We start from the raw sequence: 57,671 nt of genomic DNA, 5'->3' as shown, positions 1-57,671 counted from the left end.
CCGCGCGCAGGCTGTCGTCGTCGAACCTGCACGAACGCCTTGCGTTGCACGGGCCCCGCGACGAGCTCACCGATCTGGCGGAGACGCTCGACGACATGCTCGACCGGCTCGAGTCCGCATTCGACAGCCAGAAGCGGTTCGTCGCGAACGCCTCGCACGAGCTGCGCACACCGCTCGCGGTACAGCGGGCCGCCGCGCAGATCGGCTTGGCGGGCGAGCCCACACCGGCGGAGACCGCGCGCACCCGTGACCAGATCCTCACCGCCAACCGCCAGATCGAACGCCTCATCGACGGCCTGCTGGTGCTCGCCCGCAGCGACCGCGGTCTGGACATCCGCGTGCCCGTCCCGTTGCACGAGGTCGTGGCCGGCGCGGTGGAACAGCACCGGGCGGAAGCGGTGGCGAGCGGCGTCCGGGTGCGTACCGCGCTGAAAGCCTCGACCGTGCTCGGGGACCACGCACTGTTGCAGCAACTCGCCGCCAACCTGGTGACGAACGCCATCAGGCACAACTCTCCCGGCGGCGCGGTGTGGGTCAGCACCAGCCATGACGTCCTCGTGGTGACCAACACGGGCCCGAAGGTCACCGAGGAGGAGATCCCGCTGCTGTTCGAACCGTTCCACCGCGGCCAGACCCGTGGCGGCAGCGGTCTCGGCCTGTCCATCGTGGACTCGATCGCGCGGGCACACGACGGCACGGTCACGGCATCAGCCCAGTCGAACGGAGGACTTCGCGTCACCGTCACGGTTCCTGTCGCGAGCGAAACGATCCGGAAACCCTCAGACCGGTAGACCTGAGCGGCCGGATCACCCGGCTCGATTTCAGGAGGCTCGATGAAGATGTCCGGAGTACTCGGCAAGACGGCGGCCGCGATCGCGGTGGCGATGGCGTTGACCGGTTGCACGACCGAACCGTCGAACCGCGTCGACCCACTGCCCAACCCCGACGAGATGGCGGTGAAGTGGGCGCAGTGCATGCGGGAAAACGGAGCCAACGTGCCAGACCCCGATCCGAACGTCGGCGGTCGGGGAGAGCCCGCCCAGCGGCCCCTGCAGGAAGACCCCGAGAAGGTCGCGAAGGCGGCGGAGCACTGCAAGCAGTACGCCGGGAGCGGCCCGGCGAAGACCACCGACCCGGCCGAGGCGGACCGGCAGGCGAAGTACGACCAGTGTCTGCGCGACCGCGGCATCGTGGTGCGCCAGGACCCTGAGGGCGCCAGGGTGGTCGAGGAGACCGACAAGGCCAAGCTGGAGAAGGCAGTGCGCGAGTGTGGAGGCGCGAAGTGACGCCGCCGGCCAGCGGCGTTGCAGTCGAGGCAACGGTTGCGGTTGTTGCCCGGACACCGACGCTCCCGTCCTCGTATCAGTACTGACCGAACCTGTCGCCGGCATAGGTGCAGGTGGTGGAACTGAACGAGCTGCGCGAGAAGATCAAGTAGTGCGGTCAGTCCCTCGAACGGCGGCACACAGCCATTCGGAAACCTCGATCTCAGGTATCACCCTGGCGTCGTCGAGTTCGATGTCGCGTTAATTTGTGAATGAATTATTCGTTTCGGTTTTCATGACTACGGCTTGACTTCTTCGTCGTTCCTTCATCGGCCTGATTCTAACTTCAGCGCGGAGTTTCGATTCCTATTCGAGGAGGGCGAGTTGTCCACACACGAATGGTGGCGGCGAATGGCCGCGGGAATGGCCGTCGCGCTTGTCGCCGGGACAACGAGTACGACAGCGGCCGTCGGGGACACCGGCCGCCAGGCGGACGGGACGTGGGTCACGCTGATCACCGGTGACCGGGTGACGCTCGACCACAGCGGCGAGGTGGCCGGACTGGTCGCGGGGCCCGGCCGGACCGGCATGGCCGTCACGACCCGGATCGTCGACGGGCACCGGCACGTCGTGCCCGCGGACGCCGGTCGCCTGATCAGCGAGGGCAGACTCGACCCCAGGCTGTTCGACGTGACCGAGCTGGCGAGAGACGGGCATCGCGCGGCCACACCGCTGATCGTCAAGGCGAAGCCGGGACGGCAGCGCACCGCCGCGATGCAGGGCCTCACGGTGGAACGAGACCTTCCCGCAGCGGGCATGGTCGCGATGACAGCCACGGATCCGGCGGCGGCGTGGCGTGCCATCACAGACCCCGGCTCGTCGGTGGGCAAGGTGTGGCTGGACGCCACGTACCAGGTCGCGCTGGACCGCAGCACCGTGCAGATCGGTGCGCCCCAGGCGTGGCAGGAGGGCTACACGGGCAAGGGCGTGAAGGTCGCCGTGCTCGATTCAGGTGTCGACGAGACGCACCCGGATCTCGCCGGGCAGGAGGTCGCGGCGCAGAACTTCACCGACAACGGGGTTCCCGACGTCGTCGGCCACGGCACCCACGTCGCCTCGACGATCGCGGGTACCGGTGCGAAGTCCGGCGGCAAGTACCGCGGTGTGGCGCCGGGTGCGTCCATCCTCGACGGCAAGGTGCTGAACGACCGCGGCATGGGCCGGACGTCGTGGATCCTCGAGGCGATGGACTGGGCCGCCGCCCAAGGAGCCGACATCGTCAACATGAGCCTCGGCGGAACGGACAGCCCCGGCATCGACCCGGTGGAGGAGGCGATCGGCCGCCTGTCCGCGCAGGGCGTCCTCTTCGTCGTCGCGGCGGGCAACGACGGGGCGCCGGAGACGATCGGCTCGCCCGCGAGCGCGGACGCCGCGCTGGCCGTGGGTGCCGTCGACCGCGAGGAGAAGCTGGGTGAGTTCTCCAGCCGTGGGCCCCGCACCGGTGACTACGGGCTCAAGCCGGACGTGACCGCACCGGGCGTGAAGATCACCGCAGCGAAGTCGAGCGCGAGCGCGCTGCCCGACCCGGACGGCGATTCGTACGTGGCGATGTCGGGAACGTCCATGGCCACACCGCACGTCGCCGGCGCGGCCGCGATCCTCGCCCAGCGCCATCCTGAGTGGAACGGTCAGCAGCTCAAGTCCGCGCTCATGGCTTCGGCGAAGACGAATCCCGCGCTCGGCCTGTTCGACCAGGGCAGCGGTCACGTCGACGTGCCCGCTGCGATGCGGCAGACGCTGACCGCCCAGCCGCCGAGCGTGAGCGTCGGCACGCAGCTCTGGCCGCACGACGACGACCAACCGGTGAGCACGCGCATCACCTACACCAACACCGGTAGCGCGCCGCTGACCCTCGCACTGAGCGCGACGGCCTCGGGGCCCGGCGGTGCAAGCCCGGCCGGCATGTTCACCGTCACGCCGACCACCCTCACCGTCCCGGCGGGCGGCACGGCCGATGCCGTGCTGACCAGCGACACCCGTGTATCCGCCGCCGACGGCACGCACTCCGGCGTCGTTCTGGCCAAGGGACAGAACAACGAGCTGCGCACGGCGTTCTCGGTACACCGTGAGGTCGAGAGCTACGAGGTGGGCGTCTCACACCTCGACGGAGAGGGCAAGCCGACGACCCGGTACGACGAGGCGCTGATGAACGTGCGCACCGGCAAGTGGTACCTGCCCGTGCCGAACGGGGCGGTGTCGACCGTGCGGGTGCCCAAGGGCGAGTACTTCCTGGCCACCACTATCGGCGGCAGCGACCAGAGGCTCGTGGTCCAGCCGCAGCTGCGCGTCGACGGACCGCGCGAGGTCGTCGCCGACGGCCGGGTGGCTCGTCCCGTCACGATCACGGGCCCGGACCGCGCCGCGGTCCCGTACGGGTTCACGCTGAGTGTCGGCCGCATGCTCGGCGGACGGCAGACCGGTTCCACCTTGACCCTGCTCAACGACATCGACGGCAGCGGCAACGTCCACCCGCCGCTGATCGGGCAGATCGGTCCCAGCCTGCCCGGCGAGCTGCGGTACCAGGTGTACCAGCACGACGTCGTGCGCGGAACGGACCCCGTGTCCACCTACCGCTACGTTGTCGAGGGCACCGGCAGGTTGCCCGACGGCATCACCCGCGAGGTCGGCGCGCGCGAGCTGGCCGAAGTGCGCCGGACGGTCGGGCCGATGCGCGAGGGACACGTTGCCCTGTTGAGTGCCCGGTGGCTGGGCACGCCCGAGGGTGCGTTCGCACCGATCCGCGTCGGTGCGTCGCGCGAGACGGTCGATCACTTGATGGCAGGTTCGTGGGGCACCGGCTTCCTGCAGGCCGTCCCGCGGTCGAACCCGGTGGCGATCATCGAGGGAGCGCGACGGTTCTACCGGGCCGGGCACCGGTACACCGAGCGGGTCAACAACGCGATCTTCGCGCCGACCATGCCCATCGGCGAACGGCTCGGCGACGAGCTGATCGTGTTCACCCCGTTGTGGGCGGACAGTCAGGGAGGACGCGGCATCTCGGCCTACGACACCGGGAGCACGGTCCTCTACCAGGGCGACCAGGAGCTCGGCCGCACCACTGAGGCGGGCGCCGGCACGTTCGAGGTGCCCGCCGGCCGCTCCAAGCTCCGGCTGGAGTCCCGCGGTGACCGGTCGAGCGTGGCCGATCTGAGCACGTCCGTCTCCGGAGTGTGGGAGTTCAGCACCGAACACTCCGGCGACATCGCGAAGGTCCACCTGATGTCGGTGGGTTTCGCAGCGCCCCTGGACGGTGCCAACGCGGCACGTCCTGGCGGTGTATTGCCGATTCCGCTGAGCGTCGACCTCGCGCAGGGCAACCGCAGGACGGCGTTGCGCGTGCAGGCGTCCTTTGACGACGGGAAGAACTGGCAGCCGGTGCCCGTGGCCGGCTCGGTCGCGCTGGTGAAGCACCCGCACGCCGAGGGACATGTGTCGCTGAAGGTGTTCGCGGCCGACAACCGCGGCAACAGCGTCGAGGAGACCATCATCCGCGCCTACCGGCTCGCCAAGTGATGGAGGGGCCGGTGGTGGTGAACGATTCGGCGGTGCTTCGCGTTGTGCGGCACGCATCGGATCCGCTCACCACCGCCGGCCTCGTCACCCTCACACAGTGATCACGACCTTCGCGCGGGCGTGTTCGGTCTCGATGTAGCGAACGGCATCGGGCACCTCGTCCAACGTGTAGGTGCGGTCGATGACCGGCGTGAAGCCTCCCGACTCGGCGAGGTGCCGCAGCGCCGCGAGGATCTCCCGGTCGAGCGTCGTGGTGAGCACCAGCAACCGGTCGCGGACGAACGGGGCCAGCAGCTTCGCCCTGATCATCAACCACATCGGCCCGACGAGGCTGCCTCCGCTGAACACTCCCCCGCCGGACAGCACGATCGTCCCACCCGGCGTGAGCGCGCGCCGCAAACCGGTCAGCGAGTGATTGCCGACCAGATCGAAGACGAGGTCGTAGCGCGTGCCGTTCCTGGTGAAGTCGTCCGTGGTGTAGTCGATGACGTGGTCCGCGCCGAGCGACGCCACCAGCTCGACGTTCCTCGTGCGGCACACGCCGGTCACGGTGGCGCCCATGGACTTAGCGATCTGCACGGCGAACGTGCCCACGCCGCCGGACGCGCCGTTGATCAGGACGTGCTGTCCCGGCTGGAGCTTTCCGATGTCCCGCAACCCCTTCAGCGCGGTGTGCCCGGCCAGTGGTACGGCGGCGGCCTGCTCGAACGTCAGGTTGGCGGGCTTGGCCTCGACGAGGTCCTCGGACACGCACACGTACTCGGCGAACGCTCCGTCGGCGGCACCGAGGTCGCCGTACACCTCGTCACCCGGCCGGAAGCGCCGCACGTCCCGGCCCACCGCCTCCACCCTGCCCGCGAAGTCGCGACCGCGGATCTTCCTTCTTGGCGCGGCGGCTCCGATACCCGTGAGCCGGGCCAGGTAAGGGTCCCCGCGCATGACGTGCCAGTCGTAGGCGTTGAGCGCGGCCGCGTGCACGCGTACGAGCACCTCGTTGCCGGAGGCCGAAGGCGGCTCCACGTCGCGGAATTCCAGCACGTCCGGTGACCCGTACCGGTCCTGGACAACTGCCTTCATCGGGTCTCCCCAGCCGTGGCGCGGACCCGGATGGCCGCGCGGGTCGGCAGCGTCTGGCGACGGATGATCCACTCCGCCACGGCGAGGTTGACGAGCCAGGAGGCGAGCATCAGCATCGCCTTGCTGAGTCGGTCAGGCGCGCCGAAGGCCAGGAGCCACGCGCTCAATGTCACCGCTTGTGTGCCGGCGCCGAGCCCGATCGCGAAACCGCGGATCATCCAGGCGCGGTGCCCGGTGAAGTCGCGACGACGGACGGCGGCGAAACCGAGCACGATGAACACCACCCACGCCGTGCCGAACACCAGCCGGATGCCGGTGAGCAGAGCGCCCACGTCGGCGGGTTTGGGGTAGAACACGGTCATCCACAAGCCCGACAGCGCCCCCAGGAGTCCACAAAGGACCAGAAGTCGTCCTGCCGCCCGGTGCCATCCCGGTCTGCGGCGGCGGAAGCCGGGTGCGAACTGGAACGCGCCGAGGATGCTGTACACGCTGACGGTCACGGCATGCACCACCACGGGCACAGGTGAGGCGAAGAACCGCGCGTTGTCCGGTGTGATCTCCGCGCCGCCTCCCAGCTCGCCCAGCCGGAGGGCGCCACCGAGCACCGGGATGACGCTGAACAGGATGATCGCGGCCGGGATGAGCTTGTCCCACTTGGCAGAGGAGGTCATGCGCCAGATCGTGGCTCGAGCGGGGGTGTCACCTCATCGGAAGATGGGCTGCGATCATCCCGGCCGATGGTCCGGCCCGCTCGTCGTACTTTCGGCTGACCGGTGCCGGATTCCACCCCGGACGCGCTTGGTCTCGTAGGCCCAGATCGCGATCTCGACCCGGTTCCTGGCACCGATCTTGGCCATCAGGCTGGCGATGTGGCTCTTCACGGTGCTGAGCGTGATGTAGAGCTCCTTGGCGACCTCGCTGTTGGTGCGCCCACCGGCGACGGCGGCGAGGACCTGCTCCTCCCGTTCGGTGAGCGGCTCGATCGGCTGCATGGCGGGCCCGGCGGGCTTGGTGTCCGCGAACGCCTCGATCAGCCGGGCCGTGACGCTGGGAGCGATGAGGGCGTCACCGGCCGCCGCGGCGTGGACGGCCTGGGCGAGCAGGGCTGCGCCGGCGTCCTTGAGCAGGAACCCCCTGGCACCTGCGCGCAGCGCGGCGTAGACGTATTCGTCGAGGTAGAACGTGGTGATCACGACGACGGCGAGCGGGTCGGCGACGCCGGGCCCGGCGAGCAGGCGGGTGGCCTCGATGCCGTCGATTCCGGGCATGCGGATGTCGAAGAGGCACACGTCCGGCCGCAGGCGCCGGGCCAGTTCCACGGCCTGCTGTCCGTCCGGTGCCTGGCCGACGACCTCGATGCCCGGCTGGGCGTCGAGGATCATCGAGAGTCCTGTGCGAACGATCTCCTGGTCGTCGGCGACGATGACCCGGATGCTCATGCCGCCGACCCGGTGAGCGGCAGCACGGCGGTCACGGTCCAGCCGCGGTCGGGGTTCGGGCCCGCCTCGCAGGTGCCGCCGAGCAGGCCGGCGCGTTCCATCATGCCGATCACCCCGTGCCCCCTCGCCGCGGCACCGCGGTGGTCGCCGTCGTCGCTCACTCGCAGGTGGACCGACGAGTCGCCAACGGTAACGCGCACCTCGATGCGGGTGGCGTGCCGGGCGTGCCGCCGCGCGTTGGTGACCGACTCCTGGGTGAGCCGGTAGATCGCGGTCCCCACCGACTTCGGGAGGTCGTCGACGGCCCCGTCGATCCGCACGTCGACCTCGGGTCCTGGCCGGCCGGGGCTGGCGAGCCGTTCGATGTCGGCGAAGGTCGGGCTGGGTGCCAGGTCCGCGGGTTCGTTGTGGCGCAGTGCTCGCACCATCGTGCGCATCTCGGCGAGCGCCCGTGACGCCTCCGACTCGATCAGGCCGAGCGCCTCGATCGCCGCCTCCGGCCGCGACGGCGCCGTCGCCAGCCCCGCCTGGGCCCGGATCGCCATCGCCGACACGTGGTGCGCCACCGTGTCGTGCAGGTCCCGTGCCAGCCGCTCCCGTTCCAGCAGCTTGACCTGTTCGAGCTCCCGCGCCCGCGCCCGCCCTCGGTAGCGCACCGCGGCACCGAGGGCGCACGCGGTCCCGAGAACAGCGCTTCCGGCCACCGACTCCCCCACGCTGATGAACCCAAGTGCCGCCGACAGCCCGACCTTGCCGAGCATGATCGCCAGCCCGATCACCGCCTCACGCCCGGAACCCCACCGGAACAGTGAGAACGGGAAGAGCACCATGTAGAGCATCACGTTGAGCTCGGGCTCGCCCCGGAACACCAGCGAAGCGATCGCGGCCACGCCGAACGCGACGGCGACCACGAACAGCGGCCTGCTCCGGCGCAGCAACAACAGGGGCAGCAGCCCCACCGCCACGATCAGCGAGCCGACCCGCGAGTTCAGGTCCGGGCGCAGCACCACCTCGAGCACCGCGACCGGCAGGAGCACGGCGGCCAGCGCCCAGTCCCACCACAGCCGCGCTGCCGCAGGCACCGGCCGGGGCTCATCCCACACCGACCGCAGAAGGGCGAACACGTCCTCATCGTACGAGAGCCCGCACCAGGACAGATCGGTCCAAAGTACGAGACCCCGGCCCGGTCAGCCCTTTGCGTCGCGGACGTCGAGTCCCTGCTCGGCGAATGCCTTGAAGTCCTGCATGTGCTGTAGCGACTGCTTGCGGAAGGCGCCGGGCATCAAGAGCCCGACCAGCCGCATCACCACGCCGCTGAACCGGTACTCGTTCTCGCTCCGCCAGAGCGTCGACTGCGGACCGGCTTCGGTGAACCGTTCGCGCGCGGCGCTCCACATGCCGTCGCCGACGATCTCGCGTTCGAAGTGAACGACGCTGTCCCCCGGGATCCCGTGCAGGTCCACCGGTTCCCGGCGGGTGATGGTCTCGGTGCCCTCGAACTTCTGGTTACCCGTCTGCATCACGACTCGCGACACGGTGCCGACCTGCCCGTGCGTGCCACTGATCGGCTCGTGCAGCACCAGGCCCCGCAGCCACTTCGGCATCTGTGCCGGGTCTGCCAGCAGCTGGACCACTGTCTCCCGCGGCAGAGCGATCTCGATCGAGACGGTGTACTTCATGGCGGCGCGCTCCAGATTCTGGAATGGACGAGCGCACGTTAGCAGCGCTCGGCGCGCACCGATCTCGCCAAATCAGGTCTCGATCGGTGGGGAGAGCGCGCTCAGCCGCAGGCGCCACGCACCGCCGCCCGCTCGCGTCGACCGTCCCAGGTGGAACGCGTACCAATCGCCCCCCAGCGGCTCGAACCGGTACGCCTCGTCCCAGGTCGTCGCGGCGGGATTCGAACCTGGGCACCAGACGAAGCCCGCGGCTCGGGTCATGCCGGGATCGTTCGTGATGAAGAACGTGCATCCTTGATTCTTGTACCGGCCCCTGAAGGAGTAGAGGCCCACACTCGGAGGCGGTTTCGCACCCGGCACCGAGACAACCTTCTCCAACGCCGACCGGTGCAACGGAAACAGTGCCGGGCCGACCAGACCGGCCGACGCGGCCGCCCAGCTCGCCGCGCACAGGGCAGGCACGAGCAGCAACGGCCACCAGCGCCGAACGGGGTGGCCGACCTGACCCGCGCCCACCACCAGGCACAACCACGCCACCGTTGCCCAGCCAACTAGCGCAAGCGTCAGGACGGTGTAGTACCCGCCCGGCACCGCGACTCCGATGAGCAACAGGCACGTGGGCACCACCGCCACCGCGACCGGACACCACACAGACCGCCAGCCGGACATGTCGCACCCCCTCTGTCGATCATCAGGACGCCGCACGGACAGGGAGGTTCCAGGAGCCCCGGGAGCAATACTCACTTGACGGAGTGAGCACTCACTCCGCAGGCTGGGTACATGACACAAGCAGCCGAAACCCGGCGAAGAGCGCCGAGCATGAGCGCCGAGGACCGGCGCGCCATGATCGTGCACGCGGTGCTGCCGCTCCTGATCGAGCACGGCGCGAACGTCACGAGCAGCCAGATCGCCCGCGCCGCCGGCATCGGCGAGGGCACCATCTTCCGCGCGTTCAAGGACAAGGACGAGCTGTTCGACGCCTGCACGGCCGAGGCACTGCGGCCCGATCACGTGCTCGACGCGATCGCCGAGATCCCCGTCGACCAGCCCCTGGAGGACCGGCTCGTCGAAGCCGCCGAAGCGCTCGGCGCGCACCTCGAGCGAATGGGCGCGCTGATGAGCGCGCTGCACGCGTCCGGACGCGTCAAGCACCGCGACCCCGAACAACGCCAAAGGGGCACCTGGAAGGGTGGGCGCCGTGAGTCGATGGCCGCCATCCGGGGGGCGATGGTCGAGCTGTTCACGCCCGAAAAGGATCGGCTGCGGCTGCCGCCCGAGCAGCTCGCCGCCCTCTTCCTGACTTTGCTCTTCGGCGGCCGCCGACTGGCGACGGATGACGCGCCCACCACGCGCCAAGTGGTCGACTTCTTCCTGCACGGCGCTGTGGAGGCTGGATGATCCCGGGCGGCGGTGTGGAGTTCCTGCTGGGCCGGCGCGGCCGTCGGCGGCGCGCCACGACGGTGCCGGAGAGCGGGCTCACCGGGCCGGTCGACATTCCCGAACCGAAGCAGGAAGAGGGACCGAAGGATCTGCGCTCCCGGCTGAAGCGCGCGAGGACGTCCGTGGCGGGCACCGTGCGCGGTCTGCCGAAGGTCGCGAAGCTGACGTGGCAGGCCAGCCCGGTCCTGACCATCATCCTGGCGCTGATCACGGTCTTGTCGGGGCTCCTGCCGACCGCGACCGCGTACATCGCGAAGCTGCTGCTCGACTCCGTCGTCGCGGCGATCCAGCACACCGGCACCACGGGTGACATCGCGAAGGTCGCGTTGTTGCAGTTCGGCGTGCTCGCCGCGACGGCGATCAGCAGCGCGCTGACGTCGATCGCGCAGTCGCTGCTGCAGGAACGCATGACGCTGACCATCCGCCACCAGGTGATGGCGCACGCCAGCGACCTGGACCTCGCGTACTTCGAGGGCTCGACGTCGTACGACATGCTGCGTCAGGCCGCGCAGGAAGCGCCGACGCGGCCGCTGTCGATGATGAACTCCGCGCTGGGGCTCCTGCGGACGCTGATCACGTTCGGCAGCATGATCGCGCTGCTCGTCTCGATCAGCCCGCTGCTGGCCCTGGTCGCGCTGACGGCGCCGATCCCCGCGTTCATCTCACAGTCCAGGTACGGCTCCCGCGCGTTCTGGCTGACCTTCCTGATGTCGCCGATCAAACGGCGGATGGACTACCTGTCCTCTTTGGTCACGACGGACACCTACGCCAAGGAGACGAAGCTGTTCGGGCTCGGCCCGTACTTCGTCGACCGGTTCCGGCGGCTCGGCACCGTCTCCTACGAGCGACAGCGGAAGCTGACGATCAACCGCAACATCAGCTCGACGTCCTGGGGGCTGTTGAGCACGATCGCGGGTTCGGCGATCACGTTGTACATCGCGCTGGAAGCGGTCGGCGGACGGCTCACGCTGGGAGACCTGGCGCTGTACACGGCCGCGGCGGCGTCCGTGCAGGCGTCGGTGTCCGGGCTGTTCACGGCGTTTGCGGGGATGTACGAGAACAACCTCTACCTCGACACGCTGTACCGGTTCCTCGACACGAAGCCGGAGATCACGGCGCCGGCGTCGCCACGGCCGATGCCGTCCACAGTGGAGGGTCACATCGAGTTCGACTCGGTGACCTTCAGCTACCCCGGCGCCGAGGAGCGCGCGCTGGACGACGTCAGCTTCGAGATCCGGCCCGGCGAGACGGTAGCGGTGGTCGGCCGCAACGGCGCGGGCAAGTCGACGTTGTTCAAGCTGCTCTGCCGGCTCTACGACCCGACCGGCGGCCGCATCCTGCTCGACGGCGTCGACGTCCGCGAGTACGACCCCGTCGAGCTGCGCACGCGGATCAGCGCGATGTTCCAGGACTACGTGACGTACCAGGGCACGGCCGCGGAGAACATCGGCCTCGGCGACCTGACGCGGCTCGAGGACCGGCCGCACATCCAGGACTCGGCACGCCGCGCCGGGGCGGACGAGCGGATCGAGCGACTGCCGCAGGGTTACGACAGCCCGCTCGGCCGGTGGTTCGACCAGGGTGTCAGCCTGTCGGGCGGTGAGTGGCAGAAGATCGCGCTGGCCAGGGCGTTCCAGCGGGAGGCGCCGATCCTGGTGCTCGACGAGCCGACGTCGGCTCTCGACGCGCGGGCCGAGCACGACCTGTTCGCGCGACTGCGGGAGCTGTCGGAAGGCCGCACGACGCTGTACATCTCGCACCGGTTCTCGACCGTGCGGCAGGCGGAGCGGATCTTGTTGCTGGAGCACGGGAAGGTCGCCGAATACGGGACGCACGAGGAGCTGATGGCGGCCAAGGCCGGGTACGCCGAACTGTTCACGCTGCAGGCGAAGGCGTATCTCGACGAGGTGCCTGGCTGAGGTCAGATCGACTGTCTGAACCGGAACGCGCCGGTCGGGTCGTAAGCCCGCTTGACCTCGCGCAGCCGTTCGACATTGCTGCCGTAGTAGGCATGTTCCCATTCGGTCAGGTCCGGATCGGGGTAGTTCGGGTAGACGTGCCCGGTGCCGTGGGGATGCACCAGAGCCCAGCTCGACGTGGCCCACCGGCGCGCGGCCAGGCGTTGCCCGTCGGTGGCCCGACGGCCGGTCAGCACCGCGTGCCTGATCATGAAACGGGCATCGCGGTGCACGAATGCGGTGGCGTGCCTGGGGACTCGGCCGATCGCGCCTCGCCACGGCACGAACTCCAGCTCCCGGTGCTGGCCCTCGACCCGTTCGTGCACCAGACCTGCCACCAGTCCGGCGATGGTGTCGCGGGGCAACGGGTGGTCGAAGAACTCGGACTTCGTCACCCGCTGGCCAGGTCGCTCCCCCGGCGGCGGTGAGCCCAACGGAACCTCGGCGGCGGGCTCGCCGGCATAGGTGTGGTGGCGGGCAGCGGCTCGGCCGGTCAGCGGCGTCAGGGAGATCTCCGCGCCGGCGACCCTGTCAACGAAACCGGCGAGCCCTGCCCCGTCTCCGACTACGACGCCGAAAACCGTCACCGAAGGCTCTTCGTCGAGCGAGTCCGGCACGGTCAGCGCGACCTCCGCGTTGATCTCGTCCGCAGCATCGGGTGCCCACCGCTGCCACGCCTCGATCACGGCCGTCGCCTGGCGGTACGGCCACCGGACGCAGAACGAGACCAGCGCGGGAGCCGGTCGGGTGCGCAGCACGATCGAGGTGACCGCTCCGAAGTTCCCACCGCCCGCGCCGCGCAACGCCCAGAACAGGTCCGGCTCGTGGTCGGCGTCCGCCCGCACCGTCCTGCCGTCGGCGAGCACGACCTCGGCGGCCAGCAGGTGGTCGGCGCCGAGCCCGTAGAACCTGCTGAGCGGACCGTATCCGCCACCGAGCACCGCACCGGTCACCCCGACCGTGGGGCACCAGCCGCACGGCACCACCCGGTCGTACGAGGCCAGGTGCCGGGCCAGACCGCCGACCAGAACACCGGGCCCGACCGTCACAGTCCCAGCGCCCACGGCGATCGAGGTGAGGCCGCCCAGATCGATCAGCAGACCACGCGTCGACGAGTGATCGGCGAAGCTGTGGCCGCCACCGCGCAACGCGAAGGGCATCCCGCGGGACTGGGCGAACGTGATCGCTTCCGCCACGTCGGCCGGGTCTGCGCACCGCACGATCGCCTCGGGCAGCACCTCGTCGAGGCTGCGGGCGAACGACAGACGAGCCGCTGCGTAGCCCGGATCGCCTGGCAGCACGAGACCCTTCAGGTCGGCTGTCACGTCGCCGCGCCGGTGTACATCTCGACCTGCAGCCCGTACAGCTGCGCGTATCGCCCGCCCGCGGCGAGCAGTTCGTCGTGCGTGCCGCGTTCGACCAGACTGCCCTCGTGCAGCAGGTAGATCTGGTCGGCGTCGCGCACGCTGGCCAGGCGATGCGTGATCAGCACGACCGTGCGGCTGCCCGCGAGCTGCCGCAACGACTCGAACACCGCGTACTCGGCCTTGGCGTCCAGTGGCGCGGTGGGCTCGTCCCAGATCACCAGCGGAGCGTCCCGGAACAGGCCGCGTGCGACGGCCAGTCGCTGCCACTGTCCGCCAGACAGTTCGTGGCCGTCCCGGAAGTACTTGGACAGCAACGTCTTCCAGCCGTGCGGCAAGCCCTCGACCACCTCCGTGGCACGCGCCGCGTCGGCGGCCGAGTGCAACGCCGCGTCGCCCGGATCGGCGCGGTCGTGGCGGCCCACCCGGACGTTGGTCCTGGCATCGTGCGGCCAGCGGACCGGGTCCTGCAACACCATCACCAGCTGGTCGGCGACATCCGCCGGGTCGAAAGCAGAGATGTCCCTGCCGTCCCAGCACACCTGTCCGCTGCCAGGCCGGTACAGCCCGGCGATGATCTTCGCCAGGGTGGTCTTGCCTGAGCCGTTCTCCCCCACGAGCGCGATGATCTGTCCTTTGTGGATGGTCAGATCGATTCCGCTCAAGGCATCCACAGACGCACCCGGATACCGGAACCCGACTTCGCGCAACGTGATCCGGTCAGGAGCCGGCGGTGCCTCAACGACGGACGCCGAACGTCGACGCTCCCGTGCCGTGCTGAGGAACGACTGGTAGTCGCTGACGTAGAGGCTCTGTTCGAACAGCTCGTTGGTCGCACGCACCAGCTGACGGAGGGTCGCCGACGACGTCCGGATCGCGATCACCGCCGTGCCCGCGACCGCCAAGGGAATCCATCCGGCGTACAACAACAAGCCCAGCGCCACGAACGTCCCGGCGGTGGCCACCCCGGCACACGCCCTGCCGACGATCCCGGTCCTGGCCTGAGCGAGCCCGACCGCGACCTCGTGATCCCGCAACGCATCGGCGAGCTGCCGGTACTCGTCGAGCACGAACGCCTCGGCCTGACAGGCCCTGATCTCGGCCGCAGGTTCGCGATCGGTGGCCAGATCCGAGATCATCCGCAGCCTGCGGTTCAACGTCACCAGCCGGGTCATGCCCTCGTAACCCAGCCGGGCGGAGCGGAAGACCGCCCAGCCCTCCGGCACCAGGCTGATCAGCAGCACGGGCAGCAGCACCGGGTGCAGCACCCCGATGATCCCGGCGGCTCCCACCACGGCGAAGACCGCGCCGAGCAACGCGATCACGTTGGCGGTGGCCTGTTCGAGGTAGAACAGGCCACGATCGCGAGCCCGGTGCATCCGGTCGTAGAACCGGTCGTCGTCGAACGCGACCAGCTCGGCGTGCAGGCCGGCGTCGAACAACCGTTCCTCGGCCACCCGGCGCACCCCGGGCACCACCCGCGCCGTGGCCAGCGAGACGCCCGCGTCCATGGCACCGCGAGCCAGGTAGGCCACGATCACCAGCACCAGCGCCGGTACGGCCGCGGTCACCCGCTGCGTCGTGGGGCCCGCGGTCAGCAGTTCCTCGAGCACGCCGGTCGTCGCCAGCAACCCGAACGCCCCGGTCACGCCGGACGCCACCTGCAGCACGGCGATCGCTGCGGCGGACCGGGGCGCCGCCAGCCGGATCACCTCGACGACCGGTCTGCACGCCGCGGGAAACCGGCGGATGAGCTGCCACAACGAGAGCGGCCGGCCGGTGTCGTCGAGCCGCCAGTACGGGGACGCCAGCGCCTCGGTCATCGCCGGATCGGTCCGGGATCGGGCAGCAGGACGCTGGGCAGCGTGCAGTCCGGATGCATCCTCAGGAGCTGGTAGGCCACCCCGCCGAGCCCTGGCAGCAGGCCTGGCGAGAACGCCTCCCTGGCCATGCCGCTGATCGGGCCGTACTCCTCCAGGCTGCTGAGCACGTGAGCGTCCAGCGTCACCCTGTCCACGGGCCCCACCCCGGCGGCCAGCGCGGCGTCGATGACCTCCCACGCGCCGAGATCGCCGTGACAGAGCGTGTGGTTCCAGCCCAGCCCCGATTCCCAGCACACCGCGGCCGCACGCCGCAGCACGTCGCGCTGCCCGAGGTCGACGGCGACGATGCCGATCCCGCCCGCACCGTGACACCACGCCGACGCGGCCATGTCCGGCGAACGCAGGTCCCGCCAGCCTCCCAGGGCCGGATCGTAAAGCGATTCCTCGTAGGCGAACGCGGAATCCGCGCCGCGACGGTACGAGTCCTCACCGGTGACCGCGGCAAGCCGGGCGAGCACCCAGCCGATTCCGGTGGCGCCGTGGGCGAATCCCCCGATCCCTTCCGGGAACGAGGCGGTCGGCCAGCACCCATCAGCGGTGGCCGCGCCGATCAGCCGGTCGCCGATCTGACAGGCAAGCGCCGTCCATCGAACGTCCTCGGTCGCTTCGGCGAGCCGCAGCAAGGGAACCACCGCGCCGGCCATCCCGTGCAGCAGGTCGAACGACTCGTCGACGCGCGCGCCGTCTGCCACCTGCGCGGCCAAGGCAGCTGCCCGCTCGAGTCCTTCAGTCACCCCGAACCGGTGCAGCAGCAGCCATCCCCAGATCTGCGACCCGAGCCCGACGTAGCCACCCGGCGGCTCCGGGCGCATCGCAGCCGTGGCGGCGCGCTCCCGTGCCAGCTGGTCCTCCCCGAGCCGCATGGTGTGCACCACGGCGGCCAGCAGGGAGTCGAGACCGTCGACCTCGTCGGCCCGGCCCCCGTTCACCTCGATCTGGTACGCCGCAAGGAGAACCGCGATGCCCGTGAGACCGCCGTAGAGATCCGGGCCGAGTGGCGTGACCGCCCATCCGGTGGGGTTGAGCACCGGCGCGATCCAGGTGACGGACCCGTCCTCCGCCCGCAGCGCGTGATCCTGGACGGCGTGGACGATGTCGGCCGCCAGGGTGCGCCGACGACGGTCGAGGTCATCCGTGTTCACGGTCGTGGCGAGCAGGCGGCGGTCGTCCGGCAGCCAGCCCTCGTTCAGATAGGCACTCACCAGCGCGGCCTCCGCGACCTGCCGGTCGAGCACCAGGTCGTTGCGCCGCCACCGTTCCAGCGCGTCGGCGACGAGATCCACTGGCTTGCCCCAGGTGGTTCCGCCAGGGCCCGTCAGCACGCCGTCTCGGGGCGTCGTGGCGAAGAACGGCACGTCGCCGTCGAGCAGGTCCGCGATCTCCGCGTCGATCACCTCGGGGTCGCCGGGCGCGCCCGGCGCCGTCTCCGCCTGCTTGGCCAGCAGCCCGGCGGCCCGCAGCCGTGCGGCCGGCTCGTCGTGCAACGAGGTGGGGTGCCAGAGCATTCGACCCAGCTCGGCATACGCTTCGGTGGCACGGGCCACGACCCGCACCGGGCGGTCGGCGAACCCGGCCAGCAACGGTTCCAGCCCGCCTTCGCGGTCGATCTCCAGCAACCGCTCGCTCAGTTCGGTGAAGCCCTCGTAGATCCGCTGCCAGTGCCTGCCGAGCATCGGATCCGCACTGGGATGGTTGGCGGCCAAGGCGATCGGGGCCTGCACCAGCTCCACCCTGGCGAGGTCGGTACCACCGTCGACGACCATCGGAACGGGTGCCGACGGTTGCTGGCCGGGCAACGAGCCGATCGCGGAGGAGTCGACACCTCGCCAGCCGAGTGCCAGACCGCGGCCGGGGAGCAGGCCGGTCCGCAGCACCGTGCCGCCGACCAGGCTGACAGCGCGGTCGACGGCCTGCCCGTAGCCGGACGGCCTGCCGAGCTCGTGGACCGGGGTGAACAGGGTCTCGCAGTCCACGACGACGGGCACCGGGCCCGCCGCGATCAGGTTCTCCGCGTGCAGGTCGCTGCCACCGAGCAGGCGCATGACCGCGAGCCAGTGGCCCATCCCCCGGTAGAACGCGCGCAGCTCCCCATCGCCGGAGCAGTACCGGTGTCCGACGTGCGCGGCCCACCCGTAGCCGTCTCGCTCCAGCACCTCGGGGACACGGATCCGGGCGGGTTCGTCGGGCAGCAGTGCGGCCAACAGCCGGCCGAGCACCGCGTCGACCGCGACCGAACGCGGCTTGTAGACGACACGGCCGGCCGCGCAGGTCAGGATTGCCACCGTCTGCCCACCGCGGTGGCTGTCCCCCGCGCCGAACTCGACGGCGGTGAGCGCGCCGGGTTCTGTGTTGGATTCTGGGCCGAGCAACCCGGCTAGCGCGGCCCGGTCCGTGCTGAACCGGTGGGCCAGCCCAACGGCCGCGGCGCAGCGGTTGCCGATCACCGTCGACAACCGCTGCCGCAACCGCGGATAGTGCTCGTCCAGCGCCTCCCAGAACCGGGTATCGGTCGCCCCGGCCAGCCACTGCGCGAAGCGGGCCGCCGGATCCGGCGCGGTGAGCGCACCGGTGATCCTGGCCGCGTTCAGCTCGAGCACGAGCACTCGGCAGACCTTGCGGTACACGGTCTCCCGCAAGGTGACAGCGGTCGCCCGGTGCACGACCTCCCGCTCCTGATCGTCCAGACCCGGTACCTCCGTGAGCTCGGCGGCCAGTCCGGCCAGCGCGGGCTCGATCAGGGGTACGAGGGCCGGGCCGAACTCACCGGCCAGTTCGTCGGGGAAATAGGCCGGATGCGGTTCATCGTTCAGCAGCATGGACGCCGTGCTCCTTTGTGGACTACCGACTCAGCAGCACTGCCGGCCCTGCGAGTACGTGCACACCGTGCCGCACTTGCCGGAGTGGCCGGTCATGGTGAGCTCGTGCTCGGCGTACTCGCCGCTGGGGAACAGCGGTCCGGCCGGGCCGTCCTCGCCGGCACGCCAGCCGGCGACGATGTCCGCGGCGCGTTCCTTCATGAGCGTGGTCATCCTGTACTCCTTCGCGATCAGTCGGCTGACGCCGAATGCCGTCAGCATCCGTACGGCCGTTGCAGTTCCGTTGCAGAACTGCCCCGGAGGATCGAGAGGTGCAGGTCGCGCGTCAGCGGAGCCGGATCGATCCCCAGTTCGTCGGTCAGTTCGGTGCGCAGCCGCTGGTAGGCGAGCACCGCGCGGGCAGGTTCGCCTGCCGCCACGTACGCCTCCATGAGCGCGCGGTAAGCCGCTTCGTCGAGCGGGTCCGCCGCGATCGCGATCTCCGCCACCGTGCGCGCCCGCTCGGGATCACCGGTGCGCAGCGCACCTTCCGCCGCCACGTGCCACGCGCGGCGCAACAGTTCGGCGTGCCAGCGCCGGGCCTGTTCGACCCACTCCCCTGCCGGCTGATCCGTCAGCACCGGTGCCCCGCCGATCAGCCCCAGAGCCCGATCCGCGGCACGGCGGCTGTCCCGCGGGTCACCCGCCCGCTCCGCCTCGATGATCAGCAACTCGGCGTCGTGGACGTCGACTCCCACCGCCTCACCCAGCCGGTAGCCCGAGCCCGCACCGACGATCACCTCCTGCCCGAACCCGGCGCGCAGACGACTCACCAGCGTGGCCACCCCCGCGACCGGGCGTCGTGGCGGACGATCACCCCACAGCGCGTCGGCGACGACGTTCACCGTCACCAGCTGTCCGCACCGCAACCCCAGCACCGCCAGCAACGTGCGTGCCTTGCGACTGCCGATCTCGGCCGCGACGCGTGTCTCGCCCGCGCGGCACATTCCCGTCTCCCCCACCAGTCGCAGACACCAGCCGGCCGCAGGCTTGCGCCGGGTCAGGTGCCGCGCGGTACCAGATGCATGCACAGCCCCCGCCTTCCAGAACCGTTCAGGTCAGGATGCAGGCACCGATTCGGGAATTGTTCGGGAACGATTGCACGCCCAGGAAACTGCCGGTTCAGCTCGCGCTACGCCAGGGCTGCGGCGGCCGTTCGCGCGGCGGCGATCCCCCGTTGACCGACTCCGCACACGCGCAGGCAGGCTTCGGCGATGGCGTGGCAGTCGGACGTGCCGGGCACGCGGGTCCGCCGTTGCTGGATCACCACTTCGACGAGCTGGATCAGCATTTCCCCCCGACGTGTACCCGCGGCCGACGCCGGGTCGTCGCCGGCGATCCTCGCGCCGAGACGGGCGTAGACGTCCTGGAGTGCCGCGCGATCCTCGCGGAACAGGTCGTAGCGCTCCAGTTGCACTTCGGGGAGCAGGTAGAGCATTCCGATGTTGTGCGGTGCCGTCGCGAGCGTGTGTGCGTCGGCCACGGCCAGTGCGTAGAGCGCGGGCTCCGCGGCGGCACCTTCCAGGGCGCCGGCGATCTCCAGGCTGGGCCGCACGGAGATGCGCAGCAGCTCCAGCAGGATCTCGTCCTTGCCCGCGAAGTGGTAGTAGAGGGACGCCTGCCTGATCCCCACGCTGTCGGCGATGGCGCGGGTGGAGGTGGCGGAGAACCCCTGGTCGACGAAGAGCGCGGCGGCCGCTTCGAGGATCTGCTCGCGTGGTGACCGGTCACCACCGTCGTCGGGCGCGTGGCGCGGACGGCCTGGACGAGGGCGGGTCACCGCGCCATTGTCCCTGATCATGGTCGTGCCGCGAGGTAGCCGCGCCATCCGCCGAACTCGGTGATGTCCTCGGTGCCCTCGAGCGCCCACGGTTCGGCCAGAAAGCCTGAGACGCTGGAACCGTCGGAGAGCTCGACGGTGCCGATGACCATCGGTGGCGGCACCGCGGCGACGAAGGTGCCGAAACCTGCCGCCGGCAGCCGCCAGACCTCGCCCTCGACACCCGAACCGCCTTCCGGCACGCGAACAAGGCCGGGCTTGGGCGGTGTCGTGGCCAGTGCCCGCAACCGGTACGTCTCGGCGGTCCGGGCCGGACGGACCAGGGAACCGCCGGCCTGCACCAGCTGGTTGTTCAGGGGCTGGCCGCTGAGGTGCGCGCCCACGACGAACAGCTCGAGCGAGGGTGCGAGCAGGCTCTCCGCGAGCCGGGCCAGGGCGCGATCGCTGAACGCGGGACCGGTGAACATCACCCCGAACGGCAAGCCGTCGACGAACCCCGCCGGCACCGCGAGCGAGGCGAGGTCGAGCAGGTTGGCGAAATTGGTGAAGCGGCCCAACCGGCTGTTGACGCCGATCGGGTCGGCAGCCACCTCGTCCAGCGTGGGATGGCTGGTTGTGGTCGGGGTGAGCAGCGCGTCACACCCGGCAAGCAGGGCCCGTCCCGCCGCGCCGAGACGGGCGAGCGTGGCGGTGTCCTCGGCCCACTGCGCGGCCGACGGAGCCGCTCCCGCCAGGATGATCGAGGCCACGGTGGGGTCGAGGTCGGTGCCGATCAGGTCGCGGTGCGACTCGATGTGGGCGCCCACGGCGGCGTAGCGCTCGGCGACGAACGCGCCGCCGTACAACAACTTCGAGGCTTCCAGCAGCGGTGCGACGTCGACCTCGACGATCTCCACTCCCCCGGCGGCCACGCTCGCCACCGCGGCCGCGAAGGCCTCGCGCCAGCCGGGTGCCATGTCCGCCAGGTGTTCGCTCGTCGGCACGGCGACCCGCGGCCTCGGCGGGAGCACGACGTCCGCGCGGGCTTCGCGGGACAGCGGATCCGCCGCGTCCGGCCCGGACATGAGCTCCGCGGTCAGCCGCGCGAGGCCGAGATCGCGGGCGAAAACCGTGACGCAGTCCAGGGAGTAGCACGCGGGCACGACACCGGTGACGGGGACGAGCCCCTTCGTCGGCTTCACCCCGATGACACCGTTCAGCGCCGCCGGGACTCGGCCGGAGCCCGCGGTGTCGGTGCCCAGCGCGGCATCGACGATGCCGAGCGCGACGGCGACCGCGGAGCCCGCGGAGGAACCTCCGGAGATCCTGGCCGGGTCCCAGGCGTTGCGGACCGCGCCGTACGGGCTCCTGGTGCCGACCAGTCCGGTCGCGAACTGGTCGAGGTTGGTCTTCCCGACCACCACAGCACCCGCAGCCCGCAGCCGTGCGACCGCCGTGGCATCGGCGTCCGGCCGGTAGAGGTACGAGTGCGCGGCCGCGGTGGTCGGCAGCCCCGCCACGTCGATGTTGTCCTTGACCGCGATCACCTTGCCCGCCAGCGGGAGGTTCTCGCCCGCGGCCAACTGCGCGGCGATCTCCTTCGCCTCCGAGACCGCGTCCTCGCGGTGGCGCCGCGTCACCCAGATCTCGGACCGGTCGACCACGTCCATCCGGTCGTACGTCGCCTCGACCGCGGCTACCGGATCGGGCATCACGGCCGCACCGCCGCGAGGATCTGGCCAGGATCGACCTGGTCGCCGGGACTCACGTAGAGCTCGACCAGCCTGCCCGTGACGGGTGCGGTCACCTTGGCCTCCATCTTCATCGTTTCCACGGTGAGGACCGGATCTCCTTCTCCCACCAGCGTTCCCAGCTCACCGACGAGCCGCCACACGGTCGCGGTGAACGGTGCGGTCACGGCGACTGTGCCTGCGGGCAGCGTCACCTCCTGCGCGGTGACCTCCGCCGGTTCGTCGTGCCGGTCGAACTCACCGGCGAGACGCCAGCGTTGCTTCTCCGCTTCGAAGGCCGCCGTCTGCTGCGCGCGGAAAGCCGCGATGTCGTCCGCGTTGTCGTCGAGGAACCGGAGGTGGTCGGCGATCGAGAACGTTCCGTCGATCGTCTCGAAGTCGCCGCGTCCGGCGTCGGTCTCGGCGCGGAGCTCCAGCAGTTCGTCCGCTTCGACCGGGTACCACTCGATCCGGTCGAAGAAGCGCAGCGCCCACGGATGCTCCGCGAACAACCCTCCACGGCGGTAACGGTTCCACACCTGCACGGTGCGGCCGACGAACTGGTAGCCGCCGGGCCCTTCCATGCCGTAGATGCACAGGTAGGCGCCGCCGATGCCGACCGAGTTCTCCGCCGTCCACGTCCGCGCGGGGTTGTACTTCGTCGTCACCAGCCGATGCCGGGGATCGAGCGGCGTCGCCACCGGGGCGCCGAGGTAGACGTCACCGAGGCCCAGCACCAGATACGAGGCGTCGAACACCGTCCGGTAGACGTCGTCCACCGACTCCAGACCGTTGATGCGGCGGATGAACTCGATGTTCCACGGCGTCCACGGCGCGTCCGAGCGCACGCCGGCCATGTACCGCTCGATCGCCAGTCTCGTGGCGGGGTCGTCCCAGCTCAGCGGCAACCGGACCGTCCGAGACGGCACCACGAGATCCTGCGTGGGCGGCACCTCGGCTTCGAGTTCCTGGAGCAACCGTGCGACGTCCGAGGCCTTCAAGCGCGAAGGATCGGTGTGGACCTGCAACGAACGGATGCCGGGGGTGACGTCGATGACGACGTCCAGACCATGTACCGCAATGGTTTCCTGGAGTGCGTGCACGCGCATGCGCAAGGCGAGGTCGAGTTTCATCGGCCCGTACTCGACGAGCACGTTGCTGTCGCCGTCACGGCGATAGGTCACGGACGGCCGGTCGTCCGTCTCCTCCAGCCGGCCCAGGACGCCGTCGTCATCGTCGCCACCAGCGGACACGACGTACGGCCCGGAAGCGTCAGCCTCGCGCACCCGTACGAAGCGCACCGTGTCGCCGGGACGCAGTTGCCCGACCTTCCACAGGTCGCCGCTCGCGACCACGGCCGGGCAGACGAACCCGCCCAGTGACGGCCCGTCGGGACCGAGGATGACCGGTGTGTCGCCGGTGAAGTCGATGGCGCCGACGGCATACGGCGTGTCGTGGATGTTCGACGGATGCAGCCCCGCTTCACCACCGTCGGGCCTGGCCCAGGCCGGCCTGGGTCCGATCAGCCGGACACCGGTGCGCGCCGAGTTGTGGTGCACCTTGAAATCGGCCGCGTAGAAGGAATCCAGGTCCGCGCGGGTGAAGAACTCCGGTGCCCCGTGCGGTCCTTCGGTGACCGCGATCTGCCACGTGCTCGTGAGCGCGGGACGGCGGTGCGCCGGCGTCGGGCCACCGATCGTGGTCAGGCCCGGGTTCTCCGCCGCGTCCGGTGAACCCAGGCGCAGCACGTCACCGGCGAGCAGCGCACGACCGGCGTGACCGCCGAACCCGCCCAGGGTGAACGTCGCGGCGCTGCCGAGGTAGGCGGGCACGTCGATGCCACCGCGCACCGCGAGGTAGGTGCGCAGGCCAGGACCGGCGGCGGTGCCGATCCTCAGGGTGCCGCCGGCGGGAACGTCGACCGGTTCCCACTGCGCGACAGGCTTGTCGTCTACAAAGGACTCCACGGGCGCGCCGGTGAGACAGACGACGGACGGCACCGAGAACCTCAGCGTCGGCCCGGCCGCCGTGATCTCCAAGCCCGGCGCGGTGGCGGGATTGCCGACCGCGAGGTTCGCCTCCGTCAGCGAGACCGGGTCGAACGGACCGCTGGGCGGCACACCGACCTGCCAGTACCCGACCCGGCCCGGCAGGTCCTGCACCGTCGTCATGGTCCCCGGCACGAGGACGTCGACGCGGGGATCGGGATCGGCGGTGCGATCGAGGGTGGACGTCGAGTGCACGGCGGCCCGCACGTCGTCGGAGCCGGTGAGTGCGCGCAACAGCCCGAGGTTGGTGACGACGCCGTCGACGCGCGATCCGTCCAGCGCCTCACCGAGGAGGTCCAGTGCGGCGTCCCTGGTGGGTCCCGCGGCGATCACCTTGGCCAGCATCGGGTCGTAGTGCGGCGAGACCTCCAGCCCGGTCTCGATCCAGCCGTCGACCCGGACCCCGGCAAGATCATCGGGGAAGACTGCTCGTGTCACCAGCCCCGCCGACGGCAGCGACTCCTTCGCCGGATCCTCTGCGTAGACGCGGGCCTCGACGGCGTGCCCGTCCGGCACCCACGGATCCTCGAAGACGCGATCCGGCAGACCGTCCGCGCCGTCCCGGGCCAGCCGCAACATCAGCTCGACCAGGTCGACGCCGAAGACCATCTCGGTCACCGGGTGTTCGACCTGCAGCCGCGTGTTGACCTCCAGGAACGACGCCTTCTGGCGGACCGGGTCGTAGATGAACTCGACGGTGCCGGCACTGCGGTAGCGCACCGACGCGGCCAGGTCCCGCGCCGAGGAGTGCAGCTCGGAGCGAACGTGGTCGGGCAGGGCCGGAGCGGGTGCCTCCTCGACGACCTTCTGGTTGCGGCGCTGCAACGAGCAGTCGCGGTCGCCGATCACCGCGACGCGGCCGAGACCGTCACCGAAGAGCTGCACCTCGACGTGACGAGCCGGGCGCACCAGCCGTTCCAGGAACACCCCCGCGGCGCCGAAGTTCTGCTGTGCCAGCAAAGCGACACGCTCGAACGCCTCGCTGACCTCGTCGGCGGTGGCGCAGGCCTGCATGCCGATGCCGCCGCCTCCCCCGGTCGCCTTGACCATCACGGGCAGCCCGATCCGTTCGGCCGCGGCCACCGCCTCGTCGGCGGACGACAGCAGCCCGGTCCCGGCGAGCATGGGCACGCCCGCGCGGCGCGCGATCTCCCGGGCGGTGTGCTTCTCCCCGAACGCGGCGATCTGCTCGGACGCCGGGCCGACGAACCGCAGGCCCGCCGCCTCGACATCACGAGCGAACGCGGCGCTCTCGGACAGGAACCCGTAGCCGGGGTGGATCATCCCAGCACCGCTGGCGAGCGCGGCCTCGATGATCGCGTCGGCCCGCAGGTAGCTCTCCCGCGCGGGAGCGGGACCGAGCCGGATCGCGGTGTCGGCCTCCCGCACGTGCGGCGCGGCGCGGTCGGCGTCGGAGTAGACCGCGACCGCCTTCATGCCCAGCGCGTGCGCCGTGCGGATGATCCGGCGCGCGATCTCGCCCCGGTTGGCGACCAGCACGACGTCGAACGACGTCATGGCGCCACCACGATCATGCGCAGCGGCGTCGGGTTGAAGTCGTTGCACGGGTTGTTCATCTGGGGGCAGTTCGAGACCAGCACGAGCACGTCCATGTCGGCACGCACCGCGACCCGCTTGCCGGGCGCGGACATCCCGTCGACGATGCCGAGCGCGCCGTCCGCCTCGACCGGGACGTTCATGAACCAGTTGAGGTTGGACACGAGGTCGCGCAGGCCAAGGCCGTGTTTCTGGCCCTCGGACAGGAAGTTCTCCCGGCACCCGTGGTGGAACATGACGTGATGGCCGTACCGCAGCGTGTTGGACTCCTTCGAGCAGGCGCCGCCGATGGTGTCCTGCCGGTCGATCTCGTTGCCGACGACGGTCATCAGCGGGCTGCCCAGGTTGCTGCGCAGCACCGTGCCCGTGCGGACGTAGGCGTTGCCCTGCCAGGCCAGCGTGTCCGGCACGCTGTAGCGCTCCTCGGTGTCCGCCGCGTTGTAGAGCAGGCAGTCTCCCGACTGGTTGCCGCCGACGTCCACAATGGTCAGAACGTGGCCTGCCTTCACCACAGCGGACCAGGAAGTGTTGGGAGCGACCCGTTCGTCCAGCAGCAACTCGCCCGCGACGAGTGACTCCGACCAGTCGAGGGGCGAGTCGGGGGCGAACGTGGCCCCGACGGGAACCGAGCTGGTCACAGTCCTCGTGCCTCCGCGTAGTCGATGGTGTTGAGGTAGGCCCGGTGCAGTTCCGGCGTGGCGTGGAAACGCTCGTCGTCCGGCCCGGTCGGTCCGGCCCGCCAGGCGTGCACGCGGAGAGGGCCGACCTCGTAGTCCGGGCGAGGGTCCAGCGGGTGCGGCACGTTGGCCACCAGGATCAGCAACGGCAGTTCTGCCAGCAGTTCGACCGAGGTGCCCTCCCCCGCCGATCCCTTCCACTCGAAGGCTCCGTCGGCGTCGACCTGGATTCCTTGGAAGAAGGACACACTCGGCGGGAGGTCGCGCGGCGTGAGTCCATGTTTGGCCGCGGCCTTGACGAACAGCGAACGGCCCGCCGGGGACGGCCCTTCCGGCCTGGCGTCGCCGTACTTCTGCTGGTTCCACGTCTCGGTGCTCGTTCCGCAGAACGCGTCGTGGTGTCCGGACGTGTCGTCAACGATCGTCGCGAGCACCCGGCCGTCGCCCGACAGCAACGGGTGCCCGGCGCCGAGGTACGCCTGCCAGGGGATCTTCATGGTGTCCGCGACGTTGAGCCGCTCGACCGGTTCCAGCGCGTTGTAGACGATCACGTGCGCGCACGCGTCACCAGCGGGGTCGTCGAACCTGATCCGGGTGCCCCTGGCGAGCACCTTGTGCGTGTATCCGCCAGGGGCAACGGTTTCCGCCCAGGTGAGCGCTTCCACTCCCGCAGGCCGATACGGGCTCGACGACGCCGGCAGGTAGGGCATCCAGTCGCTCGTCTGCCCGCCTCGTGCGCGAGCGTCCGCCCTGGCGTTGAGAACGGAGTCGGTCACTCAGGCCTCCTGTGCGCTGTGCGGGACGTGACGCAGCTCGATCCGTCCGTGCACCCGGTGTTTGAAGAGGAGGTACCCGGCGCCCGCCGCGAGACTGAGAGCGACCACGAGCAGTGCACTCCAGCGCAGCCACCAGGTCTCACCGGTGAGGTCGTAGATCTCCGGGCGCGGCCACAACAGGTTGACCGCCATGCCGATCTGGTAGACGACGGCGAGGGCGTTCAGCGGAATGCCCCAGCGACCCAGGCTGAACAGCGGTTTTCCTTGCTCGTCAACGCCTCTGGGCCAGGTCTTGCGGAACCGGAGGATGAGCATCGGGAGCGTCACGCCCAGGTACGCGAGGTAGAGCATCGCGATGCAGAGGCTCGACAGCGCGGTGAAGATCGCGGACTGACCGATGTTGACCACGAGTGCGATCGCCGCACCGACGCCGACCACGATCGAGGCGCCGACCGGGGTGCCGGTGCGCGGCGACACCTTGCTGAGCTGCCGGTGGAACGGGAACGCCTTGTCCCTGGCCATCGAGTAGATCATCCGCGCGCCGGCAGTCTGGATGGCCAGCGTGCACGCGAACACCGCCACGGCGACACAACACAGGAACAGGCGGCCCAGGACACCGCCCAGGCGTTCGGTGAGCACCCACGAGAGCCCGCCGGTCGCCAGGTTGCCATCGGTCAGACTCGGTGCAGCCATCAGCGCGCCGATGATGAGCAGCGCTCCACCGATGGCGGACGCGATGAGCGCGTGCAGGATGGTCCGCGGGGTCGTCCGCCGCGGCGAGTGGGTCTCCTCGGCCAGTTCACCCGCAGAGTCGAACCCCACCATCACATACGCGGCCATCAGCGCCGAGGCCAGGAATGCCGGGAGATAGCTGCCGTCGCCTGCCCAGCCCTCGTGCGTGAACACGACCCCAGGACCACGCTCGGGCAAGACGAACAGGGCGAACACCAACGCGATGACCGCGACGATCTCGATCGTGACACCAACGCTCGTGGCCGCGGCCATGTGCCGGATCCCGGCGATGTTCACGATCGTCGTGATCACGAGCAGGATCACGCCGAGCAGGACCGCGTTCTGCGCACCGGTCGGCGAGCTCACCGCGGAGTCCGCACCGGCTCCTCCGACGATCTGGAACCCGGACCAGATGCTCGGCAGGACGACCTGGATCGCGATCGCGGCGGCCGCGACGGTGAGGATCTGCCCGATGACCATGACCCAGCCGGCGAACCAGCCCGCGGTCGTCCCCGCCAGACGGCCCGACCACTGGAAGATCGCGCCCGAGACCGGCCACCGCGCCGCGAGCTCGGCGAAGCACAGGGCCACCAGCAGCTGCCCGGCGAAGACCAGTGGCCAGGCCCAGAAGAACGAGGCGCCACCGAGCCCGAAGCCCAGCCCGAAGAGCTGGAACACCGTGGTGAGGATCGAGACGAAGGAGAACCCCGCCGCGAAGGACGAGAACGTTCCCACTCCCCTGCGCAGCTCCTGGGCGTATCCCGGGGTGTCACTGAGAGACGTGCTCATGGGTCCTCCGAGAGACCGGGCGGAATATCTGTCGATCGACAGGTATGACGGTGGCGCTCCGGTATTTCGCGGATCGATGGCACTGCGTAAATTTGCGGTAAACCATGCTTGTCACGGTGCCATAACGGGCAAGCGCTTTCCGCGGAACCGACCCGTGACCAAATTAGGCCAAATGAGTGACGAGAAGACACAAAACGCCTAGACAGGACGATGCCATTGAGCACAACGTAATTCTCGAAGTGTCAGGAGGCGCGCCGTGTGGACCCATACGGACTATGGTCGCCGGAACGATCTCCCAGGCGCGAAAGCGGCGCGTAACAAGATCCTGACCGGTGTGGTCGTCGCAAGCCTCAGCCTCCTGCCCACGGCAGCGACAGCATCAGCTCAGCCAATCAACAACGGTGCCGTGAACGGCGACGTCACCGCGCTCGTCGAAGCCGCCATGGTGCGCCTCTACGTGGAGACGACGGCCAAGGTCGAGTACTACAACGGCACCGCAATGGTGAACTCCACCAAGGCTTTCACGGTCGCCTCGGCGTGCAGCGGTTTCTTCATCAGCGAGTCGGGCCACATCGCGTCGGCCGGCCACTGCGTCGAGCCCGCCCTGGTCCGCAACGACATCATCGCGGCCTTCCTGGCCGAGAACGTCAAGGACAACATGATCACCGAGGCGACCGCCAAGGAGATCATGGCCAGCGACCTGAGCGCCTGGAAGATCCACGGCAACATCGAGAGCGATCCTCCGAGTCAGAAAGTCTCTGCGTACCAACCGAAAGGAATCAAAGGGGCGGTCATCACGGACGGTCCCATCGTTGTTCCAATCTTGGGGTTCAGGACGCACGCGAACGGCGACACAGTTCTCCTCAAGGCCGAGGTGTCCAACGCGACCGCGCTCGCATTCGCCACTGAGACACCGAAGAAGCAGACCGAAGTGCTCGCGGTCGGCTGGCCGAGTTCAGTCGACCGGGTTTCGGATCCCGTCCACCAGCACGCCAGCTTCGAGAGCGGTGACGTCAGCAACGACTCGGGTCGCAGCCAGGCCGGCGTACCGCAGATCCAGATCAGCGCCCCGGTCAGCAAGGGAATGTCCGGCGGGCCGACCGTGGAGCGGGCGACGGGCAACGTGATCGGCGTGAATTCCTTCTTCCCGGTGGGCGAGAACCAACCGTTCAACTTCGTCACGGGCACGGACTTCACCCGGCAGTGGTTCCAGTCCCTGGGCGTACCGCTGGTGGCCGCCAGGGTGGCCCCCGCACCTGACGTTCCCCAAGACACCCAGAAAACCGGGAGTGTGCCGGTGTGGCTGTGGGCGCTGATCATCGCGGTGGCCGCGATGGTCGTTGCGGCCGGCGTCGGACTGGTCGTGCTGCGAACCCGGAGAGCGCGTGCGCTCGTACCGGTGGGGCAGCATGCGGGATCCTTCACCGAACCCGCGGCCGGCATGCCGGGCACCGTGCACGGCCTCATGTGCGGAGCCTGCGGAGCGGGCAACCAGACGGGCCGTTTCTGCAACAACTGCGGCGCGGGAATGACCCAGCCGACTCCGAACTAGCGCTGGCGCCACACTCGCGCCGCCGGCATCACCCGAGGCCCCGCGAAACGTGAGACAGTTGACGTATACGCGCGCCTCGGAGGCGCGCCTTCATCCCGGCGCGGACGCCGCCTCTTCCAGGCGCGTTTCACCGCTCCCGGACTTTCCCACCGTTCCACGCCCAGGACCGGGCCCACGAACAACCCCACAAGGGAGCTCTCCCATCACCGTTTCCGCGCTCACGTCGACCCTGGCCGCCCCCCGCTCCCTCACCGACATCTACGGCCCCGACATCGCCGTCTGCGCACGCCCTGCCCAGGAACCGGCGGTGCCGTCGAGCAGGCATCGGAACACCCGCGACGTCCTCTCCGCCCGCCCCCTCGCCGTCGCCGCCGACACCCCCGTCATCAGCAGCGCGGGCGGCACCGAACCCAACCTGATCGCCGCCATGCGCGACGGCGGCCTGCCCGTCGGCACCGACCCGCGCGAGTTCCGCACCGAAGCCGAGTTCGCCCTCCGCGTCACCGAAGCCCTCAGCGACGGACTGCGCCTGTCCATGGAATACCCGCAGCCCACCAGCCTGCACGTCGACGAACGCTCCGTGAAAAGCGCCGAACTGGTGGGCTACCTCAACAACAAGGCGAGCATCAGCACGTTCGTCGCTCCCCGCTTCCAAGCCCTTCGCCAGATCGTCACCATGGACGAACTGGCCGAAGCCACCCCCGCAGAGAAGTCCTGGGTTCTGAAGGCCGCCACCAACGCCGCTCACGGCGCGAGCCTCGACGTCTACCTGCACCGAGCCGGCGACCTGGTGACCCTGCCCGCGTTCACCGACATCCTCGACGAGGTGGTCGTCGAGGAATACCTGAGCATCCACCGCAACTGGGGCGTCCAGCTCTACGTCGCCGCCGACGGCGAGGCCCGCCTGCTCGCCGTGACCGACCAGCGCATCGACGCCGACGGCATCTACACCGGCGGCCGCTTCGGGCTCGTCGTCCCGCTCCCCGCCGACCTGCTCACCGAATGCCTGGCGATCGCCCAGCGCGCCGCCGACGTCGGCTACCGCGGCATGTGCAGCCTCGACTGCGCCCAGACCCACGACGGCAGACTCGTCATGCTCGACCTCAACTTCCGCATCACCAGCGGGTCCATCCCGCTGCTGGCGCTGCACACCATCCGCCCCGACGCCCTCGACCGCCCGTCGGAGTCCACGAAACTGACCACCACCGCCCCCATCGCCGCATTGCTCGCCGCCCTGCGGCCTGCGCTGCTGCGCGGCGGGCTCCTCGTCACCGGCGGGCACGACACCCGCCGCACCGACAACCCGGTCAAGCAGACCACGGTGCACCTGCTCGTCTTCGGCGACGATTCTGACGACGTCACCACCCGCCGCGCCGCGCTGGAAACGATGTACAACCACTAGGCCAGGAGTTTCCGAATGACCTCGGTGGCGGTGTCGATGTCCGGTGGGACGCCCGTGATCACGTCGGAGTAGCAGAAGGACTCGGCGAGCCGGACCACGGCGTAGGCCAGCTTGGTCAGCGGGATTTCTGACGTGTCGTCGCCGCGTTCGGCGCGGATGAGGTCGGCGAGTCCGGTCACGAGGCGGTGTTGCACCACCCCCTGCTGGGAGGTCAGCACCCGCAGCGCGGTTTCGGGGTCGCGTTCGAGCAGGGCACGCAGAGCCGGCGAGGCGACGGTGTCGCGCATCGCCTGGTCCAGTACCGCGATCACCCTCGCCATGCCGCGCTGCGGGCTGGCCTGCCACAGCCGTGCCCACGCCCGTTGCGTGACGGCCCACAGCACCTCGCCCAGGACGCGGTCGCGATCGCCGTAGCGGCGGTAGAGGGTGGCTCGGCCGATGCCGGCCTCGGTGGCGAGGTCGCCCATGTCGATGCGGCTCTCGCGAAGGAACTGCCGGAGCGCATGGGCGATGACCGGATCCACCTCGGGCTCGGTGGTCAGGTTCACGTTGGCCGCGGCGTGAGACAGCATGTATAAAGTGTCTCACTGAGACATTCAGACGGAATGTCTCACGCTGCGCGAGGAGGACGGCATGCAACGGGTCTGGGGAGTGCTGCCGTTCGCCCTGGTAGGCGTGGCGTTGCTGCTGGCCCCGGCCACCGCGGGGCCTGCCTGGTGGAACCTCGTGGTGCAGGTCGCGCTGTTCACCGTGGCGGCGGCCATCCCGGGGTACCTCACCCGGCACGTGTCGTACGTCGACGTGGCCTGGCCGTGGGGCCTGGTGGGCATCGGCCTGGTCACCTTGTTCACGGCCGACGAGCTCAGCGCGGTGACGGTCGCGATCGCGGTCGCCTATCTCGCCATGGGAGCGCGGATGGGACTGTGGAGCCTGGTGCTGACCGTGAAGCACGGCTGGTGGACTCCCGGCTCCCCCAAGGTCGAACTGCCCCGGTACCTGTATCAGCGGCGACGCTGGGAGCGGCAGGGGTTCCGCAGCGAGACGTGGTCCGTCCAGTACGAGATCTGGTTGCAGGGGTTCGCGAACGCGTCGGTGCTGGCCGTCCCCGCGTTCGTCGTCGCCGCCGATCAACAGCGGCCGCTGTCGGTCTGGTCCATCGCCGCCCTGGTTTTGTGGGCCGCGTCCTACGTGCTCGAGTCGGTGGCCGATCGCCAGAAGCAGCGGTTCGCCGCCCGCGGCGAGCGGGGTACCTGTGATCGAGGGTTGTGGCGCTACAGCAGGCACCCGAACTACTTCTTCCAATGGATGCAGTGGAACGCCCTGGTTCTGCTCGCGGTGCCGTCCCTGCTCGCCCGGTTCCAGGACACCAACCTGCTGGTGTGGGTGCTGCTGACCCTGGGCCTGTTCCTTGCATCCTGGACGCTGTACGTGACGCTGACCAAGCACACCGGTGCCCGCCCGGCCGAGTACTACAGCCTGCGCAAACGCCCCGACTACGCGCTGTACCAGGCCACCACCAACATGTTCTTCCCCGGCCCCGTCAAAACGCCGCAGCAGAACGCGGAGTAGCGAACTTCGGGTCACCTCCAGGTGACCTTGCGGCCTTGCACGTAACCACCACCTCCGCTCTACGTTGCGACGCATGTTCATGAACACGCACGCACCGTTGAGTCGCCGTCACATCCTCGGCGTCAGCGCCGCAGCTGCCGCGACCGCGGTTTTCGGCGCCGCACCAGCGAACGCGACAGGTGTGGCACGGACAGTCCGGCTCGGCACGATCGGCCTTTCCTTCCACCGGGCGAGCGCCGCGGTGGTCCGGTTGTTGCTCAAGCGCGCCGGGTACCGGGTTCAGGACACCGAGGCACCGCACGAGGAACTGTTCGCCGCGTTCGGTCGCCACGACATCGACCTGGCCGTGTCGGCGTGGCTGCCCGGCAGTCACGGCCGGTACGTCGAGCCCATCCGGGAGCACGTCCGTGAAATGGGCAAGCTCTACGAACCGTATGCGTTGTGGGGTGTTCCGGACTACGTCCCGGCCGACCAGGTCAGCTCGGTCGCGGACCTCACCACCCCTGAGGTCGCGGCGCGCATGACCAAGGTCGTGCAGGGCATCGGGCCCGGCGCGGGCATCAGCCGGTTCTCGCGGGAGATCTTCGCCGCCTACAACCTGGAAGCGCTCGGCTACGAGTTCCGCAACGGCACTCAGCAGGAGTGCGAACAGGCCTTCGAGACCGCCGTCGCCGAACGCCGCTGGGTCGTCGTTCCGCTCTGGCAACCCCAGCACCTGCACCAGATCCATCGCATCCGCGAACTCGCCGAACCTCAGGGCCTGTTGCGCGGCAAGGACACCGCCACCCTGCTGGCACGACGAGAGCTGCGGCTGGATCCGTTGACCACCCGTGCCCTCACGCGGATGCACCTGGGGAACGCGGCGGTGACGGAGATGGACTACGCGATCAACCGCCAGGGCCGCACGCCGGATCTTGCCGCGTCGGAGTGGGTCAGCCGCAACAGGAGGACCGTGTTGTCCTGGTATCGCTGAGCTTCGTGAAGACCGCACCGTCAGCCATGCCGGAAGAGCGCCCGGTACTCCTGCGGCGCGGTGCCGATGTGCCGGTGGAACGCCGCCCGCACGGAGGAAGGTGCGCCCAGCCCGGTGAGGCGGCCGATCCGTTCCACCGGCATGGCGGTCGTCTCCAGCAGTTCGCGGGCACGGTCGACCCGCGCGTCGGCCAGCCAGGCCATCGGTGACGTGCCGGTCTCGTCGCGGAAGCGGCGGATCAGGGTCCGCCGCGACACGTGCGCACGTTGGGCGAGAACGTCAATGGTGAGATCGTCCGCGAGGTGCTCGAGCATCCAGTTCCGCAGCGGGGTGAGCTGGTCTCCGGTCGCATCAGCGCGGAGCTGTTCGACGAACTGCGCCTGACCGCCGGTGCGCCGCGGCGGGGCGACGAGGGCACGTGCGCGGGTGTTGGCCGCGGCGGGGCCCTGATCGCGGCGGATCAGGTGCAGGCAGAGGTCGAGACCCGCGGTCACGCCGGCGGAGCTGAGGATGTCGCCGTCGTCGACGTACATCTTGTCCGGCACGACGTCGACCCTCGGGTAGCGGCGGCGGAGTTCGTCGGCGAACTGCCAGTGCGTGGTCACGGGCCGTCCGTCGAGCAGGCCGGTGGCGGCGAGGGCGAAGGCTCCAACGCAGATGGAGACCAGGCGGGCGCCCGCGTCATGCGCGGCTCGGAGCGCGTCCAGGACGTTCGACGGCGGCTCGGTGTCGATGTCCTGGTAGCCGGGAACGATGACGGTCCCGGCCTCGGTCAGCGCGCCGAGGCCGGCGGTGGCGGTGACGGTGAAACCGGCGCTGGGCACCGGTCCTGGCCCATCGCCCGCGCAGATCACCACGTCGTAGTGCAGGTCGGCGGTGAAGGTCTGGGTTGCGATCCCGAACTCCAGCGCCGGCACACCGGGCAGGACGAGCACCGCGACACGATGACGGTCGGACATGGCCCGATCATAGCGGTGAGTGGCGCTAGGGCCACTGTTCGGCGCCCCGGCCCGCTCATACGGTTCGAGCATGAACAACGCACTCGCTCTGCCCACCGGGGCCTTGGCCGACGCGAGCCTCGCCCTGGCGCGGCAGTCGGTCAGCGTGCCGCTCGCCGACCACAGCATCCGCAGCTTCCTGTTCGCCCGCATGATCGCCGAGCAGGAAGGTTCCACGCACGACGCGGCCTACGACGAGGACCTGCTGTTCGCCGCCTGCGTGCTGCACGACCTCGCCTTGGGTCCTCTTGGGAGGGGCAAGTCCCGGTTCGAGGTCGAGGGCGCGGACCTGGCCGTGCCAGTGCTGAAGGAGCACGGCGTCTCCTCCGCGGACATCGACCGGGTCTGGGAGGCGATCGCCCTGCACTCGATCATCGGCATCGCCGACCGCCGCGGCCTGCTGACGTACTTGACCCACAAGGGAACCCTCACGGACGCCGGCCGGTTCAAGGACGTCGACGACGGGCGGCAGCGGCAGGTCTACGCCGTGTACCCGCGGCCCGCTGATTCCGCGTTCATCCTGGACGCGATCGTCGAGCACGCTTCCCTGTCCGAGGCGGCGGCGCCACCCCACTCGATCGCCGCCGAACTGTTGCGGCAGCGGCAGATCGCGTCTTAGGGCCTTGCCCGCAAGGCGAGCGGTAGTGCGATCAGCACCACCGCCTGGATCGCGAACAACGCCGCAACGATGCCCCACCGGTCTGCCACCAGACCGGCTCCCAGGGCGACGAGTGCGTAGAGCACGCTGCCGAGCAGCGACGCAAGCGAGCCCATCGTCGCGCGTTCCCGGTCGGTGAACTCGCGCTGCAGCAACGTTTGCTGGGCGACCGTCGACATGCCGTAAGCCGGTGACCCAAGCAGTAAGGGCGAAAACACCGTCGGCTTCACCAGCGCCACCAGGTTGGCCGCGTTGTCGAACAGCTCTCCGAACAGCAGAGTGCGGGCAGCGCCGACCCGGCCGATCACCCAGCCACTGAGGCGGAAACCGACGAACGACACGCAGTGGCCGAAGGTGCGCCAAAGGCCGAGCGCCCAGAGCGGCCACAGCCCTGCCACGAAAACAGGCGACAACTGCGCCGCACTTTCGCCGCTGTGACGAAGTGCCGACACCAGAGTCATCCTGCAGAGCACCGGATTGCGGCGGATGCCGCGCAGAGCCGATCCGAGGTGCGCCAGCACGTTCGACTCCAGCGGACCGCGCACCCGCGGTTCCCGAATCCCCAAGGCGACGAGCAGGCACAACACCTGCGGCAAAACCGACAGCACGACCACCACCCGCAGCGACCACGCGCCGGCGAGCACGCCACCTATGGCTGCCGCCAGTGCAAGCGCGATCTGGAACATCGAGTTCACCCGGCCTGAGTGCCGGGAGAACTCCTCCTCCCGGCCGGCTTCGAGCAACGTTTCGTAGAGCAGAGCCTCGTTGTTGCCGCTCCACAGTGAGGTCGCCAATCCTTCCAGCGCAACAGCTACCAGGAGGAGGCCGTAGCCCGAGGCGCCGGCGTACCCGAGATGGGCGGCCACCATGACGACGGCGCCGGCGATCATCGTGCCGCGCCGGCCGAGGCGGTCGGAGAGCACTCCGGCAGGGACTTCGAGCGCTGCCGAAGACAGCATCTTCACCGTCAGGAGGCTGGCGGCAGCAGTAAACGAGCCAGTGACCTGGGCGAAGTAGATCACCATGATCGGCCCGTACATGCGGAAGTCGCCGCAGAAGTTGAACCAGCTCAACAGGCGGACATTCCGATTGGCAGTCTGACGAGCGGACACAGCAGAACTCCCGGAAAGGCGAACGGAGACGCCAAAAGCGCCAAGGACCGGCGACGCGTGTCGCCTCGCCCCGGCAACCGGGATGTGTGCTGACGTTGCTTCTACCCGCGCGGCGTTACAAGCCTGCGACTGCGGTCACCAAGGGCGAACGGAAGCTCCGGTCATCGTGATGGACATCAGTGCTCCTCAATTGCCCAGACGGATTCCGCAACAACCCTAGCGACCGAATGACCTGCGTGTCCCCACGATTTCGCCCCTGACGCGTCAGCGGGGAAATGGCACGTCAGCGTGCCGAACGGTGAAACCGCCCCGAACCGCCGGGGCGAACGGTGCGGGGGCGAGGCAAGGGCGCAGATCGGTGCCATCGGCCAAGCCCCAGGAGAAGCCCATGCGGTCCTGGTCTCCGTCCAGGACGCTGAAGCCGACCCGCATGCCGTTGGGCAGTTGACCGTGCGAGGTCGACGTGATGAGCGCGGTCAGGGTCGCGGACGGGCCGCCGGTGAGCAGGCAATCGACTGCGGCGTCAGCGAAGTACGTCGTGTCGCCGATCCGGTGGGAGAAGCGAACTGTGCCACGGGCGTCGGTCGGCAGGCCCTTGGGTGCTTCCGGTGTCGGCTTGGTGAACGGGGCTGCGTGGACGTCGAAGTGGAAACGTATGTCGTCGTTCGGCACGTAGTGGAAGCGGATCTGGGCCGAGCCGATGACGCTTGCCTGGGCTGGCGGCTTCGCGACCTCCTCGGGGGCGGCGACACTGCCGGTGAGGAGTGCGCTTGTTGCTGCGAGAGCGATGAGTGGGTTCATGACACTCACCTTCGCGTCGGGCTGCTTAGGGGGCGCTGAGGAACTGAGAGGCTGTTGAGGAGCCGGGCTTCAACTGGAGCCGCCCGACCGGCAATTGCCCTAATTCACTCTTGGCCGCGCACCTGCTCCGGTCGGCGAGGGTGCGGCCGGCCCGCGGTCCTTCAACCGCGGGCCGGCCCGTGAGTGTCGTCTCAGCCGTGCAGCGGCCCGCCGAAGAAGAAGAAACCGCCGTACGCGGCGTTCACCCTGGGCAGGATCCTGCTGGACATCCGGTTTTCCAGGCTGCGCGTGATGAACTGGTCCACCAGCGCCCGCTGCCCTCTGGCTCCGCCGCTCGCCGCGATGTTGCTCGTCGCCTGGCCGCCGAGGTTGATGTAGCCGCCGAAGCTGCCGCCCGGCGGACGCCGGGTGACGAAGATCCGGTTGTTGGTGCCGCGCACGTAGACGTGCAGTCCGTCGTCGGACGGGATCGCGACGCCGGGATCGCCCTGGAAGACACCGCCCATGCTCACCCAGCCGGGATTGTCGAAGTTCCAGGTGAAGAGCGCTCCGCCGGGACCGCGGACGAACACCTCGTTGCCGCGGAAGAACGATGTGAAGCCCTCGTTGGCGAGCACCGGGTTGCCGAAGACGGCGAGGGTGCCGAGCGGTGCCCAGCTGGTGACCGGGCCGGTGGTGTTGTTGAAGATCATCGACCACAGCCGGCCGTCGAAGCTGCGCACCACCAGCCGGATGTCGATGTCGAGCCCGCCGGGCGGGATGACCGCCGCCGTGACCTCGCTGGTGGTGTAGATCCCGAGTGGAACCCAACCCTGCGGAGCGCCCTGGACGAGCAGGTTGGTGTACAGGATGCCGGTCTCGAGGTCACGGGCGAAGATCCGGATCATCGGCGGCCGTGAGCCCCGTGGCGGGATCTTGACCGCGGTCACCTCGCTGGAGATCGCCAGACCCGGGATCTCCTGGAACCCCGTCGGGAACCGGTACGAGACCACGAGGTTGGTGACCGCCGCGTTGGTGAACGCGGAGCGGGCGAAGACCTGCGCTCCCTCCGGCGCGACGACCGCCGTGGGGTCACCGATGATGCTCCCGCCGATGTTGAAGAAGTCGCTGTACCCGTTGGTGGAAGGACTTCCAGAGCTGAACAGGATCGAGCCGTCCAGGCCGCGCGACGTCATGAACAGACCTGACGGGTCGATCACCGGGGTGCTGGCGAAGGTCACGTCCGACGGAAGCGGCGCTGCCGCGGCCGAAGCCGGAGCCGCGGGTAGCGCGATCCCCAGACTCGCGGCCAATGTCACCGCCGCCAGGACGCGTGTCAGCGCCCGGCGGACGGAGTGGTTCCAGCGGTGCATGGTGGGCCTCCCCTGCCGTATGCGTGTGTCGGTCACACGAACCGGCAAAGGCTAGAAATCCGCGGCACGACGGGACATCGGCAGACCTACGGCATCGGCTACGCAACTGCCGCTGAGACGGGAGACGCTCTTGTACGCTGCGACCGGCGACCTCAGCCAGGCGGTCTCCGCCCTCCACATGTCCGCTGTGCAGGCCGATCCGTTCGGGCGGCGGCGCCGAATGCTTCGGGGGGTGAGGTGTCCATGGCGCATGGAGGAATAGTCGGGAGGGCAGGAGAACTCCGCCTGTTCGAGCACGACCTGGAGCTGCTGCGGGCCGGGCGTGGGAGCGCGACCGCGATCGCCGGAGGGCCGGGCATCGGCAAGACGCGGCTGCTCGCGACGCTGGGCGGGGTGGCGCAGGCCTGCGGAGTGGCCACCCACACCGTGCAGGTAACGGTGAACGGCGCGGTGGCCGCCCTCGCTGAGGCGCGCCGGACGACCGGTGTGGCGATGTTCGTCGACGACGTCCACGTGCTCGGCGCGGATTCGGCTCCGCTGCTCGAAGAACTCATCCAACTCGCCGGTGTCCGGCCACTGCTGCTGGTGCTGGCCTACCGCCCGCGACAGGTCGGTCCCGTGGTGGGAACCGTGCTCAGTGCGGCGGAATCGTCGGCGAACCTGCGGCACGTCCGGCTCGGGCCGCTCGACCTCGCCGAGGCCAAGGCGCTGCTGGCGGGCCACGACGACGTCGAACGCGTCCACTCGGAAGGCAGCGGGAACCCGCTGTACATGAAGCTGATCGCCGGCCACGCGGCCGAGCCGGCGGGCGGGCTGCTGGGGGAACTCGCCGGGCTGGGCACGGCCGAATTGCGGGTGGCCTGGGCGGCCTGCGTGCTCGGCGGACCGTTCAACGTGAACCTGCTGGCCGAGGTGTGCGCCCTCGATCCGACGACGACCAGCCGGTCGGTGGAAGCTCTGGTGGCGGCGGACGTGCTTCGGCCGGGCGATCCGGTGTCGCTGCTGGACTTCCGGCATCCCGTAGTCGCCGACGTCGTCTACCGGCACATTCCGATCGGCGAACGCTGGCGGCTGCACAGCAGGGTGGACGAGGTGCTCGCCCGGTTCGACGCGGTCCCTGCCCAGCGGGCACGGCACATCGCGGCGGCCGGGTTGAACGGCCCCGAGCACGTCGACGTGCTCCTGGCCGCCGCGGCGGCGAACCTGGATGCCGACCCGGCACGCGCGCTGCACTGGGCGAATGCCGCGGGCGCCCTGATGCCCCACGGCGACAGCCGATCCTCCGAAGTACAGGCCCTGGTGGCCCGCTCCGGGCTCCTGCTGGGCGACGTCACCAAGACGCGGGACGGGTTGCTGTCGTCCTGCGACCGCACCGCGAACGTGCTCTACGCCGGGCGCGCGCTGGCGTTGCTCGGACAGTGCGACGAGGCCCGCGCGCTGCTGCGGGGCGGTGTGGCCGCCGTCCCCGAGGAACGCTCCCTGGACGCGGCCGCCCTGCTGACGGACCTGGCGATCCTGCACAGCGACAGCGACGACTTCGAGTCGGCGGCCCGGTGCGCGGCGACAGCAGAAGGCATCGCGCGACGCCACGGCGACCGGCTGCACGAGGCGGCCGCGCTGGCCGAACGGGCGTGGGCGCGGGGCTGTGCCGGTGACATCGAGTCCGCGCGGGAGATGATCAGCACCGCGGCAGCCATGGTCGACGCGATGTCCGACGCCGTCCTCATGCGCGACGTGCGCTGCCTGTTCCAGGTCGGGATCGGCGAGAACCTGGTGGAGGACCTCGTCAGCGCGCACCGGCACCTGGCACGCGGGGTAGCGCTGTGCCGTCGCACCGGCCAGCGCCATGTCATGTCGGCCCTGCTGCAGGTCCTCGGAGAGGTGCAGTTGCGCGCCGGGCGGGTGGCCACAGCCGTGGCGACGCTCGACGAGGCGGTCCACCAGGCCAACCGCGACCATCTCGTGCCACAGCAGGCCATTGCCGCCGGAGTGCGCGGGATCGCCCAGTACTGGCTGGGCGGTGACGACGCCGGAGTGCGCGCCGACGCCGAGGCGATCGAGGCGCGCTGCGCGGGTGTGCGCTGGGGATGGGCCGTGTTCGGCCGATGCATGGCCGGGGAGCTGATCGCCCTGACCGGTGATCCGAAACGGGGCAGCCAGCTGCTGCTCACGCTCGGAGGTGGTCCGGAACTCCCCCTGGTGCCGAGCCGGCGGCAGGTGCGCACGTGGGAGTCACTGAGTCTGGCCGCGCTGACACTCGGCGACAGCGCTGCGGCCCGCCGCTACGTCGACCTGGCGGCGTGCCATTCCTCGGTGGAGTGGTCGGCGGCCCGGCGCGGAATCGCACGGCGTGCCCGGCTTCGCCTGCCCGGCGCCGAGCCGGAAGAACTCGCCGCCGTGGCCACAGCCGCGATCGGAGACTTCGCCGGCATCGACCACTGGATGGACCTCGCCATCACCGAGCACCTCGCGGGGCAGGCGTTCCTCGACGCCAGGCGCCCCGACCTCGCCGACGTGCACCTCGACCGGGCCGCCGGGCACGCGGCCGCCTGCGGCTCGGCCCGGCTGGCCGGCCTCGTGGCGGTGGCCCGCGAGCGCCTCGACCGATCACCACGACCGGCCTGGAGCAGCCCGCTCACGACCAGAGAGGCCGAGATCGCCGAACTCGCCGGCACCGGTCTCACCAGCGCCGAGATCGGCCGGCGGCTGTACCTGAGCACCCGCACCGTCGACAGCCATCTCGGCCGGGTCTACCGGAAACTGGGGGTGTCGAACCGGAACGCGCTGGCCCAGCTCGTCGCCACCCAGGGCCGGCAGTCGCGTCATAGCCCGTGAGCGAGCCACTCACGTGAACGACCCGGTGCAAGGGCGTCTCCTGTGGTGAATCACGGCAGCGAACTCACAGTCGACGGCCCTGGAATGCTGCCGCCGTGTCGACGCACGCCCGTCACGGACCGCGTCCACGGCGCGCGCCGTGGTGGTGCGCACCTCGAGGTCCGGCAGCCTCATCAGCTGGCGCGCCCACGCCAGCTGCGTCCACCTCTGAACAATCCGCATCTGCCGATGGCAGGACGGCGCTCGCCGACCACAGGCTTGAGGCGTCGGTTGGCCGGAGTTGCTTGTATCGCGGTTCGCAGCAGGGGAGGCGCGTCGGTGTGCCAGGTGGATCGCGCGGCGACCGCGAAGGCGATCGCGGCTCTGACAGCGGCGTACCCGAAGGTCGAACACGAGGTTCTGCCGCATCACGCCTTGACCGGATGTGACGACGTGGAGTGGTCGGCGATCCCCGGCTGCCCGGAGGGGGTCCCGGCCGTGCTGCGCGGTCTTCTCGACCCTGATGCAGCCGAGGAAGCCGGGCGGGTGCTGGGATGGCTGGTGATGTCGGGGCCCTTGCACATGAGCTCCGTGATGCCGGTGGTTGTGCCGTTCCTGTTGCGCTTGGCGGCCGATCCCTCGGTGCCCCGCCGGGGCGAACTGTTCGATCTGGTGCTGCTGGCCGCCGCGCTGTCCGAACCCAGCGATCCCGACAACGCGGCGGACCTGACGATCAACGGTCGCGAGGAAGACCACCCCGAACGATCCTTGTGCCGGTTGGCGTTCGCCGCCAACGCGAACTGGGTGAACCGGTTGCTGGCTGATCCCAGCCTGCCGGCAGGAACCGAGCTGCGCGACTATGAACGTGCCTATCTGCTCAAAGCCGCCGGCCTGTGACAGGAACACCCTGTTGCCTTGCCCTTAAACGCTGTTGCTAGTCGGGGCGCGCTGACCGCTCGATGATCGCGGGCAGGGCTCGGCCGAACGAGGCCAGGCTCTTGAAGGGTTCGCCGGACAGAACCCGCTCCGCGACACCGAAGGGAAACGCCGTGGTTCCGTTCACCACCACGACGAAGGCGCTGGGCGCCTGCTCGTGCGTGGTCCACTGTCCGCCGTAGACACGGACAAGTACCTCACCGGTGTAGGCCCCAACCAACTTCCACCACAGGTCCAAGCGCTGCCCGTCCAACGGGCCCTCAGACAGCAACTCAGCGCACACCGCATCGAGTTCACCGAGACTGGTCAAACTCCAGTCCAGGTCGCGGCCGAACTGAGCCGCCACCAAACCGACACACTCCATGGCAACGTCGCGCAAGCCGATGGCGGGATCCGTGGTCATGACCGATGATCATGCCATCAGCAAGCAACTCCGAGCGACTGACTTTCATCGGTCTATGCTTTGCCGGCCACCACCATGTAGTTCTCGGCCTCAGGGTTGAACGTGCTCATTTCCATCCGAAGTCCGACCCGGCGCAACTCGACTTCGAGTTCGTCGTATCGGTAGGGCCAGCACGACAGCAGTTCCGAGCGGACAAGAACCGACCTGGCCGCATCAACCTGCGCGACTGCAATCTCGATGTGGTGCTCCTCCTCCCAAAGCGGTGCAATCTCCCAGCGGTAGACCACGACGGCATCGCGACCGTTCCGGCGGACGAGTCGGTCACTGACGTCCAGTCGGGAACCTCTGGCCCTCACGAGTTCCCACGTGCGGGAGGTGAGCACCAAGCGCCCGCCACGACGCAGAAGCCGTGACATCGACTCCAGAGCAGCAACCCTGCCTCTCGCGCCCACGGCGTGATGCAGCGAGTTGCCAACGCAGAACACCATGTCGAAGGTGGCGTCATCAAAATGGTCGGGCAACTCTTCCCAGTCCGCCCGCACTGTCCGGACAGATGCACCGAACTCCTCAGCCAACTCCGCAGTCCGACGAACCATCGCTTCGCTGGCATCAGTTGCGACAACCTGGATGCCAAGACCGGCGAGGCCAACCGCCAACTGTCCGGTTCCGCACGAGCAATCGAGGACGTGAGCGTTCGACGGCAGGAGACTGAGGACGTCATCGAACGACGCAGCGAACTCGGCCGGAGCCAGCTTCGCATCGGAGATGAGCCACTCGTACACCTCGGCAAGCGCGTCATAACCCGCCACAACTCCTACCTCCGTCACGTGGCCCACTCACGGTGGCACATCAGTACATCAGCGGAGTAAGTCGGTTCACCAATCGTTTTCGCAGGGGCAACCCGTCCGCTCATACCGCGAGGCGGGTCCTCATATGCCAATGAGCAGACGTCGGCGACGCTTGTGGGAGTCCCCCCGGACCATGCCGACGAGCGAGCGGAAACTTGGTAGCTCCAGGTGGCATTCGCCAGCGACAATTCTCGCATGAGCTGGGTTGCGAATGTGATGCTGTCGGTGAGTGGCCGGGACGACAGCACTGCCGCAGAGTTGAGTGAGTGGTTGCGCACGGACGCGCCTCGGCGAGATGAAGCGGGGACCGGCTGTGGCTTTCTCGCCCTGATCACCGACCAGGATTCATGTTGGGGCGGCTGGAAGAACCCCGAGTGCCACGTCTGGGCAGGAGCACTCAATCACGCTGATCTCGACGCGCTTGTCGCGCACGTTGGCAAGATCGACTGGAAGGCACCCCTCGCTGTCCAGCTGTTGATCATGGATCAGGAGGAGGGTTTCTTCCGGCTGTGGATGTTGCGCGGTGGGGAGTTCAGGCAGTATGCGCCCCTCCAGCCGGACGAGGACGATCCAGCGTTCTTCCCAGCGGAAGTCTGAGCCACCGCACTCTCATGCCGCTGACCGATCCGAACGGAACCCAACCAACTCAACCGGTGTAGCAAGCGCATGAGACTGGGCGCCCTTGTTCTGACAGTGTCACTGCTGGCGGCCGCATGCACTGACCCACCGGCAGCCTCAGATGTGGTGTTCTTCGACTCCGAGCACGGCATCACAGTGGCTGACAGCCGTGGAGAGGTGAAGTCCACAGACGCCACGGTGGCCAGCCCCGACTGGTCCCGTCTCTACGCCGTACGGGGCAACAAGCTGGTCACCTTCGACCCGGCCACGAACCTAGAACTGGCCAGCACGAACCTGTCCCGCCAGCTCAACGCGCAAGTCGCGTCGACCGCAGGAACCCTAGTCGCGCTCACCGCAGACAGCGCGCAACATGACGCCACCAACCCGGCTGGCAGGGAACGGACCACGATCGTGGTAGCGGACCCAAGCGGCGCGCGCCCGGCGCGGGATTTCGACCTGGCCGGCAACTTCGAGCCGGAAGCATTCTCGGCTGACGACGCCTTCCTCTTCGTGCTGGAGTACCTGCCGGCGAACGCCCCGGAGCGCTACCGGGTGCGCCGGGTAGAACTGGCCACCGGTCAGGTGCAACCACTGCTGCTACGCGACAAGCAGCTGATCCCGCCGGGCGCCGAAGAGGAGATGCGCGGCGAGGGGCGTCAGGCCGTGCTGTCTCCGGACCGCACCCGGCTTTACACGCTGTACCTGCATCAGGGCGACCACCAGCACACCCGCGACCTGCTGCCCGGGCGGCGTGGCGCGGATGGCCGTGCCGTGCACGCGTTTGTGCACGTGCTGTCGCTGAACGAAGGCTGGGCCTACTGCCTCGACCTGCCCGAGCCGTTCGGTCTCCACTCCGCCGGTGCGCACGCGCTGACCATCTCCCCGGACGGCAAACGGCTCTACATCGCTGAAATGACCACCAAGCAGATCGCGATCGCCGACACGGAAAGCCTTGCTGTCACGAAGGTTACGACGATGGAAGACGACCAGCCGGCCGGCGAAGGCACCGCGATGTCGACCTCGCCCGATGGCGGCGCTCTCTACCTCGGCTCGTCGAACGTGTTGCGGCGCCTGGATTCCGCGACGCTTCGGGTGGACGGTGCGTGGGCGATGCCCGCTGCGGTACGCGGGCTCGCGGTCAGCCCCGACGGTCGCCAGGTGCTCCTCGGCCAGGCCGGCAGCATCGCCCGCGTTGACGCCTCCACCGGCCGGATACTCGACACCTTCGCTGCTGCCGGCCTGCTCACGTTGCGCAGCAGCACAAAGCGCTAGGACAGTTCGGCGATGATCTTCTCGATTCGCCGCGCGCGGGTCTCGGGTTGCTTCGCCGCCGCCACCGCCTCGGCCCGCTGCCGCTGATTGCTGTACGAGAGCGCGGTGAACGCGGCACGGGCCGCGGGGTGGCGGTCGAGGGCCGCGGCAAGATCGTCGGGCAGCTCCACGGTGCGTTCCGCCAGGTCCGATTCCAGCGTCACCTCGATGGTGTCGCCGGCACCGACACCCGCGGCCTCGCGGTTGGCGGCGCTCAGCGGCAGCATGAAGTCGCCGCCGTACACCGCCACCGTGCTGCGGTAGGTGTGGGCGCCGATGGTCACCCGCACCTTGGGCTTCTTGCCCTGCCCGAGCGCCTCGACCACGTCTTTCGGGACGCGGAAGCCGGTCGCGGTCTTGCCATTGAGCTCGATCAGAGTGGTGAACGTGTGGCGCGTCAAGGTCCATCCTCCACAGATCGGTTGTCGACACCGCACTGTCGCATATGGTTTGCGGCCATGACGGCCACCGCACCCGACGGGTATCGCTTGCTTGACGTCGACGAGGCCGAGGAGCGCTTCCGCCTCTCCGCCGACGTCGAATCACGATTCCCGTACCGGGAGTTCAGCGACGAACAGGAGTTCCGGCTGTACGAGGGCGGCCTGCACGTGACCGGGGACTTCAGTGCGGAGACCGACGGCGACTGGGTGATGTACAACGTGATCGTCGACGGTGATCTGACCGTCGACGGCGACCTCAGCTGGTGGGATGACCACATGGGGAACTTCGTGCTCGTCACCGGGAACGTGCGGGCGCGAAACGTGCTGCTGCGCGGCAACCCGAGTGTTGTTGTGCGCGGTGATCTGCTGGTGGACAACGGCGTGTTCGGCTGTCACGGCGCGGATGGCGGGTTTCTTGACGTCGGTGGCGTCACGCGGGCGAAGACCATCGTCAACATCCGCTACTTCAAGATGACCTTCGCCGGAGGGCGGCCGGACGCGACCCTCATTGCGGATCCGAATTTCACGAGCTGCCCGGTCGACTTCGCCGATGACGAGCTGTCCGCGGTGCTGCTTCCCGCGATGGTCGACCCGGACGGTTACGTCGACGAAGGTCAGATCGAGTGGGCGTTCATGGAAGGCCGGCCGATCCTGCGCGACGGTGCGGTGCCGAGCCACCTGGCCGCACTCACCGAGCTGGATGCCTTGCTGGCTAGCCCCGAGGAGGTCATCGAGCTCGACCTGGCCGATCGCCACCTGCGCGAGTTCCCGGAGCAGCTTTTCGCGTTTCCCAACCTGCGCAAGCTTTCCCTCGCCGGCAACGACCAGATCGACCAGATCCCGGAACGCATCGCCGAGCTGACCACGCTCGAGGAGCTGGACCTGTCAGGACTGGCAGTGGATCGACTCCCCGCGGCGATCGGGCGCCTGGACAACCTGAGGGTCCTCGACGTCTCCGGCAATCCACTGCCCGACAACCTGTTCAGCATGACAAAGCTGGAGGAACTGCGGCTCGCCGGCGTGCAGCAGCTGCCCGCCGACGCCTTTGCCGCCATGCCAGAACTACGCCGGCTGGACCTGTCGGGAGGTGCGCTGACCGAGCTGCCCGAGCCCTTCTACCGGCTCCGCCACCTCCAGGCCGTCGACCTGCACGCCACCAAACTCGACCGGCCGACCCTCGATCGGCTGGCCGAGACGTTCCCGAAGGTGCAGATCGACCTGCGCCGCGTTCCGGCCCGCCGCGACGTCGACGACCCCAACTCGCGCGCCGTGCACGACCTCGTCGTCGACGGCCAGGCGAAGCTCTTCCGTGACCACGCGGCCGCCGTGCCGCTGTTCGAAGAGGCGCTCGAGCGGTGCGGCACCGGCGCCAGCTTCTCCGACCACGACCAGCTCTACGCCTACTACGGCCTCGTCTACGCCCTCAGCCGCCTCGTCGGCAGCGACGAAGGGCTGACAGACAAGCTCATCGGCTACGCCGAGCGGGCCCTCGCCCTGGCGCCTGAGCCGCGGGAGATCTGGCACTTCACCGACGAAGGACAGTTCCACGAAGAGGTCACCCGCACCGCCGGCAACACCCTGGCCTGGCACCTGATGAAGCGCGGCGAGCTCGACCGGGCACTGTCCATCGTGGATCGCGCGCTCACCTTCGGAGCCGATCCCACCTACGATTACCTCCGCGACACCAAGGTCCGCATCCTGCTCGCCATGGGGCGCACCGCCGAGGCCTACCTCATCGTCGACCACGTGCTGACCCGCCGTCCCGACTTCGGCGACTTCGCCGACTTCGTCTCGGCGCCCGAGTTCCTCCACTGGCGCGAGACCACGAGGTGACCATGTCGGAACCCGCGAACCTCGAAGCGCTGAGCGATCTGGCGACGCCCTGGTGCGTCCACGTGGTCGCCACGCTGCGGATCGCCGAACACCTGACCGAGGGACCGATGGCCGCGGACGAACTCGCGGCAGCTGCGGGCTGCGACGCGGACTCACTGGCGCGGGTGATGCGGCACCTGGTCGGCAAGGGTGTGTTCGTCGCGCCGGAACCCGGCCGGTTCGCGCTCAACGACGCCGCGCGCGGCCTGCTCGACCCGGCCCGGCGCATCAGCCTCGACCTGTACAGCGTTGGTGGGCGGATGGCGCACGCCTGGGGCACGCTGCTCTCCGTCGTCCGCACCGGTTCTCCCGCCTATGAGGAACTGTTCGGCCTGCCGTGGTGGGAGGACCTGGTCGCGCACCCGGCCATCGCGGCGGACTTCGACGCGCTGATGGGTCCGGTCGGGCACGGCACGCCTGACCCGGAGGTCCTGGTGATCGGCGACTGGGAGTCCGTGCGCGCCGTGGTCGACGTCGGCGGCGGTACCGGGGCGATGCTCACCGAGATCCTGCGCGCCCACCCCGAGGTCCGCGGCACGCTGGTCGACCTGCCCAGCACGGTCGCCCGCCGCCCCGCGGGTCTTGCCGCGGTCGGCCAGAGCTTCTTCGACCCGCTGCCCGCAGGAGCGGACCTGTACCTGCTGAAGTCCGTGCTGAACGACTGGCCCGACCGGGAAGCGCTGGCGATCCTGACCCGTTGCGCGGAGGCGGCGGCACCGGGCGGCCGGGTCGTGGTCATCGGCGGTGTGTCGCCGGAGGGCCGGCCCGACGGGCTGACCGTGGAGATGGTGCTGCTGGGCGGGCGAAGCCGGACGCTGGACGAGTTCCGCGGGCTGGCCGCCCAGGCCGGGCTGGTCGTCGAAGCGACCGGCCGGCAACCTACCGGCCGCTTCGTCGTGCAGTGCCGCAAAGCCTGATCAAGACCGGACATTCCCGGCACTAGGGGTATTCCTCGAGTTGCCGTGAGCTCCAGGACAGGGGCTCCGGGGGTGCGCCATGCTCCCGGTCATGGCGTCCGACAACCCGAGCCAGCGCTGCATCCTGTCCGTCGGCTGCTCCGAGAGCGGCCTGGTGCTCGCGCTGGCAGGGGAACCGTCGCGGCGCGGCACCCCGAACCTGTGGCCGTGGCCGAGGCTCCCGAAGGCCTGCCCTCACAACTACGACGGTGTGCCGTTCGGGCTGCATGCCCTGCCCGTTCGCTGGTAGGAGGCTGGGAAATGACCACTTCGCAGGACAAGCTGCCGTTGCTGGTGACGGAGCAGGAGGGCTTGCTGCGGCTGCGGCCGAGCGCCCAGTTGCGGGAACTGCAGGCGCAGGCGCCGGTCTGCCGGGTGCGCACGCCCGCCGGGGACGAGGCGTGGCTGGTGACGCGGTACGCCGAGGTCAAGCAGTTGCTGATGGACGAACGCATCGGGCGGTCGCACCTGGACCCGGCGACGGCGCCGCGGTACGTGGACAGCCCGTTGATGGACATGCTGCTCATCCCGGACCACGAGGCCGCGCGCGACGCGCACAAGCAGGCGCGGGCGTGGCTGGCGCCCAACTTCACCGCCCGCCGCGTGCTCAACCTGAGGCCGCGGGTGGAGCAGGTCGCTGCCTCCACTTTGGACGCCTTTGTGGAGTCCGGTGCGCCCGCCGATCTGCACGGCGGCTTCTCGTTCCCGTTCGCGTTGCTGGTGCTGTGCGAGCTGATCGGCGTGCCGCTCGACGAGCGCGACCGGCTCCTCGAACCGATGCAGCAGATGGGCGAGGTGGACAACCGGGACGGCGCCGAGGACGGGATGGGCGCGCTTTTCGACTACGCCGCGGAACTCGCCGCGCACAAGCGAGAGTTCCCCGGTGAGGACGTCATTTCGCGGATGGTGCAGAACGGCGCCACCGATGAGCAGGTCGGGGCGATCGCGGCGAACCTGTTGTTCGCCGGGCTGGAGAGCATCGCCTCGCACATCGACCTCGGGGTGGCGCTGCTGACCACGCATCCGGAACAGCGCGACGTGGCGCTGGCCAACCTGCCTGCCGCGGTGGAAGAAGTGTTGCGCGCGGCCAAGGCCGGCGGCTCGGCCCTGCCGCGGTACGCCTCCGAGGACATCGAGATCGGCGGGGTCACCATCCGCGACGGTGACCTGGTGCTGATCGACTTCACCCTGGCGAACTTCGACACGCAGGCGTTCGACGACCCGTCGCGCTTCGACGTGACGCGCTCGCCGAACGCCCACCTGACCTTCGCGCACGGCATCTGGCACTGCGTCGGGGCGCCGCTGGCTCGGGTGCAGCTGCAGGTGGCTTTCGAGACCCTGTTCACCCGGCTGCCTTCGCTGCGGCTCGCGGTCCCGGTCGAAGAACTGCAGATGCGGGGCGGCGGCCTGTCCGACGGCTTGGGCGGGTTGCCGGTCACCTGGTGAGCCCAGGCCAGAACACCTAGAACGGGAACTGCTCGCCGACATCGTCGGCGAGCAGTTCCCGTTTCTGCACCAGTTCAGCGGGAAAGCGGCAGGCCAGGCCGATCACCATGATCGGCCTGGCCTGTCAGCGGTCAGCGGTCAGCCGCGGCCGCGGCCCAGTTCGTTGTCGATGAAGGCCAGCACCTCGTCGGCGCTCGCCGCGTGGATCCGCTCCGACATCGGCGCCGCCTCCTCGGCCTTGCCCGCGCCACCGATCTGCGCGAGCAGCTTCCGCAGCCGCGCGGCCGCCCCTGCCCTGGCCAGTTCGCCCGCGTCCCTGGAGGACAGCGCGTTCTCCAGCCGGTCCAGTTCGGCGAGCAGCGACGCACCCTTGTCCGGCGCGGTGCCGAGCAGCTCGTCGACGAGGAACTCGGCGAGTGCGGTGGGCGTCGGGTAGTCGAAGACCAGCGTGGCCGGCAGGCTCATCCCGGTCGCGGCGGCGAGGCTGTTGCGCAGCTCCACCGCGGTCAGCGAGTCGAAGCCGAGCTGGCGGAACTCGCGGTCCGGTTCGATCGAGTCGGCGGAAGCGTGGCCGAGCACGACCGCCGCGTGCGTGCACAACAGGTCCAGCACGAACCGCACGCGCTCGTTCTCCCGCATCCCGATCAGGCGCTGGGCCAGGCCGCCACCGGCACGGCCACCGGCGGCGCGACGGCCGGCGCGTACCAGGCCGCGCAGGATCGGCGCGATCGGCGCGTCGGACCGGGCGTTGCCCGTCCGCACCCGCAGCGGCACCAGCACGGCGTCGTCGCGGGCGATCGCCGCGTCGAACAGGGCCAGGCCCTGTTCCAGCGACAGCGGCGGGGTGATCGACCGCTCCATACGCTCCACCGCTCCCGCGTCGAGACCGCTGGTCATGCCGCCGTCCTGCGTCCACGGCCCCCACGCCAGCGATGTGGCGGGCAGGCCGAGTGCACGGCGGTGGCGGGCCAGCTCGTCGAGGAAGACGTTCGCCGCGGCGTAGTTGCCCTGGCCCGCGCTGCCGAACACCCCGGATACCGAGGAATACAGCACGAACGCGGCCAGTCCGAGGTCCTTTGTGGCCTCGTGCAGATGCCAGGCGCCGTCGACCTTCGGCCGCATGACCGTGTCGAGGCGGTCCGGGGTGAGCGAGGCGACCACACCGTCGTCGAGCACACCCGCGGTGTGGATCACCGCGGTCAGTTCGCCGGGGATGGCGGCAAGCAGTTCGTCCACCGCCGCGCGGTCGGCCACGTCGCACGCCACCACGTCCACGTTCGCACCGTGCGCGATCAGCTCGGCCTTCAGTTCGAGCGCGCCAGGCGCGTCCGGACCACGCCGGGAGGTCAGCACCAGGTGCTTCACGCCGCGTTCGCCGACCAGGTGGCGAGCCAGTTCCGCACCGAGGCCGCCGGTACCACCGGTGACCAGCACGGTGCCTTCCGGCGCCCACTCCGGCGCCGCAGCGCCTTCGGTCACCCGCGCCAGCCTGCCCACCTTCGGCACGCCGTCGCGCACGACCACCTGCGACTCCCCCGAGGCAAGCAACGAGGGCAGCATCGGCAGCAGGTCCAGCGAGCGGTCCTCACCGTCGACGTCCACCAGCAGGAAGCTGCCGGGGTTCTCCGACTGCGCGGTGCGCACCAGGCCCCAGATCGGCGCGGTCGTCAGGCCACCTCCGCCCCGCGTCACGAACACCACTCGGGACCGGGCGAACCGGCTGTCCGCCAGGTACTCCTGGACGATGCCGAGCACGCGCCCGGTCGTCTCGCGGACGAGCTGAGGCACGTCACCGCCGGTGCCACCGGTCACCGGCACGAGCACCAGATCCGGTACGCCGTCCGGCTCGACGATGGTGTCCACAAAGGACTGAGCGGCGGAGACGTCGAACCCGGCAGACTTGACCGCCGCGCCAACGCCCAGTTCGTCGGTACCGACCACGGCCCAGCGGCTGCCGCCGGGCACAGGCGCCAGTTCGACGGGAACCGGCACCCAGTCCAGCGTCAGCAGCCCGTCCTGCTGCGTGCTCGTCGCTTCCTGCACCGCCACCAGCGGTCGCATGGCCAGCGATTCGATCGAGCACACCGGGGCGCCGTCACCGTCGGCCGCGGCCAGCGAGACCGAATCGCGGCCGGTCCGCACGAGCTTGACCCGCAGCACCGTGGCACCCGAGGCGTGCAGTGACAACCCGGTCCACGCCGCGGGCGAGAGCCCTGCGTCCAGACCGTCCACATCGGCCAGATCAACTGCCTGGGCGGCGATGGCCAGCAAGGCCGGGTGCAGGCAGAAGGAAGCCGCGTCCGCCAGGTCCTCCGGCAGTTCGACCTCGGCGTACACCGCGTCGCCGGAGCGCCACGCGCCCTGGAGACCGCGGAACGTGGTGCCCAGTTCGGAGTCGGCGTACCAGTCGCCGAGGTCCACCGGCTCAGCGCCGGCGGGCGGCCATTCGGCGGGGAACTCGGCGATCTGCTCGCCCTTGCCCAGCACGCCGGTGGCGTGCGTGGTCCAGGTGTCGAGCGAGGCGCTGGGCCGCGAGTAGATCTCGACGGCCCGGTGGCCGTGCTCGTCGGCGTTGCGGACCCAGACCTGGAGCGCGACCGCGTCGCGTTCCCCGAGCACCAGCGGAGTGGTCACGGTCAGCTCCTCGACCCGGTCGCAGCCGACCTGGTCGGCGGCGCGGATCGCGATCTCGGCGAACCCGGTCTCCGGGAAGGTCGCCACCCCGTTCACCACGTGCTCGGAGATCCACGGCAGCGCCGCGGGCGCGATCCGGCTGGTGAACACCACACCGTCGGAACCGGCCACCGGCATCGCCGCGCCGAGCAACGGGTGCTCGGCCGCGACCAGGCCGATCTCCCCGAGGTCACCGCCGCGTGCCCCGGCGGTGGCCGGCCAGTAGTTCTCGTGCTGGAAGGCGTACGCGGGCAGATCCACCCGGCGGGCCCCGGTCCCGGCGAAGACCGGCCGCCAGTCCACGGCGATCCCGTTCACGTGCAGCGTGGCCAGCGCGGTGACCGCGGCCGTTTCCTCAGGCCGATCCTTGCGGCACACCGGCACCAGCACCGCGTCGGGCGCGGATTCGGCGGCCATCGCGGTGAGCACACCGTCCGGACCGAGCTCCAGGAACGCCGAGACGCCCGCCTCGGTCATCATCGCGACGGCGTCGGCGAACCGGACGGTGTCCCGCACGTGCCGCACCCAGTACTCCGGATCGGTGACGTCCCCGGCGGTCACCACCGGGAGCCGCGGCTGCGCGAAAGTCAGCCCCGCCACCACGACCCGGAAGTCGTCCAGCATCGGGTCCATCAACGGTGAGTGGAACGCATGGCTGACCGGTAGACGCTTGGACTTGGCGAACTTCGAGGCCAGTGCCTCGGCGGCGGCCTCGTCCCCGGCGATCACCAGCGACCGCGGCCCGTTGACCGCCGCGATCGACACGCCGTCGGGCAGCGTGACCTCGTCCTCGGCCGCCTGGATCGCGATCATCGCGCCGCCGGACGGCAGCGCCTGCATCAGGTTCGCCCTGGCGCTGACCAGCCGGCACGCGTCCTCGAGAGAGAACACCCCGGCCACGTGGGCCGCGGCGACCTCGCCGACGGAGTGCCCGGCCAGATGGTCAGGCCTGATGCCCCACGACTCGATCAGGCGGTACAGAGCCACCTCGACGGCGAACAGCGCGGGCTGCGCGAAACCGGTCTGGTTCAGCGCCTCGTGGTCGTCGCCCCACATCACGTCGCGCACCCGCGGGTCGAGCTCGGCGAGCACCGCGTCGAGTGCGTCGGCGAACACCTCGAACCGGGCGTGCAGCTCGCGTCCCATGCCGATCCGCTGCGCACCCTGACCGGAGAACAGCACGCCCAGCGAACGGCCGTTGGCCGCACCTCGGGCGACCTCGGTCAGACCGTCCTGAGTGGACAGTAGAACCGCGCGGTGCTCGAGGTTCGCCCGGCTGGTCACCAGCGAGTAGCCGGTGTCCAGCGGAGCGCTGCCGACGGCGCGGATGCGCTCGATCTGCGCGTCCAGCGCGGACCGGGTGCGCGCGGACACCGTCAGCGGTACCACCTTCGGCTCGATCCGCGCCTGCTCGACCACTGGAGTTTGCGGGGGCGCCTGCTCCAGGATGATGTGCGCGTTCGTCCCGCTGATGCCGAAGGACGAGACACCAGCGCGATAAGGCCGGTCGACCTCGGGCCACTCGCGCGACGAGGTCAGCAGCGACACCGCACCCGAAGTCCAGTCCACATGGGACGACGGCTGCTCGACGTGCAGCGTGCGCGGCAACGCGCCGTGCTGCATGGCCAGCACCATCTTGATCACGCCGGCGACACCGGCCGCGGCCTGCGTGTGCCCCAGGTTCGACTTCACCGAGCCGAGCCACAGCGGTTCTTCGCGGTCACGGCCGTAGGTGGCCAGCAGTGCCTGCGCCTCGATCGGGTCACCCAGAGCGGTGCCGGTTCCGTGTGCCTCGACTGCGTCCACATCGGACGGTCGCAGGCCCGCATTGGTCAGCGCCGCCCGGATCACCCGCTGCTGCGACGGCCCGTTCGGCGCGGTCAGGCCGTTCGACGCGCCGTCCTGGTTGATCGCGGAACCCCGCACCACCGCAAGGATCCGGTGCCCGTTGCGCTGCGCGTCGGACAATCGCTCCACCACGAGCACGCCGACACCCTCGGACCAGACCGTGCCATCCGCACCGTCCGCGAACGCCTTGCAGCGGCCATCCGGCGCCAGTCCGCCCTGCCGGTCGAAACCACCAAAGCTGGACGGCGTGGTCATCACCGTGACACCGCCGACCAGGGCCAGCGAGCACTCACCGGCCCGCAACGCCTGCGACGCGAAGTGCAGTGCCACCAACGAAGACGAGCACGCGGTGTCGACCGTGACCGCCGGGCCTTCCAGCCCGAAGGTGTAGGACAGGCGGCCGGAGATCACGCTGGCCGACGTACCCGTGCCGGCGTGGCCCTCCATGTCGTCCCGCGCCCGCATCACCAGATGCTGGTAGTCCTGCCCGTTCGTGCCGACGTACACGCCGGTCTTGCTGCCGCGCAACGAGGTCGGGTCGATGCCGGCGCGTTCGATCGCTTCCCAGGTGCTCTCCAGCAGCAAGCGCTGCTGCGGGTCCATCGCCACCGCTTCGCGCGGCGAGATCCCGAAGAACCCGGCGTCGAACCCGGCGACCCCAGGCAGGAAGCCACCGTGGCCGGTGGCGCCGCTCGCCGGACCGTCGCCGGTGAGCCAGTCGGTCTCCCAGCCGCGGTCCTGCGGGAACTCGCTGATCGCGTCCCCGCCGTCGACCAGCAGCTGCCACAGGTCGTCCGGCGAGTTGACCCCACCGGGGAACCTGCAGCTCAGGCCGACGATGACGATCGGCTCGTCGGTCACCTCAGCCACTACCTGCTCATCGGGCAGGTCGTGGTCGCCGAGCAGTTCGGCGAGCAGGTACTCGGCGAGCACCTGCGGGGTCGGGTAGTCGAAGACCAGGCTGGCGGGCAGCGTCAGGCCGGTCAGCGCGGAGATCTGGTTGCGCAGCTCCACCGCGGTGAGCGAGTCGAAACCGAGGTCGCGGAACGCCTTGTCGACGCTCACGGCCTCCTTGCCGGAGTGCCCCAGCACCGCGGCGGCGCGCGTGCGGACCAGGTCCAGCACCGGTTCGACCCGCTGCTCACCGCTGCGGCCGCGGATGCCGCGCTGCAACTCGGAAGCCGCGGTCGCCGCCTCGCGGCGGTCGTTCTCGACGTCGTCCAGCACGCGCTGGGCTTCGGGCAGTTCGGCCAGCAGCGGGCACGGCCGCAGACTCAGCAGGCCGTGCAGGAGCTGCGGCTGGCGCAGGTCCGCGACCACGGTGGTGGCCGCGCCACCGGCGGCGATCTGCCACAGCGCGGTGATCGCCAGCTCGGGGTCGAGCGCGGCGGACCCGACGCGTTGCATCGCCTCGCCGGTCCGTCCCCCGTCGGCCATACCGCCACCGGCCCAAGCGCCCCAGGCGATCGAGGTGGCGGGCAGGCCGGCGGCCCGCCGCTGCGTGGCGATCGCGTCGAGCACCGCGTTGGCCGCGGCGTAGTTGCCCTGACCGGGGTTGCCGACCGAGCCGGCGACCGAGGAGAACAACACGAACGCGGCGAGGTCGCGGTTCCTGGTCAGTTCGTCGAGCACCACGGCCGAATCGACCTTGGCCGCGAACACGGCCTCGAACCGTTCCGGCGTAAGGCTTTCCACCACCCCGTCGTCGAGCACACCGGCTGTGTGCACGACCGCGGTCAGGTCCTCGATCGCGTCGAGCACGGCGGCCACGGCGTCGCGGTCCGCCACGTCGCAGGCGGTGATGGTGACCTCGGCGCCGAGAGCGGTCAGCTCGTCGCGCAGCGCATCGGCACCCGGTGCGTCCTGTCCGCGGCGGCTGACCAGCACGAGCCGATCCACCCCGCGACGGGCCAGGTCCAGCGCGACGCGCGCACCCAGCGCACCCGTTCCGCCAGTGATCAGCACGGTGCCGGTCGGGTCCCAGACCGCCCGGTCCCCCGACACCGGGACCAGCCGCCTGCCGAACACCCCGTGCGGGCGGACGGCGACCTGGTCCTCGGTCCCGGCGAACACCGCGGGCAGGCGGCGCAGCACCCGGTCGTCCAGCTGCTCCGGCAGGTCGATCAACCCGCCCCAGCGCTGCGGCTGCTCGAGCGCGGCCACCCGGCCGAGGCCCCAGACTGCGGCCTGGGCGGGGTCGAGGACCGGGTCGGTGCGGCCTGTCGACACCGCGCCTCGAGTGATTGCCCACACCGGGGCGAGTACCCCGGCGTCGCCGAGGGCTTGGAAAAGCGTTGTGGTGTCGGCGGCTCCGGCCAGCGAGAGCACTCGGGCGGGGGTGGCGTCGGACAGTTGGGCTGCCAGGGCCGCGCGGTCGGTGATCTCGACTCGCGTGGCGTCGGCGCCGAGCGAGCTGATCAGGGCGGAGGTCCAGTCGTCGTCGGTCCCGGCGGGCACCGCGACCAGCCAGCTGCCGAGCACACCGGCA

At 69.8% G+C, this 57,671-nt stretch carries 44 protein-coding genes (1 of these 44 cut by a window edge); 18 read left to right on the top strand and 26 right to left on the bottom strand.

From position 1 onward, the window contains the following. From ACIA8G_RS05150 to ACIA8G_RS05140, 3 genes are all read left to right on the top strand, one after another. On the top strand, nt 1–791 hold the 3' portion of the coding sequence (locus ACIA8G_RS05150) for a sensor histidine kinase (RefSeq protein ID WP_396416970.1). The gene continues 382 nt to the left of window position 1, outside the view; only the last 791 of its 1,173 coding nucleotides appear in the window; its start codon lies off the left edge, out of view; it ends in the stop codon at nt 789–791. A 42-nt stretch (nt 792–833) separates the two neighbouring features. After that, a complete protein-coding gene (locus ACIA8G_RS05145) occupies nt 834–1,286 on the top strand; it encodes a hypothetical protein (protein WP_396416969.1) in 453 nt (150 codons plus the stop codon). 390 nt (nt 1,287–1,676) lie between these two features. Beyond that, nucleotides 1,677–4,838, top strand: coding sequence for a S8 family peptidase (locus ACIA8G_RS05140; RefSeq protein ID WP_396416968.1), 3,162 nt, complete (start codon nt 1,677–1,679; stop codon nt 4,836–4,838). A 90-nt stretch (nt 4,839–4,928) separates the two neighbouring features. Here the strand turns inward: ACIA8G_RS05140 and ACIA8G_RS05135 are convergent, their stop codons facing one another. The 6 genes from ACIA8G_RS05135 to ACIA8G_RS05110 all read right to left on the bottom strand — a co-directional run bounded on the left by ACIA8G_RS05135 (nt 4,929) and on the right by ACIA8G_RS05110 (nt 9,702). Beyond that, nucleotides 4,929–5,915 (bottom strand): NAD(P)-dependent alcohol dehydrogenase, encoded by a 987-nt coding sequence (locus tag ACIA8G_RS05135; protein ID WP_396416967.1) that lies wholly within the window; start codon nt 5,913–5,915, stop codon nt 4,929–4,931. After that, nucleotides 5,912–6,586 (bottom strand): DUF2306 domain-containing protein, encoded by a 675-nt coding sequence (locus ACIA8G_RS05130; protein WP_396416966.1) that lies wholly within the window; start codon nt 6,584–6,586, stop codon nt 5,912–5,914. Before ACIA8G_RS05130 ends, ACIA8G_RS05135 begins: the two co-directional genes overlap by 4 nt. 54 nt (nt 6,587–6,640) lie before the next feature. Next, nucleotides 6,641–7,354 carry a response regulator gene (locus ACIA8G_RS05125; RefSeq protein WP_396416965.1) on the bottom strand — a complete coding sequence of 238 codons (714 nt, stop codon included), beginning with the start codon at nt 7,352–7,354 and terminating at the stop codon, nt 6,641–6,643. Beyond that, nucleotides 7,351–8,478 (bottom strand): sensor histidine kinase, encoded by a 1,128-nt coding sequence (locus ACIA8G_RS05120; protein WP_396416964.1) that lies wholly within the window; start codon nt 8,476–8,478, stop codon nt 7,351–7,353. Before ACIA8G_RS05120 ends, ACIA8G_RS05125 begins: the two co-directional genes overlap by 4 nt. 63 nt (nt 8,479–8,541) lie before the next feature. Further along, nucleotides 8,542–9,033: an SRPBCC family protein gene (locus ACIA8G_RS05115; protein WP_396416963.1), complete on the bottom strand. Its 492-nt coding sequence runs from the start codon at nt 9,031–9,033 to the stop codon at nt 8,542–8,544. Nucleotides 9,034–9,105: 72 nt separating this feature from the next. After that, entirely contained in the window at nt 9,106–9,702 is a 597-nt protein-coding gene (locus ACIA8G_RS05110; RefSeq protein WP_396416962.1) for a hypothetical protein, read from the bottom strand. Nucleotides 9,703–9,852: 150 nt separating this feature from the next. On the opposite strand from ACIA8G_RS05110, the gene ACIA8G_RS05105 reads away from it, so the two are divergent. Both ACIA8G_RS05105 and ACIA8G_RS05100 read left to right on the top strand, forming a co-directional pair. Then, nucleotides 9,853–10,431 (top strand): TetR/AcrR family transcriptional regulator, encoded by a 579-nt coding sequence (locus ACIA8G_RS05105; RefSeq protein ID WP_396416961.1) that lies wholly within the window; start codon nt 9,853–9,855, stop codon nt 10,429–10,431. 14 nt (nt 10,432–10,445) lie between these two features. Then, on the top strand, nt 10,446–12,392 hold the full coding sequence (locus tag ACIA8G_RS05100) for an ABC transporter ATP-binding protein (RefSeq protein ID WP_396417318.1): 1,947 nt from the start codon (nt 10,446–10,448) through the stop codon (nt 12,390–12,392). A gap of 2 nt (nt 12,393–12,394) precedes the next feature. Here ACIA8G_RS05100 and ACIA8G_RS05095 read toward each other — a convergent pair whose 3' ends face one another. The 11 genes from ACIA8G_RS05095 to ACIA8G_RS05045 all read right to left on the bottom strand — a co-directional run bounded on the left by ACIA8G_RS05095 (nt 12,395) and on the right by ACIA8G_RS05045 (nt 28,601). Beyond that, complete coding sequence (locus tag ACIA8G_RS05095) at nt 12,395–13,756, bottom strand: FAD-binding oxidoreductase (RefSeq protein WP_396416960.1); 1,362 nt, start codon at nt 13,754–13,756, stop codon at nt 12,395–12,397. Further along, a complete protein-coding gene (locus ACIA8G_RS05090; protein ID WP_396416959.1) occupies nt 13,753–15,618 on the bottom strand; it encodes an ABC transporter ATP-binding protein in 1,866 nt (621 codons plus the stop codon). Before ACIA8G_RS05090 ends, ACIA8G_RS05095 begins: the two co-directional genes overlap by 4 nt. After that, the gene (locus tag ACIA8G_RS05085; protein ID WP_396416958.1) at nt 15,615–18,494 is read right to left on the bottom strand and encodes a type 2 lanthipeptide synthetase LanM family protein; all 2,880 of its coding nucleotides are present in this window, start codon (nt 18,492–18,494) and stop codon (nt 15,615–15,617) included. Before ACIA8G_RS05085 ends, ACIA8G_RS05090 begins: the two co-directional genes overlap by 4 nt. A gap of 30 nt (nt 18,495–18,524) precedes the next feature. After that, on the bottom strand, nt 18,525–18,707 hold the full coding sequence (locus ACIA8G_RS05080) for a DUF6229 family protein (protein WP_396416957.1): 183 nt from the start codon (nt 18,705–18,707) through the stop codon (nt 18,525–18,527). 41 nt (nt 18,708–18,748) lie between these two features. Then, nucleotides 18,749–19,564, bottom strand: a complete 816-nt coding sequence (locus ACIA8G_RS05075; RefSeq protein WP_396416956.1) for a BTAD domain-containing putative transcriptional regulator — start codon at nt 19,562–19,564, stop codon at nt 18,749–18,751. 101 nt (nt 19,565–19,665) lie between these two features. Then, the gene (locus ACIA8G_RS05070; RefSeq protein ID WP_396416955.1) at nt 19,666–20,313 is read right to left on the bottom strand and encodes a TetR/AcrR family transcriptional regulator; all 648 of its coding nucleotides are present in this window, start codon (nt 20,311–20,313) and stop codon (nt 19,666–19,668) included. A 17-nt stretch (nt 20,314–20,330) separates the two neighbouring features. After that, nucleotides 20,331–22,004 (bottom strand): allophanate hydrolase, encoded by a 1,674-nt coding sequence (locus tag ACIA8G_RS05065; protein WP_396416954.1) that lies wholly within the window; start codon nt 22,002–22,004, stop codon nt 20,331–20,333. Then, the gene (gene uca / locus ACIA8G_RS05060; protein ID WP_396416953.1) at nt 22,004–25,588 is read right to left on the bottom strand and encodes an urea carboxylase; all 3,585 of its coding nucleotides are present in this window, start codon (nt 25,586–25,588) and stop codon (nt 22,004–22,006) included. The genes ACIA8G_RS05065 and uca overlap by 1 nt, the downstream gene beginning before the upstream one ends. After that, entirely contained in the window at nt 25,585–26,265 is a 681-nt protein-coding gene (locus ACIA8G_RS05055) for an urea amidolyase associated protein UAAP2 (protein ID WP_396416952.1), read from the bottom strand. The genes uca and ACIA8G_RS05055 overlap by 4 nt, the downstream gene beginning before the upstream one ends. After that, nucleotides 26,262–27,080, bottom strand: a complete 819-nt coding sequence (locus ACIA8G_RS05050; protein ID WP_396416951.1) for an urea amidolyase associated protein UAAP1 — start codon at nt 27,078–27,080, stop codon at nt 26,262–26,264. The genes ACIA8G_RS05055 and ACIA8G_RS05050 overlap by 4 nt, the downstream gene beginning before the upstream one ends. After that, nucleotides 27,081–28,601, bottom strand: a complete 1,521-nt coding sequence (locus tag ACIA8G_RS05045; protein ID WP_396416950.1) for an APC family permease — start codon at nt 28,599–28,601, stop codon at nt 27,081–27,083. Nucleotides 28,602–29,007: 406 nt separating this feature from the next. On the opposite strand from ACIA8G_RS05045, the gene ACIA8G_RS05040 reads away from it, so the two are divergent. Continuing rightward, nucleotides 29,008–30,153: a trypsin-like peptidase domain-containing protein gene (locus tag ACIA8G_RS05040; protein WP_396416949.1), complete on the top strand. Its 1,146-nt coding sequence runs from the start codon at nt 29,008–29,010 to the stop codon at nt 30,151–30,153. Nucleotides 30,154–30,460: 307 nt separating this feature from the next. Further along, entirely contained in the window at nt 30,461–31,555 is a 1,095-nt protein-coding gene (locus tag ACIA8G_RS05035) for a hypothetical protein (protein ID WP_396416948.1), read from the top strand. Here ACIA8G_RS05035 and ACIA8G_RS05030 read toward each other — a convergent pair. Beyond that, nucleotides 31,552–32,127 (bottom strand): QsdR family transcriptional regulator, encoded by a 576-nt coding sequence (locus ACIA8G_RS05030; protein ID WP_396416947.1) that lies wholly within the window; start codon nt 32,125–32,127, stop codon nt 31,552–31,554. The two genes, ACIA8G_RS05035 and ACIA8G_RS05030, sit on opposite strands and share 4 nt — an antisense overlap. Nucleotides 32,128–32,188: 61 nt before the next feature. Here ACIA8G_RS05030 and ACIA8G_RS05025 point away from each other — a divergent pair, with 61 nt between their 5' ends. Next, entirely contained in the window at nt 32,189–33,124 is a 936-nt protein-coding gene (locus ACIA8G_RS05025; protein WP_396416946.1) for a DUF1295 domain-containing protein, read from the top strand. A gap of 73 nt (nt 33,125–33,197) precedes the next feature. Beyond that, on the top strand, nt 33,198–34,097 hold the full coding sequence (locus ACIA8G_RS05020; protein WP_396416945.1) for a glycine betaine ABC transporter substrate-binding protein: 900 nt from the start codon (nt 33,198–33,200) through the stop codon (nt 34,095–34,097). 20 nt (nt 34,098–34,117) lie between these two features. Here ACIA8G_RS05020 and ACIA8G_RS05015 read toward each other — a convergent pair whose 3' ends face one another. Then, nucleotides 34,118–35,056, bottom strand: a complete 939-nt coding sequence (locus tag ACIA8G_RS05015; RefSeq protein WP_396416944.1) for a GlxA family transcriptional regulator — start codon at nt 35,054–35,056, stop codon at nt 34,118–34,120. 70 nt (nt 35,057–35,126) lie between these two features. Here ACIA8G_RS05015 and ACIA8G_RS05010 point away from each other — a divergent pair, with 70 nt between their 5' ends. Further along, nucleotides 35,127–35,714 carry an HD domain-containing protein gene (locus tag ACIA8G_RS05010; protein WP_396416943.1) on the top strand — a complete coding sequence of 196 codons (588 nt, stop codon included), beginning with the start codon at nt 35,127–35,129 and terminating at the stop codon, nt 35,712–35,714. On the opposite strand, the gene ACIA8G_RS05005 is transcribed toward ACIA8G_RS05010, so the two are convergent. The 3 genes from ACIA8G_RS05005 to ACIA8G_RS04995 all read right to left on the bottom strand — a co-directional run bounded on the left by ACIA8G_RS05005 (nt 35,711) and on the right by ACIA8G_RS04995 (nt 39,018). After that, nucleotides 35,711–36,826 (bottom strand): MFS transporter, encoded by a 1,116-nt coding sequence (locus tag ACIA8G_RS05005; RefSeq protein WP_396416942.1) that lies wholly within the window; start codon nt 36,824–36,826, stop codon nt 35,711–35,713. The two genes, ACIA8G_RS05010 and ACIA8G_RS05005, sit on opposite strands and share 4 nt — an antisense overlap. A 303-nt stretch (nt 36,827–37,129) precedes the next feature. After that, nucleotides 37,130–37,666, bottom strand: coding sequence for a hypothetical protein (locus ACIA8G_RS05000; RefSeq protein WP_396416941.1), 537 nt, complete (start codon nt 37,664–37,666; stop codon nt 37,130–37,132). Between the two features lie 191 nt (nt 37,667–37,857). After that, nucleotides 37,858–39,018 carry a hypothetical protein gene (locus tag ACIA8G_RS04995; protein ID WP_396416940.1) on the bottom strand — a complete coding sequence of 387 codons (1,161 nt, stop codon included), beginning with the start codon at nt 39,016–39,018 and terminating at the stop codon, nt 37,858–37,860. 243 nt (nt 39,019–39,261) lie between these two features. On the opposite strand from ACIA8G_RS04995, the gene ACIA8G_RS04990 reads away from it, so the two are divergent. Together ACIA8G_RS04990 and ACIA8G_RS04985 are read left to right on the top strand one after the other, a co-directional pair. After that, nucleotides 39,262–41,853, top strand: coding sequence for a LuxR C-terminal-related transcriptional regulator (locus ACIA8G_RS04990; protein WP_396416939.1), 2,592 nt, complete (start codon nt 39,262–39,264; stop codon nt 41,851–41,853). A gap of 432 nt (nt 41,854–42,285) precedes the next feature. Next, nucleotides 42,286–42,729, top strand: a complete 444-nt coding sequence (locus tag ACIA8G_RS04985; protein WP_396416938.1) for a hypothetical protein — start codon at nt 42,286–42,288, stop codon at nt 42,727–42,729. A gap of 37 nt (nt 42,730–42,766) precedes the next feature. On the opposite strand, the gene ACIA8G_RS04980 is transcribed toward ACIA8G_RS04985, so the two are convergent. Both ACIA8G_RS04980 and ACIA8G_RS04975 read right to left on the bottom strand, forming a co-directional pair. Then, a complete protein-coding gene (locus ACIA8G_RS04980; protein ID WP_396416937.1) occupies nt 42,767–43,171 on the bottom strand; it encodes a hypothetical protein in 405 nt (134 codons plus the stop codon). Nucleotides 43,172–43,224: 53 nt separating this feature from the next. Then, complete coding sequence (locus tag ACIA8G_RS04975; protein ID WP_396416936.1) at nt 43,225–43,980, bottom strand: class I SAM-dependent methyltransferase; 756 nt, start codon at nt 43,978–43,980, stop codon at nt 43,225–43,227. A 234-nt stretch (nt 43,981–44,214) separates the two neighbouring features. On the opposite strand from ACIA8G_RS04975, the gene ACIA8G_RS04970 reads away from it, so the two are divergent. Next, a complete protein-coding gene (locus ACIA8G_RS04970) occupies nt 44,215–44,616 on the top strand; it encodes a hypothetical protein (protein WP_396416935.1) in 402 nt (133 codons plus the stop codon). 147 nt (nt 44,617–44,763) lie between these two features. Then, a complete protein-coding gene (locus tag ACIA8G_RS04965; protein ID WP_396416934.1) occupies nt 44,764–45,909 on the top strand; it encodes a YncE family protein in 1,146 nt (381 codons plus the stop codon). Here the strand turns inward: ACIA8G_RS04965 and ACIA8G_RS04960 are convergent. Further along, complete coding sequence (locus ACIA8G_RS04960; RefSeq protein WP_396416933.1) at nt 45,906–46,349, bottom strand: YdeI/OmpD-associated family protein; 444 nt, start codon at nt 46,347–46,349, stop codon at nt 45,906–45,908. The genes ACIA8G_RS04965 and ACIA8G_RS04960 overlap by 4 nt on opposite strands. Before the next feature lie 57 nt (nt 46,350–46,406). Between ACIA8G_RS04960 and ACIA8G_RS04955 the strand changes: the two genes are divergently transcribed. From ACIA8G_RS04955 to ACIA8G_RS04940, 4 genes are all read left to right on the top strand, one after another. After that, nucleotides 46,407–48,221, top strand: coding sequence for a hypothetical protein (locus ACIA8G_RS04955; protein ID WP_396416932.1), 1,815 nt, complete (start codon nt 46,407–46,409; stop codon nt 48,219–48,221). Nucleotides 48,222–48,223: 2 nt separating this feature from the next. Then, nucleotides 48,224–49,177 (top strand): methyltransferase, encoded by a 954-nt coding sequence (locus ACIA8G_RS04950; protein WP_396416931.1) that lies wholly within the window; start codon nt 48,224–48,226, stop codon nt 49,175–49,177. 91 nt (nt 49,178–49,268) lie between these two features. Beyond that, nucleotides 49,269–49,466, top strand: coding sequence for a hypothetical protein (locus ACIA8G_RS04945; RefSeq protein ID WP_396416930.1), 198 nt, complete (start codon nt 49,269–49,271; stop codon nt 49,464–49,466). An 11-nt stretch (nt 49,467–49,477) separates the two neighbouring features. Further along, nucleotides 49,478–50,662: a cytochrome P450 gene (locus ACIA8G_RS04940; RefSeq protein WP_396416929.1), complete on the top strand. Its 1,185-nt coding sequence runs from the start codon at nt 49,478–49,480 to the stop codon at nt 50,660–50,662. Nucleotides 50,663–50,800: 138 nt separating this feature from the next. Here the strand turns inward: ACIA8G_RS04940 and ACIA8G_RS04935 are convergent, their stop codons facing one another. Further along, nucleotides 50,801–57,664, bottom strand: a complete 6,864-nt coding sequence (locus tag ACIA8G_RS04935; protein WP_396416928.1) for a type I polyketide synthase — start codon at nt 57,662–57,664, stop codon at nt 50,801–50,803. Between the last annotated feature and the right edge of the window lie 7 nt (nt 57,665–57,671).

This window comes from Lentzea sp. NPDC051213, from assembly GCF_044455585.1.
GTDB lineage: Bacteria > Actinomycetota > Actinomycetes > Mycobacteriales > Pseudonocardiaceae > Lentzea.
Note: the sequence above shows the minus strand (reverse complement) of the source record. Positions and strands in the feature narration are given on the sequence as shown.

Bases quoted from the DNA above. Each gene is read 5' to 3' on its own strand.
- ACIA8G_RS05145 (WP_396416969.1), top strand. From the start codon at position 834: ATGAAGATGTCCGGAGTACTCGGCAAGACGGCGGCCGCGATCGCGGTG.
- ACIA8G_RS05140 (WP_396416968.1), top strand. From the start codon at position 1,677: ATGGCCGCGGGAATGGCCGTCGCGCTTGTCGCCGGGACAACGAGTACG.
- ACIA8G_RS05135 (WP_396416967.1), bottom strand. From the start codon at position 5,915: ATGAAGGCAGTTGTCCAGGACCGGTACGGGTCACCGGACGTGCTGGAA.
- ACIA8G_RS05130 (WP_396416966.1), bottom strand. From the start codon at position 6,586: ATGACCTCCTCTGCCAAGTGGGACAAGCTCATCCCGGCCGCGATCATC.
- ACIA8G_RS05125 (WP_396416965.1), bottom strand. From the start codon at position 7,354: ATGAGCATCCGGGTCATCGTCGCCGACGACCAGGAGATCGTTCGCACA.
- ACIA8G_RS05115 (WP_396416963.1), bottom strand. From the start codon at position 9,033: ATGAAGTACACCGTCTCGATCGAGATCGCTCTGCCGCGGGAGACAGTG.
- ACIA8G_RS05110 (WP_396416962.1), bottom strand. From the start codon at position 9,702: ATGTCCGGCTGGCGGTCTGTGTGGTGTCCGGTCGCGGTGGCGGTGGTG.
- ACIA8G_RS05105 (WP_396416961.1), top strand. From the start codon at position 9,853: ATGAGCGCCGAGGACCGGCGCGCCATGATCGTGCACGCGGTGCTGCCG.
- ACIA8G_RS05090 (WP_396416959.1), bottom strand. From the start codon at position 15,618: ATGACCGAGGCGCTGGCGTCCCCGTACTGGCGGCTCGACGACACCGGC.
- ACIA8G_RS05085 (WP_396416958.1), bottom strand. From the start codon at position 18,494: ATGCTGCTGAACGATGAACCGCATCCGGCCTATTTCCCCGACGAACTG.
- ACIA8G_RS05080 (WP_396416957.1), bottom strand. From the start codon at position 18,707: ATGACCACGCTCATGAAGGAACGCGCCGCGGACATCGTCGCCGGCTGG.
- ACIA8G_RS05065 (WP_396416954.1), bottom strand. From the start codon at position 22,004: ATGCCCGATCCGGTAGCCGCGGTCGAGGCGACGTACGACCGGATGGAC.
- uca (WP_396416953.1), bottom strand. From the start codon at position 25,588: ATGACGTCGTTCGACGTCGTGCTGGTCGCCAACCGGGGCGAGATCGCG.
- ACIA8G_RS05045 (WP_396416950.1), bottom strand. From the start codon at position 28,601: ATGAGCACGTCTCTCAGTGACACCCCGGGATACGCCCAGGAGCTGCGC.
- ACIA8G_RS05030 (WP_396416947.1), bottom strand. From the start codon at position 32,127: ATGCTGTCTCACGCCGCGGCCAACGTGAACCTGACCACCGAGCCCGAG.
- ACIA8G_RS05025 (WP_396416946.1), top strand. From the start codon at position 32,189: ATGCAACGGGTCTGGGGAGTGCTGCCGTTCGCCCTGGTAGGCGTGGCG.
- ACIA8G_RS05020 (WP_396416945.1), top strand. From the start codon at position 33,198: ATGTTCATGAACACGCACGCACCGTTGAGTCGCCGTCACATCCTCGGC.
- ACIA8G_RS05015 (WP_396416944.1), bottom strand. From the start codon at position 35,056: ATGTCCGACCGTCATCGTGTCGCGGTGCTCGTCCTGCCCGGTGTGCCG.
- ACIA8G_RS05010 (WP_396416943.1), top strand. From the start codon at position 35,127: ATGAACAACGCACTCGCTCTGCCCACCGGGGCCTTGGCCGACGCGAGC.
- ACIA8G_RS05000 (WP_396416941.1), bottom strand. From the start codon at position 37,666: ATGAACCCACTCATCGCTCTCGCAGCAACAAGCGCACTCCTCACCGGC.
- ACIA8G_RS04995 (WP_396416940.1), bottom strand. From the start codon at position 39,018: ATGCACCGCTGGAACCACTCCGTCCGCCGGGCGCTGACACGCGTCCTG.
- ACIA8G_RS04990 (WP_396416939.1), top strand. From the start codon at position 39,262: ATGGCGCATGGAGGAATAGTCGGGAGGGCAGGAGAACTCCGCCTGTTC.
- ACIA8G_RS04980 (WP_396416937.1), bottom strand. From the start codon at position 43,171: ATGACCACGGATCCCGCCATCGGCTTGCGCGACGTTGCCATGGAGTGT.
- ACIA8G_RS04970 (WP_396416935.1), top strand. From the start codon at position 44,215: ATGAGCTGGGTTGCGAATGTGATGCTGTCGGTGAGTGGCCGGGACGAC.
- ACIA8G_RS04955 (WP_396416932.1), top strand. From the start codon at position 46,407: ATGACGGCCACCGCACCCGACGGGTATCGCTTGCTTGACGTCGACGAG.
- ACIA8G_RS04950 (WP_396416931.1), top strand. From the start codon at position 48,224: ATGTCGGAACCCGCGAACCTCGAAGCGCTGAGCGATCTGGCGACGCCC.
- ACIA8G_RS04945 (WP_396416930.1), top strand. From the start codon at position 49,269: ATGGCGTCCGACAACCCGAGCCAGCGCTGCATCCTGTCCGTCGGCTGC.
- ACIA8G_RS04940 (WP_396416929.1), top strand. From the start codon at position 49,478: ATGACCACTTCGCAGGACAAGCTGCCGTTGCTGGTGACGGAGCAGGAG.